General features: G+C 68.7%; 47 protein-coding genes, 1 tRNA gene and 7 pseudogenes (1 of these 55 only partly in view). 31 read left to right on the top strand and 24 right to left on the bottom strand.

Translation table 11 applies throughout. From position 1 onward, the window contains the following. Positions 1-355: the 5' portion of a restriction endonuclease gene (locus tag AB5J54_RS41010; protein WP_369149128.1), read on the bottom strand. It extends 323 nt beyond the left edge of the window; 355 of the gene's 678 nt are visible here — the first part of the coding sequence; it begins with the start codon at positions 353-355; the stop codon falls past the left edge of the window. A gap of 24 nt (positions 356-379) precedes the next feature. Here AB5J54_RS41010 and AB5J54_RS41015 point away from each other — a divergent pair, with 24 nt between their 5' ends. From AB5J54_RS41015 to AB5J54_RS41030, 4 genes are all read left to right on the top strand, one after another. After that, complete coding sequence (locus AB5J54_RS41015; RefSeq protein WP_369149129.1) at positions 380-643, top strand: hypothetical protein; 264 nt, start codon at positions 380-382, stop codon at positions 641-643. A gap of 497 nt (positions 644-1,140) precedes the next feature. Further along, on the top strand, positions 1,141-2,445 hold the full coding sequence (locus AB5J54_RS41020) for a DUF4241 domain-containing protein (RefSeq protein ID WP_369149130.1): 1,305 nt from the start codon (positions 1,141-1,143) through the stop codon (positions 2,443-2,445). 835 nt (positions 2,446-3,280) lie between these two features. Next, positions 3,281-3,580, top strand: coding sequence for a hypothetical protein (locus tag AB5J54_RS41025; protein WP_369149131.1), 300 nt, complete (start codon positions 3,281-3,283; stop codon positions 3,578-3,580). A gap of 18 nt (positions 3,581-3,598) precedes the next feature. After that, positions 3,599-3,982: an STAS domain-containing protein gene (locus tag AB5J54_RS41030; protein ID WP_369149132.1), complete on the top strand. Its 384-nt coding sequence runs from the start codon at positions 3,599-3,601 to the stop codon at positions 3,980-3,982. 282 nt (positions 3,983-4,264) lie between these two features. Here the strand turns inward: AB5J54_RS41030 and AB5J54_RS41035 are convergent, their stop codons facing one another. The 3 genes from AB5J54_RS41035 to AB5J54_RS41045 all read right to left on the bottom strand — a co-directional run bounded on the left by AB5J54_RS41035 (position 4,265) and on the right by AB5J54_RS41045 (position 5,771). Further along, positions 4,265-4,420 (bottom strand): hypothetical protein, encoded by a 156-nt coding sequence (locus AB5J54_RS41035; protein WP_369149133.1) that lies wholly within the window; start codon positions 4,418-4,420, stop codon positions 4,265-4,267. A gap of 163 nt (positions 4,421-4,583) precedes the next feature. Continuing rightward, positions 4,584-5,006, bottom strand: a complete 423-nt coding sequence (locus AB5J54_RS41040; RefSeq protein WP_369149134.1) for a hypothetical protein — start codon at positions 5,004-5,006, stop codon at positions 4,584-4,586. 519 nt (positions 5,007-5,525) lie between these two features. Beyond that, the gene (locus AB5J54_RS41045; RefSeq protein WP_369149135.1) at positions 5,526-5,771 is read right to left on the bottom strand and encodes a hypothetical protein; all 246 of its coding nucleotides are present in this window, start codon (positions 5,769-5,771) and stop codon (positions 5,526-5,528) included. Positions 5,772-5,847: 76 nt separating this feature from the next. On the opposite strand from AB5J54_RS41045, the gene AB5J54_RS41050 reads away from it, so the two are divergent. Beyond that, positions 5,848-5,997, top strand: coding sequence for a peptide ligase PGM1-related protein (locus tag AB5J54_RS41050; protein WP_369149136.1), 150 nt, complete (start codon positions 5,848-5,850; stop codon positions 5,995-5,997). Positions 5,998-6,113: 116 nt separating this feature from the next. Here AB5J54_RS41050 and AB5J54_RS41055 read toward each other — a convergent pair. Further along, positions 6,114-6,395, bottom strand: a pseudogene (locus AB5J54_RS41055) (PRC-barrel domain containing protein); the annotation flags it as partial. Positions 6,396-6,564: 169 nt separating this feature from the next. Here AB5J54_RS41055 and AB5J54_RS41060 point away from each other — a divergent pair. From AB5J54_RS41060 to AB5J54_RS41070, 3 genes and pseudogenes are all read left to right on the top strand, one after another. Further along, a pseudogene (locus tag AB5J54_RS41060) lies at positions 6,565-7,005 on the top strand (hypothetical protein). A gap of 239 nt (positions 7,006-7,244) precedes the next feature. Then, entirely contained in the window at positions 7,245-8,360 is a 1,116-nt protein-coding gene (locus tag AB5J54_RS41065; RefSeq protein WP_369149137.1) for a glutamate--cysteine ligase, read from the top strand. A 116-nt stretch (positions 8,361-8,476) separates the two neighbouring features. After that, positions 8,477-8,683 (top strand): hypothetical protein, encoded by a 207-nt coding sequence (locus tag AB5J54_RS41070; RefSeq protein WP_369149138.1) that lies wholly within the window; start codon positions 8,477-8,479, stop codon positions 8,681-8,683. A 294-nt stretch (positions 8,684-8,977) separates the two neighbouring features. On the opposite strand, the gene AB5J54_RS41075 is transcribed toward AB5J54_RS41070, so the two are convergent. Next, on the bottom strand, positions 8,978-9,349 hold the full coding sequence (locus AB5J54_RS41075; RefSeq protein ID WP_369149139.1) for a cytochrome P450: 372 nt from the start codon (positions 9,347-9,349) through the stop codon (positions 8,978-8,980). Next, positions 9,322-9,945, bottom strand: a complete 624-nt coding sequence (locus AB5J54_RS41080) for a hypothetical protein (protein ID WP_369149140.1) — start codon at positions 9,943-9,945, stop codon at positions 9,322-9,324. Before AB5J54_RS41080 ends, AB5J54_RS41075 begins: the two co-directional genes overlap by 28 nt. 26 nt (positions 9,946-9,971) lie before the next feature. Between AB5J54_RS41080 and AB5J54_RS41085 the strand changes: the two are divergent. Continuing rightward, positions 9,972-10,328, top strand: a pseudogene (locus AB5J54_RS41085) (NAD(P)/FAD-dependent oxidoreductase); the annotation flags it as partial. A 33-nt stretch (positions 10,329-10,361) separates the two neighbouring features. Here AB5J54_RS41085 and AB5J54_RS41090 read toward each other — a convergent pair. The 3 genes and pseudogenes from AB5J54_RS41090 to AB5J54_RS41100 all read right to left on the bottom strand — a co-directional run. Further along, positions 10,362-10,744: pseudogene (locus AB5J54_RS41090) on the bottom strand (NAD(P)-binding protein); the annotation flags it as partial. Further along, positions 10,737-11,003, bottom strand: a complete 267-nt coding sequence (locus AB5J54_RS41095; RefSeq protein WP_369149141.1) for a hypothetical protein — start codon at positions 11,001-11,003, stop codon at positions 10,737-10,739. The gene AB5J54_RS41095 and the pseudogene AB5J54_RS41090, both read right to left, overlap by 8 nt. Positions 11,004-11,299: 296 nt before the next feature. Beyond that, positions 11,300-11,629 (bottom strand): plasmid stabilization protein, encoded by a 330-nt coding sequence (locus AB5J54_RS41100; RefSeq protein ID WP_369149622.1) that lies wholly within the window; start codon positions 11,627-11,629, stop codon positions 11,300-11,302. 107 nt (positions 11,630-11,736) lie between these two features. On the opposite strand from AB5J54_RS41100, the gene AB5J54_RS41105 reads away from it, so the two are divergent. Further along, positions 11,737-11,895 carry a hypothetical protein gene (locus AB5J54_RS41105; protein WP_369149142.1) on the top strand — a complete coding sequence of 53 codons (159 nt, stop codon included), beginning with the start codon at positions 11,737-11,739 and terminating at the stop codon, positions 11,893-11,895. A 36-nt stretch (positions 11,896-11,931) separates the two neighbouring features. On the opposite strand, the gene AB5J54_RS41110 is transcribed toward AB5J54_RS41105, so the two are convergent. Continuing rightward, on the bottom strand, positions 11,932-12,231 hold the full coding sequence (locus AB5J54_RS41110; RefSeq protein WP_369149143.1) for a hypothetical protein: 300 nt from the start codon (positions 12,229-12,231) through the stop codon (positions 11,932-11,934). Positions 12,232-12,449: 218 nt separating this feature from the next. Here AB5J54_RS41110 and AB5J54_RS41115 point away from each other — a divergent pair, with 218 nt between their 5' ends. After that, positions 12,450-12,659 (top strand): hypothetical protein, encoded by a 210-nt coding sequence (locus tag AB5J54_RS41115; RefSeq protein WP_369149144.1) that lies wholly within the window; start codon positions 12,450-12,452, stop codon positions 12,657-12,659. A gap of 1,015 nt (positions 12,660-13,674) precedes the next feature. Here the strand turns inward: AB5J54_RS41115 and AB5J54_RS41120 are convergent. Together AB5J54_RS41120 and AB5J54_RS41125 are read right to left on the bottom strand one after the other, a co-directional pair. Further along, complete coding sequence (locus tag AB5J54_RS41120; RefSeq protein ID WP_369149146.1) at positions 13,675-14,235, bottom strand: nucleotidyltransferase domain-containing protein; 561 nt, start codon at positions 14,233-14,235, stop codon at positions 13,675-13,677. Between the two features lie 444 nt (positions 14,236-14,679). Continuing rightward, positions 14,680-15,174 carry a DUF4265 domain-containing protein gene (locus tag AB5J54_RS41125; RefSeq protein ID WP_369149147.1) on the bottom strand — a complete coding sequence of 165 codons (495 nt, stop codon included), beginning with the start codon at positions 15,172-15,174 and terminating at the stop codon, positions 14,680-14,682. 346 nt (positions 15,175-15,520) lie between these two features. Here AB5J54_RS41125 and AB5J54_RS41130 point away from each other — a divergent pair, with 346 nt between their 5' ends. Then, positions 15,521-16,075, top strand: a complete 555-nt coding sequence (locus AB5J54_RS41130) for a hypothetical protein (RefSeq protein ID WP_369149148.1) — start codon at positions 15,521-15,523, stop codon at positions 16,073-16,075. A gap of 30 nt (positions 16,076-16,105) precedes the next feature. Here AB5J54_RS41130 and AB5J54_RS41135 read toward each other — a convergent pair whose 3' ends face one another. Continuing rightward, the gene (locus tag AB5J54_RS41135) at positions 16,106-16,987 is read right to left on the bottom strand and encodes an IS5 family transposase (RefSeq protein WP_369149149.1); all 882 of its coding nucleotides are present in this window, start codon (positions 16,985-16,987) and stop codon (positions 16,106-16,108) included. A gap of 110 nt (positions 16,988-17,097) precedes the next feature. Between AB5J54_RS41135 and AB5J54_RS41140 the strand changes: the two are divergent. The 5 genes and pseudogenes from AB5J54_RS41140 (at position 17,098) to AB5J54_RS41160 (ending at position 21,710) form a co-directional block, all read left to right on the top strand. Beyond that, positions 17,098-18,305: pseudogene (locus AB5J54_RS41140) on the top strand (IS701 family transposase). Positions 18,306-18,527: 222 nt separating this feature from the next. After that, positions 18,528-19,940, top strand: coding sequence for an erythromycin esterase family protein (locus AB5J54_RS41145; RefSeq protein WP_369149150.1), 1,413 nt, complete (start codon positions 18,528-18,530; stop codon positions 19,938-19,940). A 475-nt stretch (positions 19,941-20,415) separates the two neighbouring features. Then, positions 20,416-20,489 (top strand) — tRNA-Met (locus tag AB5J54_RS41150). Positions 20,490-20,539: 50 nt separating this feature from the next. Then, positions 20,540-20,956, top strand: a complete 417-nt coding sequence (locus AB5J54_RS41155) for a hypothetical protein (RefSeq protein ID WP_369149151.1) — start codon at positions 20,540-20,542, stop codon at positions 20,954-20,956. A gap of 295 nt (positions 20,957-21,251) precedes the next feature. Then, on the top strand, positions 21,252-21,710 hold the full coding sequence (locus tag AB5J54_RS41160; RefSeq protein WP_369149152.1) for an SUKH-3 domain-containing protein: 459 nt from the start codon (positions 21,252-21,254) through the stop codon (positions 21,708-21,710). 28 nt (positions 21,711-21,738) lie between these two features. On the opposite strand, the gene AB5J54_RS41165 is transcribed toward AB5J54_RS41160, so the two are convergent. Both AB5J54_RS41165 and AB5J54_RS41170 read right to left on the bottom strand, forming a co-directional pair. Next, positions 21,739-22,542: a transposase gene (locus AB5J54_RS41165; protein ID WP_369149153.1), complete on the bottom strand. Its 804-nt coding sequence runs from the start codon at positions 22,540-22,542 to the stop codon at positions 21,739-21,741. Beyond that, a complete protein-coding gene (locus AB5J54_RS41170; RefSeq protein ID WP_369149623.1) occupies positions 22,448-23,074 on the bottom strand; it encodes a DUF6000 family protein in 627 nt (208 codons plus the stop codon). Before AB5J54_RS41170 ends, AB5J54_RS41165 begins: the two co-directional genes overlap by 95 nt. A gap of 982 nt (positions 23,075-24,056) precedes the next feature. Here AB5J54_RS41170 and AB5J54_RS41175 point away from each other — a divergent pair. The 8 genes and pseudogenes from AB5J54_RS41175 to AB5J54_RS41210 all read left to right on the top strand — a co-directional run bounded on the left by AB5J54_RS41175 (position 24,057) and on the right by AB5J54_RS41210 (position 30,254). Continuing rightward, entirely contained in the window at positions 24,057-24,884 is an 828-nt protein-coding gene (locus AB5J54_RS41175; RefSeq protein WP_369149154.1) for a hypothetical protein, read from the top strand. A 188-nt stretch (positions 24,885-25,072) separates the two neighbouring features. Continuing rightward, positions 25,073-25,432: pseudogene (locus tag AB5J54_RS41180) on the top strand (nuclear transport factor 2 family protein); the annotation flags it as partial. Between the two features lie 615 nt (positions 25,433-26,047). Further along, positions 26,048-26,488: a nuclear transport factor 2 family protein gene (locus AB5J54_RS41185; RefSeq protein WP_369149155.1), complete on the top strand. Its 441-nt coding sequence runs from the start codon at positions 26,048-26,050 to the stop codon at positions 26,486-26,488. Positions 26,489-26,895: 407 nt separating this feature from the next. Continuing rightward, positions 26,896-27,021 carry a hypothetical protein gene (locus AB5J54_RS41190; protein ID WP_369149156.1) on the top strand — a complete coding sequence of 42 codons (126 nt, stop codon included), beginning with the start codon at positions 26,896-26,898 and terminating at the stop codon, positions 27,019-27,021. A 236-nt stretch (positions 27,022-27,257) separates the two neighbouring features. Then, on the top strand, positions 27,258-28,259 hold the full coding sequence (locus AB5J54_RS41195; RefSeq protein WP_369149157.1) for an ArsR/SmtB family transcription factor: 1,002 nt from the start codon (positions 27,258-27,260) through the stop codon (positions 28,257-28,259). A 190-nt stretch (positions 28,260-28,449) separates the two neighbouring features. Beyond that, a complete protein-coding gene (locus AB5J54_RS41200) occupies positions 28,450-28,860 on the top strand; it encodes a hypothetical protein (RefSeq protein WP_369149158.1) in 411 nt (136 codons plus the stop codon). Positions 28,861-29,216: 356 nt separating this feature from the next. Continuing rightward, positions 29,217-29,714 carry a hypothetical protein gene (locus tag AB5J54_RS41205; RefSeq protein WP_369149159.1) on the top strand — a complete coding sequence of 166 codons (498 nt, stop codon included), beginning with the start codon at positions 29,217-29,219 and terminating at the stop codon, positions 29,712-29,714. A gap of 162 nt (positions 29,715-29,876) precedes the next feature. Then, positions 29,877-30,254, top strand: a complete 378-nt coding sequence (locus AB5J54_RS41210) for a hypothetical protein (protein WP_369149160.1) — start codon at positions 29,877-29,879, stop codon at positions 30,252-30,254. A 38-nt stretch (positions 30,255-30,292) separates the two neighbouring features. On the opposite strand, the gene AB5J54_RS41215 is transcribed toward AB5J54_RS41210, so the two are convergent. Further along, positions 30,293-31,117 (bottom strand): IS5 family transposase, encoded by an 825-nt coding sequence (locus AB5J54_RS41215; protein WP_369147653.1) that lies wholly within the window; start codon positions 31,115-31,117, stop codon positions 30,293-30,295. Positions 31,118-31,413: 296 nt separating this feature from the next. Continuing rightward, positions 31,414-32,238 carry an IS5 family transposase gene (locus tag AB5J54_RS41220; protein WP_369147653.1) on the bottom strand — a complete coding sequence of 275 codons (825 nt, stop codon included), beginning with the start codon at positions 32,236-32,238 and terminating at the stop codon, positions 31,414-31,416. Positions 32,239-32,574: 336 nt separating this feature from the next. On the opposite strand from AB5J54_RS41220, the gene AB5J54_RS41225 reads away from it, so the two are divergent. The 3 genes from AB5J54_RS41225 (at position 32,575) to AB5J54_RS41235 (ending at position 34,049) form a co-directional block, all read left to right on the top strand. Next, complete coding sequence (locus AB5J54_RS41225; RefSeq protein WP_369149161.1) at positions 32,575-33,126, top strand: hypothetical protein; 552 nt, start codon at positions 32,575-32,577, stop codon at positions 33,124-33,126. Positions 33,127-33,261: 135 nt separating this feature from the next. Beyond that, positions 33,262-33,453, top strand: coding sequence for a hypothetical protein (locus AB5J54_RS41230; RefSeq protein ID WP_369149635.1), 192 nt, complete (start codon positions 33,262-33,264; stop codon positions 33,451-33,453). Between the two features lie 86 nt (positions 33,454-33,539). Then, positions 33,540-34,049, top strand: a complete 510-nt coding sequence (locus AB5J54_RS41235) for a hypothetical protein (protein ID WP_369149162.1) — start codon at positions 33,540-33,542, stop codon at positions 34,047-34,049. 213 nt (positions 34,050-34,262) lie between these two features. Here the strand turns inward: AB5J54_RS41235 and AB5J54_RS41240 are convergent, their stop codons facing one another. After that, complete coding sequence (locus tag AB5J54_RS41240) at positions 34,263-34,817, bottom strand: hypothetical protein (protein ID WP_369149163.1); 555 nt, start codon at positions 34,815-34,817, stop codon at positions 34,263-34,265. 589 nt (positions 34,818-35,406) lie between these two features. After that, positions 35,407-35,643, bottom strand: a complete 237-nt coding sequence (locus AB5J54_RS41245; RefSeq protein ID WP_369149164.1) for a hypothetical protein — start codon at positions 35,641-35,643, stop codon at positions 35,407-35,409. Between the two features lie 77 nt (positions 35,644-35,720). On the opposite strand from AB5J54_RS41245, the pseudogene AB5J54_RS41250 reads away from it, so the two are divergent. Next, positions 35,721-36,364, top strand: a pseudogene (locus AB5J54_RS41250) (TIGR02391 family protein); the annotation flags it as partial. After that, positions 36,336-36,824 carry a phosphopantetheine-binding protein gene (locus AB5J54_RS41255; RefSeq protein WP_369149624.1) on the top strand — a complete coding sequence of 163 codons (489 nt, stop codon included), beginning with the start codon at positions 36,336-36,338 and terminating at the stop codon, positions 36,822-36,824. The pseudogene AB5J54_RS41250 and the gene AB5J54_RS41255, both read left to right, overlap by 29 nt. A gap of 27 nt (positions 36,825-36,851) precedes the next feature. On the opposite strand, the gene AB5J54_RS41260 is transcribed toward AB5J54_RS41255, so the two are convergent. Genes AB5J54_RS41260 through AB5J54_RS41275 form a run of 4 tightly spaced genes read right to left on the bottom strand, consistent with a single transcriptional unit; the run spans position 36,852 to position 39,172 of the window. Beyond that, positions 36,852-37,160: a DUF6233 domain-containing protein gene (locus AB5J54_RS41260; protein ID WP_369149165.1), complete on the bottom strand. Its 309-nt coding sequence runs from the start codon at positions 37,158-37,160 to the stop codon at positions 36,852-36,854. 43 nt (positions 37,161-37,203) lie between these two features. Continuing rightward, positions 37,204-37,635, bottom strand: coding sequence for a DUF4259 domain-containing protein (locus AB5J54_RS41265; protein ID WP_369149166.1), 432 nt, complete (start codon positions 37,633-37,635; stop codon positions 37,204-37,206). A 56-nt stretch (positions 37,636-37,691) separates the two neighbouring features. After that, entirely contained in the window at positions 37,692-38,069 is a 378-nt protein-coding gene (locus AB5J54_RS41270; RefSeq protein WP_369149167.1) for a transposase, read from the bottom strand. Next, positions 38,066-39,172 (bottom strand): ISL3 family transposase, encoded by a 1,107-nt coding sequence (locus AB5J54_RS41275; RefSeq protein WP_369149625.1) that lies wholly within the window; start codon positions 39,170-39,172, stop codon positions 38,066-38,068. Before AB5J54_RS41275 ends, AB5J54_RS41270 begins: the two co-directional genes overlap by 4 nt. Before the next feature lie 2,465 nt (positions 39,173-41,637). On the opposite strand from AB5J54_RS41275, the gene AB5J54_RS41280 reads away from it, so the two are divergent. Continuing rightward, positions 41,638-42,111, top strand: coding sequence for a nuclear transport factor 2 family protein (locus AB5J54_RS41280; RefSeq protein WP_369149168.1), 474 nt, complete (start codon positions 41,638-41,640; stop codon positions 42,109-42,111). Positions 42,112-46,395: the final 4,284 nt, after the last annotated feature.

A 46,395-nucleotide genomic window follows, 5' to 3' on the forward strand; every position in this document is an offset into this window, starting at 1 on the left:
TGTCTCCGGCGCCCCCGACCTGCACGGCGTTCGCGCACCCGTCGCGCCGCATCAGGTCCCGTACCGCGTGCTCGAACTGCCGGTGATGCAGCGCGTCCAGCTGCGTCAGCGCGTACCGCAGTCCCAGGGAACGCACCCTCTCCCACCGCGCGGCCCGCTGACGGCTGACCATCCAGGCCGCCGCTGCTGCGCCGCCGAGCAGCACCAGGACGAGAGGGACCCATGGATGGGCGCGCACGAAGTCCACCACCGCCGCGACCACAGCTCCCGCGATGACCAGGCCGCCGAGGACGAGGAGGAGCTGCTCGGTCCCGTCCGCCTTTCGCGGCCGCCGCCGGGCCGGACGCCGGCTCACCTCCCCGCTCCGTTCCGGTCCCACTTGATCGGGTACGACACCGTCGGCACCGGACGCGGCGCGGTCTCTTTCCACCCCGGCCGGCGAATCGGATACGACACCGCCGGCGTCGGTGCCTGGCGGGGCGTCGCCTTTTCCCAGCCTGGCCACTTGATGGGGTACGTCACCGCCGACGAGGACCGTGGCGCCGGTAACCGCCCCGTGCCCGCTCCGCTGCCCGTCGACGTGCCGGAGCCGCCGAAGATGAACACAGCCGCCACGATACCGATGGCCAGCGCGGTCTGCTGACTCGTTCCGGCCGGCGCCCTCCAGTGCGCCCGCACCACTGTCCCGTCCTGCTTGGTGTACCCCTTGACGAACGGCAAGGCCGAAGCCCCCTCCCCTGGTCGATCGCGCGCATCCCGCGCAGCCGACCAATGTAGGGCCCACCACTGACAGCGGGTCAGATGTCAGCCACCTTTCGTGATCTCCGGCGACCAGTCGGGTCGTTGGGATCGGAACCAGCGATGCCTCAGGGCAGGTGAGTGAGGCGGGAATCCAGACTCTCGTCGATCTGACGTAGATAGGTGCGGGTGGTCCAGCTCCGACCGCTCTGATCCCGCATGCCCAAGGAGGTGTGCCATGGTCGACCAGGTGGGGCCGCCCTGTCTCTGCCCGGCCCTCCGCCACGACCGTCTCGGCGCCGGAGTCGGCCCGCCGCCCGCCTGACAAGGGCATTGTCACAGGCAGCGGTTACCTTGCAGCTCGGCAGAGAGCCACGGCAGGGTGTAGGAAGAGGAGCGGCAATGGTCGTCGAGGTGGGGTACGCGCAGGCGTGGGACCTGGAGGCCTGTGCGCCCTGGAGGCCGATGTCCGCCGAGGAGGCCGGGGAGCGGGATGCCGCCGGGCTTCCGTACGTGGTGGTGTACCGGGAGCCGGGGCGAAAGGCCCCGCTGGAAGTCCGGCTGGTCTCCTGGCGGGACCACTACGTCGGGCTGTGGGTCTACGACGCGCAGGGCCGCCGCACCCACGATCTGGACATGAGGCTGCTGGACGACCCGTCGCGGCTGCTACGCCGGTACTCCGTCGGCTGGTACTACACAGGCCCGGAAATGGCGGAGTTCGACAAGGCGTGCCCACGCATCACCGTGGACCTCTTCCCGGACGGGAGGGGCCGGCGGACGGAGGAGTGGCAGGGGCAGGGCGGGGGCTCCCGCACCACCTCGCCCGAACTCCGGGACGACGAACGCTGGATGGACCGCCCCGCCTTCGGGCAGTGGCCGTTGCTCTCGGCCCAGGTGCACGGGCTCAATGAGCCGCCGGCCTTCGAAGCCGCCGAGGTGGCCGAGGCGGCCGAGCCAGGTGACGCAGGCACCCCTGCTACCTGCTGGCGTCCGCCGCGCCCCGCGCAGCCCGGGCCGATCAACGAGTTGTTCCGGCCCGGGGCGCGCGTGACTGACGGGTACCACCCCGAGATGACCGTCGTGGAGCCGCGCCGGGTCGGCACCCTGCGCGTGCCCGGCGGGCTGCTGGCCGTCTGCGACCCGGACAGCGACCGCGGCGACAGGCCGCGCATCACCGTCCCCGTCCCGCCCGGGGAGTACGTACTCGACGAGGCACGGGTCCGCTTCAGCTACCAGTGCGAGTGGAGGAAAGCCGAGGTCACGTCCACGCAAGCCACGGCCGTCCGCCTGCTCGTCAGCGAGACCCCCGCCGCGACCTGGGAGATGGCCCTCGGTCCGGCTGACGATCCCCGGCTGTTCATCGAGCAGCAGATAGCCGGGTTCGACACTGATGGTGCCACGGGCTGCTTCGCCGACGCCGGGTCCTGGAATCCGCTCACCGCGCTGTTTGAGCGGGGACTGATACAGGGGGAACCGGACCTGGACGGGTACGAGGACATCGACGACGATTCCATGTTCATGCAGCGCACCTGGGACGAGGCTTCCGGTGGCGAACTCATGTCCTTCGCGACGACCGGCGACGGTACCTACCCGGTGTGGGTCGGCCGTTCCGAGGCCGGTGAGGTAGCTGGCGTCGTGGTGCTGGTGGAGGGGATGCCGGAGCTGCTTCCGCGACAGGACGGAGCCCCCACCGATGCGGCTGTGTAGTCAGGGTTCTGCCTGCGGGCGCAGTCGCCAGCCCGATCGCAGCTGGTGACAATCTCGGCCGTTCGCTTCCTGATACCCGGCCCCTGGAGTACATGTACCCATCAGGACAGCAGCGGGTGCCCCTCGAACTCGTGAACATCGACCTGGCCGCCTTCGGGATGTCTCCCGCGCCCATCGACAAACGAATCCCGTTCTCGTTCTCGTTCTCGTGGAGAAAGCCAACCGGCTGACGTGGACGCGCAACGGCGAGCCGATGCGGTCTGGCGTCATGTGCGACCTGCCGAGCGCCGAGGACGGCAAGGCGCTCCTTGGAGCGGTACGGCCCCTCGTATCAGCAGGCCTTCGCCGAGCTTGCCGTATCGCACCGCGGCCGGCCGGTCGACGAGATCGTGCCGCTGCTCCGTACGGCAGCCGACCGGGCGCTCCTCGGGTTTACCGGTGCTGACCTGATCGAGCAGGCGCGGGCGATCAGCAACGGTGCACGGTACGAGCTCCGGGTCCGCGTCACTGGACAGGCGGCCTGGTACCGCCGACCGCACAGTCGTACTGCCGCATTTCTCCCCCGGGTGATCAGGGCTCCGTTGGGGCAGATGTAGTACGTAGGAATCCGCCAGAAGGCCGGTAGACGTGTACCCGGTGCACTTCCTTCCAACCCGGAGGGTTGGTTCTTCCGCCGGCCAAACGGCCGGGGGCCACTTCCCCGGCTCAGGTCGTTGATGTCCCTCGTGACGGCCCCCGTCACCACTTGAATCCGATGACCTGGTCTTGCCGCATCCGGCATCCCTGTATCGGCGCCAGGGGTGCCGTGTGCTGGTTCGGCGGAAGGACGCGAGCTATGCCCCTGCAGCACGCTTACGAGGGCCGGATCCTGGCCGTGATCGTCCCCTCCGATCTCGATGTGGCTTCCCGCGCGGCAGCGGCGCTGCACGTGCAGGGTCTGGTCCTCGCGTACCGGCCTCGGGGCGTGCGGCTGCACATGGCGTCCGGCCCGGCCAGCGACGCCTCGCTCAGTGTCGTGGCGCGGGTGCGCCGGCTGTGCGACGGTCTCGATATCGCCCTGACACTTGTTGACCGGCCCTGGACCCCGCGCACAGCGCCGGTCCAGACGGCCGCACCGGGCACTGTCGGTGCCTGAAGCGGAGGTGCATCGCTCATGAAGAGCGACGGCCGCACCCATTGCGAAGAGACGTACGCGCCCGCCATCAGCGGGCACATCGACAGAGGACCCGAGGGAGCGTCCGTCTACCGGCAGGCGACCCGGTATGACGGCACCGCGCGCCTCCAGGCCTCCGGAGAGTTCGACGTGGACAGCGTCGAGTGTCTGCGACGCGCTCTGGCCGACGCCCACCGCGACGGCGCCACCCGCATCCGGCTCGACCTGGCCTCCGTCACCTTCGGTGACTCCTCGTTCCTGCACGTCCTCGTCCGCGCCCACAGCGCTTTCGGCACGCTCGTGCTGGCGAGGCCCCTGCCGGCCCACCTTCGCCGCCTTTTCGACCTCACCGGCACCACGAAGATGTTCCACTTCGAGGCTTGAGACAGGGGCAGGCACTCATGATGGGGTCAGGAAGCTGTTTTCTCTTGGCCCGCGTTCCCTCCGCAGCGATCTGCTACTCGGTCCCGCACCAGCTCGTCGACGAGCGCGTCCGGGTCTGCTTCCACGGCGACGAGCTGATCGTCACCGCCGTGTCCCCGGCAGCGCGGTGGAGGCCGACCGCCACCCGCGCTCGAGGCCGGGGCGTCCGCGGATCGCCGACGAGTACTACCCCGACGCCCCGCGCGGCGAACGCACGCCGAAGCCGACGAACCCGGCCAAAGCTCAGTTCCTGGCGACCGGCGTCCGCGGGATCCGGGCGAGGATGGTCGACGCGGTGGCGCTCGCCACCACGGGACCGCTGATGTCGACCGTGCTCTCGGCACCGCGGCGACGATCGGCCGGTTCGCCGAGGTAGACCTGCTGTCGATGCTGGACCACCAGGGCGAGAACGACCGCGCGGAACCGATCCGAGGCAATGAAGCCCACAGCCTTCAGCCGGGCACCTCCGCCTGGTCCGGGTGCACGACACCGTGATCCTCCGTGGTCTCAGCCGGCACCACCGGTCGGCCTGTCCTGCCAGCCGGGCAACTCCAGCTCCTCGTCACGAAGTGCCCACACCGGCCCCTGCCCGGACAGCGGTCCCGCCAGGACCCGCAACTGCTGGGGGGCGGTATTCGTCGCGCGCGTCCTCGACGCTGAAGCCAGCCGAGGCCAGGACCTGGGCCATCGCCTGCACCATCGCGCCCTGGACCGCGCTGGAATGCCGCAGCACCGGCTCGTCCAGCTGCTTCAGCCGAAACGCGCGGCTCGCGCAGGCCCGCAGGCGCGGGCTCGCCTGCCAGCCCACGAACACACCGCCCGCCGCGTCGTCACCGTCGTCGATGTCCACCTCGGCGCCGCCGGCAAGAACCGGGTCGAGTTCCGGCGCGACCACGGGCAGGCCCGCGGCGGCCAGCTCGTCGCGGACCCTCCTGGCGAGCTTCTGCAGAGCCGCGGACTCTTCAACACCCACTCGTTCGAACATTCGCTCAATCTAGCCAACGCAGAGAAGGAACCCTTGATGACTGACACGGCAACCGAACCTGCCCGGCTCAGGATGGCTGCCCCGGCCTCAGCCGTCGCGGCCACGTCCGGCGCCGCGTTCGGCGAGGCGATCGCCATGACCAGAAGGTTGAAGCCGCCTCACATCCACCGGACCGATGACGGAGATCATCCCGACCGCGAAGGCCCAGCGCTGGGCCTCCGTCTGTGACAGCCGGCTGCGCGGGATCCCGCCGAGATCGTCCGGGCACTTCTGGCCGAGGAGGCCGCCGGCCGGGACGCGGCCCACCTCCGCACGCGCCGCACCCGGGCGGCCCTCCCGACGGCCCCGGCAACCCGACGGTCAGGCTGAGCAAGGCCGTTCAGCGGTGCCTCTAGGTCACTCATGGCAGTCACCGTCCTTCGGGCCCAGCAGCTGTGGGCATCGGCGGGGCGCCTGGACCTGGTGGATTCCGCAAGCCCCTCGGTGATCCTGCGAGGCGCATGGGTGCGGCTCTCCTCCTCATCCCTCGAAGAGCATTTCCTCCACTGCGGCCGGCGCCGCTGCCTCCTGCTGTGCGCGCTCGAACTCGAGCTGCCACGCTCGCGCCTCGGCGTAGGCGACGTGGACCATGCTGCCCGGACACAGCACCAGTGCCCGAGGCTCGACCTTGTGGTCCTTGACCGATCCGTACCCGATGCGTTTGGTGGGCAGCAAGGCGTGGGGAACGGAGCAAGAAGGGCAGGGAGCCTTCGGGAGGGTCGCCATGTCACCAGAATGGCCCAAGGGGCCCCGGCGCGACAGGGGGCGCTGACCGGTGACGAAGGGCGGGACACGCAGCCCCATGGACTTCGAAGGAGCCCATGCCCGGCTGCGAACTTCCCATCCGGCGTTCGATCCGAATCGCGGTGAGGGCGTCGTGCTGTACGCGGACGCGCCGTCCGACGGCCGTTCCTGGCGGTACGCGGATTGCCGGGAGTTCTGGGGACGTTGATGGGCAGGAATCCGCCTTGGCTGAGGTCCTCGAATTCGAGGGTGGCCGGCACCGTCACGAGGCCGGTCCCGGCACCCAGGGGGCGCCGGGACCGGCCTCGTCGTAGGGGAACGCAATCAGGCGGGGCGGCCGCCGAAGGGAGCGCCGGTGCCGTAGTAGGTGCCCAGCTCCTCCCTGTAGCGGGCATCGCGGAGGTGCTTGTCCTGGTGGAACTCGGGGGCGTTCTTGATCTGCTCCTTGGTGCGGTCGACGAAGATCTTCTCGGCCTCCGGGTCGACCTTGACGACCGTACTCGCCGGCAGCAGGACTTCCTTGCCGAAGATCCATACGCCCGTGTCGACCACCAGGTAGGAGTCATCGACCTCGTCGGAGTGCTTGTCGACCTTGCCGATGCTGCCGCAGCGACTCGTGCCGGGTTCGCGACGCCGTCCTGACGAACGACATGGCGATGGTCGGGCATCCCACCGGAAGGGCCATCCGTGCCGTGGTCAAAGCGTTCGGGGAGAATTTCTTACGCCGCTTGGCCCCCCTCCGACCCGTGAGGCGTCCAGCAGGCAGAACATTTCTATGGACAGCAACCACGAGATGGATCCGGCACACCACGTTCCGGACCGGTGTCGGCGAGAGGACGGTGCGCGCTCTGGGCGCGCTTTCGAAGGCGTTGGAAATCACGGAACGGGCCCGCGGTCATCGCTACGGGTTCCACCAGCTCACCGGGACTGCCGACTTTGAACTCGGCGACGCGGTCCGGCTCCTTCGGGAGGGGGGCACCATGAGCAGGCCGAGCGGGTGGAGCGTGAAATCGTGGGCCGCAACGTCATCCCGGGCCACCGGACGTTCCAGAGCGTCGAGGCATACGACTTCACCTCTTACCAGCCCTTCGCCGCAGTGGAACGGGACGTCGTTGACCACGTGGGTGGTGGGCGTGGCCACCTCCTGGAAGCCCGCCTCAAGACGATCCGCCGAACTCCCCGCCATCCTGACCACACCGCAATGTCTCCGTCGTAATGACCGAGCAGCTGCGGAGCCGCACCGGCGTTGGAGGCCGCGTGGACCAGCCCCACTCGTGCATGCTCGGGCGGCGGGTCCGCCCGGTTGCACGGGACATCGGGACCCGAGGCGCGGCTCTGCCCGCGGCCCTCGGGCGCCGGATGCGTCCAACGGGGAGAACCTGCAGGACGGCGGCATGGTCGAGTGGCGGCAGGGCAGGTGCGGGGCTAATGACGGTTCGATGCACAGGCGGCGACATGCGTAGCGTAGGCGTGGAAGAAGAGCTGCTGCTCGTAGACGCGGGCAGTGGTGCCCCGCTCGCTGTGTCGGGGGCCGTGCTGGCGGCCGCGGAGCGGTCAACCTGGCAGCGCCCCGGCACGCACGGTCGGCGGGACCACGAGTTCGAGAAGGAACTGCAGAAGGAGCAGTTGGAGTTCGCCACGAAACCCGTCACCGAGATGGGCGAGCTGCAAGAGGAGATCGTCCGGATTCGCCGCGAGGCGGCCCATCACGCGGCGAGTGCCGGTGCTGTAGTGGCGGCGGTCGCGACATCCCTGCTGCCCGTCAAGCCGTCGCTGAACGTCGGCCGGCGCTACCGGTGGATGGGCGAGCAGTTCGGACTGACCGCGCAGGAGCAGCTGACCTGCGGATGCCACGTCCACGTGTCGGTCGCCTCGGACGACGAGGGCGTCGCCGTCCTGGACCGCATCAGGCCCTGGCTGGCCGTCCTGACCGCGATGAGCGCGAACTCGCCCTTCTGGCAGGGTGAGGACAGCGGGTACGGAAGCTACCGCAGCCGGGTGTGGAACCGCTGGCCCTCCGCCGGCCCGGTGGACATTTTCGGCTCCGCCGACCGCTACCACGAGCAGATCCGCGCGATGCTCGACACCGGAGTGCTGCGCGACGAGGGGATGGTGTACTTCGACGCCCGCCTCTCGGCCACCTACCCCACCGTGGAGGTCCGGGTCGCCGATGTCTGCCTGGACGTCACTACCCCGGTGCTGCTCGCCGCCCTCATCCGCGGCCTCGTCGAGACGGAGGCCCGCGCCTGGCAGGACGGGCAGCCTCCGGCCAGGATCGGTACCGGCCTGCTGCGACTGGCCTCCTGGCGGGCCGGACGCTCCGGCCTGGACGGACCCCTGCTGCACCCCGAAACCATGAGGGAGACGTCTGCCGAAGACGCGGTCGAGGCCCTGTACCGGCACGTACGCCAGGCGTTGGAGGACCACGGCGATGACGAGCGGGTCCGGGAAGGCATCGCGCACCTCCTCGAACGGGGGAACGGCGCCCGCACCCAGCGCCGGCTGCACGCCGACGGACACGACCTCGCATCGGTCGTCACGCGGTGCGCGGAGATGACGGTCAAGCCGTGAGGCGCTCGGGAAGCTCGGGCATGTCTCGTGTCCGTTGCCGATGTGATGCGGAGGTCGAACCGGGCAGACGTGGGGCATACCGATGTGCATGTTCAGAGCGACGAACGGAGTGCGCGATGACCAAGTCCAGGGAGCACGACCAGGCCCCCACCCCTCCGTCGCAGGCTCCCGGCGAGAGCGGCGACCCGGAGGCCCGCGAGGAAGCGGAGGACGCGGTGCTTCCCGACACGCACGAAGGGGGAGCCGGCGACGCGTTGACTCCGAGCAACGATGCGCAGCGTCGCGCCGCCGAAGCGGCGAAGAGCGCCGGCCGGGACACCTGACCGAGGGCCGTCATCATTCCCGGTCGAAGCGGCTGAGCGAACGTCCCGGGCGTTACCAGGCGCTGCGGTTTCGGGTGGATCCTGCGGGCTGACACCGGGCAAGGCGAACGCGTTCGCGCCGCTGGATTTTGGCGAGCCGCGCCTGGGGCGCGTGCCGTCCTCGTCGCGGCCCGCCTGACTGTGGTCCACGCTGAGACTGCTTGCGGCCGGCGCTTGACGGCGCCAATGGGGCCGCCCGACCACCAGCCCGATCGCTCCGACGTCTGCCGGAGCGATCGGTGCAGGCCTGTCCGATTACTTCAGGAGGAGTTCGAAGCCGCTTCGGGGGAGCGTGGGCATGCGGGACAGAGGAATCCCGAGGTCTTGGTCGGGGACGTCGTAGTCGAGTCGCGCCAGTTCCGTCGCGATGGCCGCGAGTGCGGTGACGGTGATGTCCTCTCCGGGACAGCGGTGGCCGCGCGCCGGGTCGCCGCCGCCTTGGGGGACGAGGTTGGCCAGCGGGTCCTGAGGCCCTTCGGGACTGGCGAACCGGCGCGGGTCGAACCGGTACGGATCCTCCCACAGGGCCGGTTCGTGGTTCTGGCCGTACAGGTCGAGCAGTACCAGGGCGTCCTTCGGACCGTGTTCCCCATGCCAGGTCACGTCTTGTGCGGCGAGGCCCGCCACGAAGGGAGCGAAGGGATAGAAGCGCCGTACTTCGTGGGCGAACGCCTCGGCGTAGGTGCCTGCGGCGTCGGCGCGCAGCAGATCGCGGTGCTGGGGCCACCGGTGCAGTGCGTGGGCGGCGAACGTCGCGAACCAGGCGATGGCGACCGGGGCATGATGTTCATCAGCTCGACCGCGGCGATACGGGGACCCAGGAGCGTTTTGTCCAGGTCGCGGTGCCAAGCCACGGTCTTCAGTGCCGAACCCTTGGAGTCCGCCTCCGGGGCCCGGCGCACATCAGTGATCAGGTCGGGGAGGGCTTGCTCCTGGCGGCGCCGCGCCTGGCGTGCGCGCAGGTGGCGGGGGCCGGGGGTGGCGAACCCGTCGACCATGGACGTGCAGTCGCGGGCCAGGCCGGCGGCTGCCGCGTCGGAGAGCGGCAGGCCCGCCCAGTCGCGGACCGCAAGCGCGAGGACTTTGGCTGCTTCGTCGAAGAGCACCATGCGGTCCTGCTGCCGATCGGCCATCGCTTCGCGCCACCGCCGGGTGAGGTGCTCGCCCAGTGCCGCGACTCCGGTGCCGTCCTTGAGGAGGGCGATGAACATCGCCTTGCGCACCCGGTGCACGTCGCCGTCGAGGCAGCGCGCCGCGGGCCGTGCTCGCCGACACGTCGGCACCAACCCTGTACCGGGACCTCGTGGGCGAAGAGCACCTCCCGTCCCGCCTCCAGCGGGACCTGCAACGCTTCCAGTGGGACTTCGCGACGTTCAAGGTCGACTGGGCACTGACCAGCCCGGTGTCCTGGACGGCGCCGCAGGCCACCTCGGCGGGAACGGTACACCTGGCAGACGGCCTCGACAGCCTTCCCCGCCTCGCCGCCCAGATCGCCATGGGACACGTCCCCGACGAGCCGTTCGCCCTGATCGGCCAGATGACCACGGCGGACCCCACCCATTCGCCGGCGGGCACGGAATCGACGTGGGCATACGGGCCTCTACCTGGCCTCCGCGGCCGCACATCACGGCGGAGGCGTCCCCCCGTGCCCGGCGAACTCCTCCTCGCCCAGGCGACGCACCGGCAGGGTCAGCTTCCCGGCCAGCCGGAGCCCGGAGCGGACCGGGGGGAACGGCGTGAAGAGGGCAGGGGGTGGGCCAGCGCCCGGGGGGAGCGTGGGTCCAGCGGAGGCCCTCCGAGGCCAGGTCGAGACCGGTGAGGACCGGGGAGGTGGCGGCGAGCGGATAGAAGGCGCTGAAAGATGTCCGAGATGTAGTCCGGGTGCACATCGCGGTCACTGGGTACGGCTCCTCCGGGCTCGTGCTGCGCCTCCAGGATCTCCACGCTCCACCCGGCGTCGAGCAGCAGGTTCGCGGCCACCGGTCCGTTGGGGCCAGCGCCGATCACCATCGCGTCAGGCACGGAGCACCTCGCCGGGCTGTTGCTCCTCGACCCTGGCCAGGCGGGGCCAGCATGCCCCGGTGCCGTAGCTGCAGGGCCGCTTCAATGACAGGAATGTGTACGGATCCGCCCAGGCCACGCAGGGGTGCTCGTCGCAGACGACGAGGGTCTCCTCGCCCCACGGCCGGAGCTGGAGGAAGATCCTCGCGGTGCCGAGCGACGTGAACGACGCCTCCAGCTCCAGTTCCTTGTCGAGTTCCCGGTGGCGTACCGTCGTCACTCCTTCGGACGACCAGGGACCCCATCGCGCGGTGTAGCGGAGCCGGGATCCGACCTCCGGCCACAGCTCATCGAGCGGTGTGGAGTGGGACGGTCCAACCACCCGCTCCCCATACAGGGCCGGGTCGGCGAGTACGGCCCGCCCACGCACTCCGAAGGGGGGCGCCGGATGAGCTGATGACGCACGGCCACTGGACTCCTCCTGCTTCCGGAAAGCTAGGGGTACGGCACACCGCGCGGCAGGGCTTGGCCGTCGAGCAAAGCGGAACGGGGCCAGCCCGAGAGCGCGTTCCCCGGTCAGTGGCCGAGGGCGTTCTTGAGCTGCTGCTTGGTCATCTTGGATCGGCCATCGATGCCGCGCTTCTTCGCCTCTTGGTAAAGGTCGTCCTTGGTGCGTTCGGAGGAGCCGCTGCCGCTGCCGGACTTCTCGCCGCCGCGTTGCGAGGCGGACTTGCCCCGGGTGGAACTGCGGCTCGCCGTCTTGCTCTCGCCGGAACGGGCGCGTTCCTTGTACACCGTTCGGGAGGCCATCTCCTCCGCGCGGCCTTCCGACATGCCACGCTTCTCAGCCGACTCCTTGATGTGTTCGTACTGACGCTCGCGCTTGGGGCTGGAACCACGGGGCATGACGGAACCCTTCATCGACGTGTGATGTCACGGTCATCGTGCGCGTATCCCGATCACGCCGCATCTCGCGCAATCCGGAACAAAAGCCGTCGTTGCGAGGTCCTCGGGTGCCGGTCGTTGCAGGGCATGAGGAGATCGGGGTTCGACTCCCCACCGTCGCCGAGCGCTTCGGCGTCTGTCCGGCGATGATCTCCTGCATCGAACGCGGCGCACGCCGCGACGACAACCTCGCGGATGCCTACCGGGACTGGCTCAGAGCGGCCTGACTGTTCTGGGGCACGGCCGTCGGCCTCAGTGCCGGGTCAGCGGTGCTGACCGCTCTTCTTGAAGGGCCGGGGTTGGTGGCAACCATCGGGGTGCAGCCGGCTGCGGCGACTGGCGTGGACCACCAGGTACGTGACGACGGTGGCCGGGACAAGGAAACGGGCGATCCATGACGTGCGCAGGGTGATGTCAGCCAAGGACGTGGCCGTCTTCCAGCCGTGAGGGAGACCGAGGAGAAGGGTCGAGATGGGGAGCGAGAGCACGGTCGACGCCAGCACGGCGACAGCCGTCCAACGGACAGGACCTTTCCACCACACGTTTGCGGCATCCTGATCCACGCTGCCCCCCTCACCGATCGTGCGGGCTTGTCGCTCACGGCCTACGGCGGGCGACGGAGCAGCGTCAAGCAAGCAGCAGCACGGGAAGGCCGATCCGGTGCACACAGGCGCTTGACGATCAAGAGGAGCATCAGCCCGCCCAGGCTCGCTACTTTAAGTAACCACTTGGCGTCTGGATGTGCCGTGTACGCCCAGGCGAGGCTGGGAATCCGCTGAGTATGGGAGCACCGATTGTCGTTCACGCGCCCTCCCCGACGGGAGGCCGCCGGGTTACGGCGCGCGGCGAGATCCTTGGCCTCGCGTACGACGACCGTGACCTCATCGAGTTCCTGCGCCGTTCCGGTCTGCCGGATGCCGGCAGGGTTCTGGACGACCCGCAGTGGGTGGAGTGGCGGGGCGGCAGAGCGCACGCGTACGAGGCAGCGTGAGCGCGGTCCCATCCTCTCAGGCGCGGTCGGCATGAGTCCGCTTCGCCTTGCTGCAAGGCTGTCCGGTGGGCTGTGACTGACCTCGGAGGAGCGCGCAGCGCTGTACGAAACCGTGATCAAGCCGCTCCGATCCGACCATGATCACTCTTGCTCAGTCAGGCAAGAACGATCATGGACACTGGCGACGCTACGGGAGCGGCGCATGGCCGGCGAGAGGGCGCCGGGCGGGCCGGGACGCCTCCGGGGAGCACAGGGGGGCGCGGCCGGTCCATTCGCCGGCTGCGGCCCGTTCAGCGGCGGTCAGAGCGCGGGAAGCGGGCGGGCGGCTCGGGAACGTCGGGCCCTGGGCCGAGGACGCCAACGCAGGCTCGCGAACCGGTCCAGGGCCGTCACGCACCTCCTGAACGCGGCAGGCGCGACACGCCTCCGCACAAGCACCCCCATGACGAGGGTGGCGGTATGACCTTTCTGCTCCTGACGGGCATCCCCGCACTTGCCGCCGCGCTCCTCCTCCAGGGGAGTCCGCAAGCACCTCGCCGGCATCGCCGGCCTTCGGTCCGACCGCTTCCTCGCCCGGCACGCAAGAGGCTGATCCACCGCCCCCTTGCACTTCCGCTCCTGGCGGCTCCGACATAAGCGGAGGCAGGTTGCCGGGGCCAGGCCCGGCAACCTGCCTCTACCGTCGAAACCGGTCCCAAGGAGCACTAGGAGCCCAACGCGCCCGCGCCGCGTTCCCGCCTCGCCGCGGCTCCTCGCAACACCTCTCCCGCCGCACCAACGGAAGACACGGCCGCGCCTGGGCGGCGGTGTGATCCGGACCGTACTGGTCGATACATAGGCATCCAGGGAGACACCTATTCGAGGACGGTCGAGTGGACCCCAGCGCCCCGGCCGGCGGTCGCCGCATGCCGACGGTCATGCAATTCCCGACTTGGCGCCGCTTGGGCGTGACGCAATTCCCCACCCGGGCGATCGCGGACTTCACCATGGGGACGGCGGCCGGGAGGACTTGCGCTCAGTTCGTGGCGGCAGGCAGTTGTTCGGGCAGCAACTCCACGCCGAAACGTCGGTGTAGGGCTGCCATGTCCTGCCGGTCCTCGTCGTCGAGCGGGTACCCCGTGTGGCACAGCACCTGCCCCTGCGCGGTCAGGCAGCGTACGGGCTGTCCCTTGATGACTCCGCTGCCGCCGAACCATGCGGCGGCATAGACCCACACCTCGCTGTTTTCCATCGTGTAGTTGCCGTTGCCGTCCCGGTCGAAGACGACAGGGTGGACATCGACGGTGCGTCCGTTCTGGTCACGCAGGACGAAGCAGGAATTCAGGCGCCCCTCAGCCACGGCGAACCCGCGGGCCTGGAGGGCTGCTACGAGGTCGCGGGCTTGATCGACCCGGACGATCACGTCGACGTCCTTGTGGGGACGTGTCTGCTCTCCGAGGAGGGCGTCAACGCCCCAGCCTCCGTCTCCGAGCCACACGTCGATGCCCGCGACCTCAAGAGCCCTGATCACAGTCAAGGCATCCGCAGCACTCATCATCACGCCGCCAGTATCGAGCCCGAAGATCGCATGCTGCACTGGCATTACCTGCTCAACACCGGGTGTCGACGATCAAGCTTTCCCCATCTTGGGCGGTTTGGGATTCACGAGATCCATTATCCAGATTCACCTTGTTTGGCCATGGATAGCGCGGGGTCCGGGATCGAGGGACCTGGTCGTCGCGGAGCTGCTCATGTTCTCGTCCCGTGGCTCGGATGGCCGATGGGCAGCCCGGATGGCGAGGAGCACGTTCGTCGTGGTCGACATCACCGAGATCTACGTCCACCGGTACGCAGGCCGCTCCAAGAGCGAGTTGGCCGCGCGGTTGGGGGTGGACCGCAAGACAGTCAGGAAGCACCTGGCGAGTCCTGAGCCCCTCGTCTTCGAGGCGCTCACGAGACAAGCCGGGACCCTGCCGCCTCATGTTCGGCGGCGCCGTCGTCGAGCCCGGTCCTGGGATTTGGCTGGGGGCGAGGGGCATGGTCAGGGGCTGCGGAACGGTTGGGATTCGCTCCACTCCCAGAACAGCGTCCCGGCCTCCTCCTGTGCGTCCATGTATGCCACCAGGGAAGTCGGGTCCCCGTCGGCGGGCACGTCGATCGCCGCGTGGCGGCGGCCGCTCCACTCGATGGCGAAGCCCCTGCTTCCGGCCCGCGAGGTGATGCCGCCTGCGACCTCTTCGAAGACCTGGGGCTCCAGGGCTGCCTCAAGCAGCGCCCGCAGCGTGCGGTGGCCGCCCTTCTCCACGACCTCGACGAGCATGTCGTCCTGGTCCAGGCGCACCACGTCGAAGAGGTTCAGCCCGTAGATCCGGAAAGGCACGCACTGCATGATGAAGAGATCGTCGTCCTCGCGGCCCCCGAGCCATACCTGCTCGTGGAGGTTCGGGAAGCCGAACGGAGCCAGGTCGACCATCGCGATGCGCTGGGAGGCGGTACGGACCGCCGGTTCCTCGTGGACGATGTACTTCCGGTTCATGGGCACAGGCTAGTCCGCCGCCGAAACGGGCCTGCCCCATGGAGTGGGGGACAGTGCAGCCGGGGGCACGGCAGAAGGGCGAGATCACGATCACCCGCGGTATGGACAAGAGTGTCGCGTTCACCGACTGGATCAAGGAGACCCGGACCGACGCCGATGGCGAATCCGCACGTCAGAACAGCACGGTCGCGACGGGGGAGCACAGAAGCAGACCGTCCGCCGCCTCCACCTCACCAACGCCTAGGCCTGTCCTGCGCTCATGGCCGGGGCGCACCGGTGAACCGAGGAAACGAGAAGGCTCCTGGCCCTTTGTCCTGGTCTTCGAGGCCGGACGTAACCTGGCGGCATGTTGCTGATCCACGACGGGAAGACCACCGCTGGCGCGCCCGTCCCGCGCACCGGTGGCGTCCCGCTCGTTCCGGAGGGCTTCGTATGGCCCCTATGCCGCGAGTGCGATGGGGCCATGCAGTTCCTCGCGCACCTGCCGCTGCCGTTTGGCGTGGCGGCGGTGTTCTTCTGCCAGAACGACCCGGGTATGTGTGACGACTGGAGCGCCACTGCCGGAGGCAATGCCGCCTTCCTTTTCGACGGCGAGCGGCTCTCCCCGGCCATCGTTCCGGCCGAAGGTGAAACGGATCTCGGTGCGGTCACCGCCCTTCGTCTCCACCCCGAGCGCACACCGGCCCTCGAACCGGTTCTGGGGCGACTGGGCGGCGAGCCGGACTGGCTCCAGGGCGACGAGACCCCCGTCTGCCCATCCTGCAGCACACGAATGACATTCGCTGCGGAACTGGAAGAGGGACACGACTTCGCCACCTCGGCGAACTTCGGAGGCGGAGGCCGTGGCTACGTCTTCACCTGCCGCCCCTGCGCCAAGGCCGCGTTTCTCTGGCAGCGCTGATGACCCCGTCACCAGGCACCGTCCGGCTCGTCACGGCCGGAGCCGTAACCGGACCGTTGCTGCGGTGACGGTGCCGTGGATGACGTAGGCCCTCTTGTCGTAACGAGTCGCGACCGCACGAGAGTTCTTGAGCCGGTTGATGGTCCGCTCGACTTCGTTGCGCCGTCGGTAGCGCTCGCGGTCGAAAACGATGGGCCGGCCGCCCGAGCTGCCTCTGCGTCGGCGATTGGCCAGCTGGTCCTTGGGCTCGGGGATGGTGTGCCGGATCCGATGTCTTCGCAGGTAACAACGGTTGCGGCGTGAACTGTATGGCTTGTCGCCACTGATGTGGTCCGGCCGGGTCCGGGGCCGTCCGCCCAGCGGCCGAGGAACCCGGATCCGGTCCAGGACCTCGATCATCTGCGGGGCATCACCCCACTGGCCTGGTGTGACCAGGAAGGCCATGGGGCGGCAGCTGCCATCGCCGGTGAGGTGGATCTTGCAGGTCAGGCCGCCCTGGGACCGTCCGAGTCCCTCGTCGGGGCGGTGGTGCCAGGGCGTCGTCCCCTTTTTCGGAACCCGCGGCCGGGCCTTGCGGGCCCCGGCCGCGTGCTGATGGGCCCGGCAGGACGTCGAGTCGGCGCCGACCATCGACCAGTCGATCCGGCCCGCGAGGTCGGCGTCGGCCTGGACCGCGTGCAGGATCCGGTCCCAGATGCCGTCCGCCGACCAGCGACGATGCCGCTCATAGACGGTTTTCCACGAGCCGTGGCGTTCCGGCGAGTCACGCCACGGGACACCGGTGCGGATTCGGAACGGGATCCCGTTGACCATGATCCGGTAGTCGTTCCACCGGCCGCCCCGACCACCCAGTGGTGGCAGGTGCGGCTCCAGCAGCGACCACTCGCGATTCGTCAGATCCCCCCGGCCCACGACCGAACCAACGAGCCACCGGTCAGACGGTCACATGATCCGCCGGACAGTGCCTAGTAGTGCTTTGTGGTGGTCTTGTCGTGGTGGGTGGGTGGTAGTTCGCTGATTGTATGAGGGCTGGGGAGCTTGCCGCGGTGCGGGGCCGGTTGGAGGAGTTCGCGGCGGAGGTGTTGGCGCCGTTGGTGCGTCGGGGCCAGCGGGCGAAGGGTGCGTTATATCTGCGGGGGCTGCTGCTGGGCGGCCGCAGGAAGTCGATGCAGCCGGTGGCTGAACGGCTCGGTGTCGATCACCAGCAGTTGCAGCAGTTCATGACGACCTCGACGTGGCAGGTCGGGGACGTGCGGGCCCGGCTGGCGTGGCGGGCGGTGGCCCTCGTGCGGCCGCAGGTGTGGGTGGTGGACGACACCGGCTTCCCCAAGGACGGCCTTTGTTCGCCCGGGGTGGCCCGGCAGTACTCGGGCACCCTGGGCAAGGTCGGCAACTGCCAGATCGGTGTCAGTGTCCACGCCGCCTCCGAGGAGGCTTCGTGCCCGTTGTCCTGGCGCCTGTTCCTGCCCGCCGGCTGGGACGGTCCCGACGCCCGGGCCCGCAGGCGGGCCTGCCGGATCCCCGACGACGAGTGCCACCGTCCCAAGTGGCAGCTCGCCCTGGACATGCTCGACGAACTCGCCGGCTTGGGGCTGCGGCCCGCAGTGCTGGTCGTCGATACCGGCTACGGCGCGAACGCCGACTTCCGCCACGGCCTGGACGAACGCGGCCTGGCCTGGGTGCTGCAGGCCAGGGCGAGATGACCGCCCACGGTCAGGACGCGGTGCCGCACCAGCCCGGATATGGCGGGCTCGGCCCCAGGCCGCTGCCCCGCTACCGCACCCGGCCCATGTTCTTGCGCGAGCACGTACTGGCCGCGGGTCGCGGCCGCGGTCGGACCGTGACCTGGCGCAAGGGATCGAAGGCGGCGATGAGCTCGCACTTCGTGTTCCTGCGCGTCCGGCTCGCGGGCCGTCGCCCGAAACCGGCCGCCGACGGCACGATCCCCTTGTCCTGGCTGATCGCTCGGTGGCCCGAGGGTGAGCGCGAACCGGTGCAGTACTGGATCTCGAACCTGCCGTCCGATGTCCCCGCCAGGGATCTGGTCCGGCTTGCGAAAGCCCGGTGGCGGATCGAGCACGACTACCGCGAGCTGAAAACAGCCCTGGGCCTGGACCACTTCGAGGGCCGTTCGTTCGCCGGCTGGCACCGGCACGTCACCCTCGTCACCGCCGCCCACCTGTTCCTGACCGAACAGCGGAGACACCCAAAAGCCCCTGCCAGGGCCTGACCCCCTACCAGGCCCTGGACCTCCTCCAACAGCTCATCGCCACCTGGACCGGCACCTGTCCCACCTGCCGACAGACCGTCCCATGGCAGCCCTACGACACCACCTAACAAAGCACTACTAGGGCCCCGGTCTCCCGCCCACCGGTGGTGTAGCTGACTCCCGGGCCGACCGGGGGGTGCACTGGATGGTTCGAGGTACTCCCGCGCGGCCAGAGTGGGGTCCATGAACACGCACAAGGTCCTGCTCGCCGCCCTGCTCGTCCCGCTCGGTGCCACCCTGGCCGTCGCCCCGGCCGCCTCCGCCGCCACCCCACCTGCCCCGGCCGCCGTATCGGCCTTCGCCGCCTCCTCCGCATCTGCCGGCCTGGAGGAGGCCCCGGACGCCGCGTTCCGTTCCCCCGAGGCGGCTCTGGGCCGGGTGGCTCACCCGCTGCGCACCACCGAGCCCCGCGGTGGTCTGGCCGACCTGCGCCCGTTGGGCCGGATGGTCGGCGACGCTCGGGTGGTGGGCCTGGGCGAGGCCACCCACAGCTCGCACGAGTTCTTCACTGTCAAGCACCGCATCTTGCGGTACCTGGTGGAGGAGAAGGGCTTCCGGGCCTTCGCCCTCGAAGCCCCGTGGAGCACCGGACTTAGGCTCGATGCCTACCTCGTGCGCGGTGAGGGTGACTTGAAGCAGATCATGGACGAGGAGTTCCAGGGCACTTACCGGTGGTGGAACAACGCAGAGTACCGCGAGCTGCTCCAGTGGATACGCTCGTACAACGTCAAGCACCCCAATGACCCGGTCCGTTTCGTCGGTGACGACGGCGGGTTCGCCGGCGCGGAGCTGTACGACAAGGTGAGCGCCTACGCGGCCGCGTCCCGCCCCGAACTCACCCCGCAGCTCACCGAGCTGTACCGGGGCCTGCGGCCCGCCACCGACGCCGAGACATACGTCAACGACTACCTGTCGAAGCCGATGGCCGAACGCAAGGAGCTCGCCGAGCGGACCGGCCGGGCGGTGGACCTGCTCAAGCGGCGGCCCGGCACGGGCGCCGACGCCGACGCGCACGCCTGGGCCGTCCAGCACGCCACCGCGATCCACCAGATGACCACGCTGTTCGCCTTCGACTGGGACGACCCCCAGGCCATCCCCGACATCATGCTCTACCGCGACCGGATCATGGCGGAGAACATCGCCTGGTGGCAGCAGCAAACGGGCGACAAGATCGTGCTCGCCGCCCACAACGGCCACATCGCCCTCAAGACCTATATCCCCGGCGCCTACCCGAAGGTCCAGGGCGACTTCCTGCGCGAGCAGCTGGGCGGCGGCTACCTGAGTGTCGGTCTCACCTTCGACCACGGATCGTTCAACGCCTTCGGCCCGGACGGCGCCGTCCACCGCTTCACCGTCGGCCCGGCCGGGCCCGGCACCGCCGAGCACACCCTGGACCGGGTACGGTACCGCGACTTCGTGGTGGACCTGCGCAACACCCCGGCGGCGGCCCGCGCCTGGCTCGCCACGCCGCGCACCGTCAAAAACATCGGCGCCACCTACCCCGGGATCGCCGACGCCCCCCAGATCCGGCTCTCGGAGTCGTACGACGTCGTGATCCACCTCCAGCGGGTGGAGGCGGCCCGCATGCTCAAGTAGCACCGGGCCCGCGCGGCGTGGCGGCAGCGCAAAAGGCCGGCCGGTCCGACGCCCCGCGCCGCCGGGGCGTTCCCCGCTACTGCCCCGTCCTCGCCGTCTCGTCCTTCCAGCGAACCAGCTCGCGGCCTCGGAGGATGAAGGCACACCCGCACCGCGACGGCCGGCGTCCCGGCCGCAGCGGCGACACCGCGGTCACCGGTCACCCGCAGGCTCAGGACCTGGGCGCCGAACCTCGCGGCCTCAGCGGTCTGCCGCTCGTCCCAGGCGGCGCCGGCAGCGCAATGAGTGCGTCACACGAGGCCGGCGCTGTGGCAGTCTTCGGCGATGTCGAAGACACGGTCCGTCTCAGCTGGAGCCGTTCCTCGTGCGGGAGCAGCCGCCGGGGCGCAGGCCCGCAGTATCACGGCGACACGGACGGCTTCATCGGGCCTGGTCTTGGGCAACGCCGTGGTTGGCGTACAGTTGGGCCTTCCGACGCGTGGTGGAGCAGCTCGGTAGCTCGCTGGGCTCATAACCCAGAGGTCGCAGGTTCAAATCCTGTCCCCGCTACTGAAGTGGCATGCGGCCCGGATCCACAGGATCCGGGCAGGCTCACGCGCATGAGCATGCTGACGGTCATCGACGACCTGGTGGTGGAGGCCGAGCAGCAGATCCGTGAGCGGGCGTGGGTTCCAGGCCCGGCCGACCGTTCCGCCGCCGCGAAGGCCGCCGCCGACCTCCAGGCCGCGGTGGGTGATCCGCAGTACCGGGAGACACTGTCCGCGTTCGACCGGCTGGCAAGTCTTCGAGAAGCGCTTGCCGCGCTGGCCATCGCACTGGCCCAGGTCCATGGCCGCCTGGCCTGGTTCCTGGGTGCTGCTGTCACGGCGCTCTCGCCAGTCTTGCATTGGCGCGAGCTGCCGTCCGAAGGCGGCTCTACCTTCGGTGCCGTCTCGCCGACCCGCCAGCAGTACACGGAAGCCGAAGACGCTGTCCGCCGGCTCCAGAGCGCGTTGAAGGGCGTAGCGGCCGCCTGAGCCCGCCCGCCGTCCGGGCCAACGGGACCCTGCCGCTCAGGCGGCGACTAGGCCGTGTATCCAAAGTGGATCTTGCGCTGTGGACAATCTCATTCCACGGGGCGGGGAGATCTCACGGACGAGCAGTGGGCGGTGCTGGAACCGTTGTTGCCGAAGGGTGTCAGGGCTGGGCAAGCATCCGTCTGGCCTCGGCAACAGTTGCTGGACGTCCGGCCCCATCCGTCCCGCATAGATTCCCTATGTGCAAGAGCTGCGAGACATGGGTGCCCGGCATGGTCAGAAAGGTGCACACCGGATGAGTGATGAGCAGAGCAGGCTGAGGGAGGAATCCCTCGGCAGGGTGTTCACCGGTGCCTCGCGCGTCGAGTGCAGGCCCGTGGACATCGAGGCGGCCCGCCTGGCCTACCAGGAGGCGGGTTTCGACGTCACCGACGAGCTCATGGCGTTCCTCGGGAAGTACGGCGAGACGACGGCCTTCTGGCCGTCGCACGTCACCGGGGATGAGACCTCGCTGACGATCTCAGTCGAGGAGGCTGCGGAGGCGTTCGCGCCGAACGTGCGGTACTTCGAGAAGCGCCTCGGCATGTCCGCCCTGCCGGTGGGCATTGCCTTCGAGACCGAGGAGATGGTCCTCCTCGCCGAGAACGGCGACATCGTTCTTGGCGGCGACGCGGGAGTTCAGCGGGTCGCCAAAGGGTTCGAGGAAGCCGTGCGGGCTCTGATCTCGGGTGACTGGGACATGACGTTCTTCTAGTCGCCGGAGCTCTAACGGCAGGTGCTGGTCACAGCCATTCGTTGATAGCAGCGATGAGGACGGTGGCCTCGTAGCGGGCGGCGAGCTTGTCGTATCGTGTGGCGACCGCGCGGTTCCTCTTGAGGCGGTTGATCCCGCACTCGACCGCGTGACGCTCGCGGTAGTCGACCGGGTCGAAGCGTGGCGGCCGACCGCCGCGGGAGCCGAGCTTCTGGCGGGTGCGCGCCTGGTCGGCCTTGTCGGGGATGGTGCAGCGGCTCCCGCGGGGGCGCAGGTAGGCGCGGTTCTTGCGGGAGGCGTACGCCTTGTGGGCCCGCACCCGATGGGGGCGGACGCGCGGCCGGCCTGGCCCGAGGCGGGGCACGCGAACCTTCTCCAGCACGGGCTCGAACTGCGGCTTGTCTCCGCGCTGCCCTGCCGTGACCAGGATCGACATGGGCTGCTGTCCCTGCTCGACGGTCAGGTGCAGGTTGGTGGTGAACCCGCCGCGGGCTCGCGGGCGTGACCTGGACTGGTCGAAGCACGAGCACGCGTCCTGGCGGGCCCCCGCCGCTCCGGTGTTGGATCTGACGTGTCGCCCCAGCGCACGTAGAGCTTCGGTTCTTCCGCGTCCGTCATGGCGCCAAGATACGGAGGTTGCTGCAGGCCGTCTCAGGATTATCCGGACGGGAGCACAGACGACACCCATCGCCGTGTTCGAACGTTTGGCTGGGGAACCTGATGCTGCTGATGGGGGATTACGTGGAGTTCCACACCGGGCAATGTCTGGCGCTCTCATCAGCGAAAACACAGAGCTGGTCGATGAACTCGCGGTAGCTGTCGGGGGTGTCATGGCTCTTGGTGGGCGGTCCGTCGATCCATTGCTGCCAGAGCCCAGCCGGGGCGAGGAACCGGGCTGCCTGATCGGCACCGAGCTTGGTGTCGATCAACAGGAGCGCGCCGATGGCGGGTGCCTGGTCGTAGTAGAGGTCGGGGCGGCGAAGGTATCGGTCGAGGTAGGCGGCCAGGAGGTCGGCGTCGGAAGGGGTGCCGAATCTGGCGAGGGTGACGCAGTAGGCCTGCCCGGCATAAGGTCCTTCGCTGGCGAGCAGGAGTTCGCCGAGACGCTCGCGGAATCCGGTTCTTCCGGCGACAGCGATGAGCCAGGCTGCCGTCTTGCGCTCGCGCCATCCGCCTTCGAGTAGGACGCCCAGTTCACGGGGGGTGATCTCACTGGCTGCCTTGCCCAGCTTTCGCATGAACTTGGCGCGCTCGCGACCGGTCATGCCATGGAGGCTGCCGCCGAGTTTGAGGTAACGCCGGTCGGGCGTGACATAGCGGCGGATCAACTTGAGCAGCTCGGCATCTTCGTCCGTATGGAGCATGGCGGCATCCTGTCGTGGAAGCAGCTGTTCGAACAGCGATTTGCGCGGTCCTGCCATTCAGCCGGTCGGCTCGTCGTGTGGTTCGCCGAGGTCATCCGGGAGGCTGGTGATGCGGTCGGCGACGCGCTGGTGGCGCTCGATCTCGCGGTCCCAGCCGCGATCCCTGGCGTCATTGATCAGCTGCCCTTCGACGCAGAGGCGTTCACGCAGACGCGGCGCGTACTGAGGTGTGGTGACGAACTTCGCGCAGCTCAGGCAGAGGCCGCACTCGCAGCTCTCCCCGTACGCATAGGGATAGTCCCGCCACGTCCTGCAGGGGCGTCGCTGCGAGCATCCAGTTAGCCCGCCCGACCATGTACGTGTTCCGAGAGGAGTCCAGCGATGAAGAGACCGGACACTGTGTTCCGGATAGGCGTGTGACGCATCGGAATCGGGGGCCTCGGGGCCGCCGGAAATGGGGTCTGGCGCGGCCTCCGCAGGCCCCCGGCTGCCCTCCGACAGCGGCGCGCGATCCTGGGGCCGACCTCCTCCGAACGGGCGCCCACCCGCCCGTCCACGCCCTCGACGAATAAGGCCTGACCTGGCGTTTTCCCTAGATCCGCCTAGGCTGGAGGCTCCGCTGGAGACACCATTGGGGGACTTAATGAGTGACGCCGACAACCCGTACGACGCCAGCCACATCCAGGTACTGGAGGGGTTGGAAGCCGTTCGGAAGCGGCCCGGGATGTACGTTGGCTCGACCAGCCAGCGCGGCCTGCACCAGATGGTGTTCGTTGTCGTCGGCCGGGCGGTAAATGAAGTCCTGGCCGGCCGTGCCAGCGCCGTCGACGTCACCCTCACGCCCGACGGTGGCGTACGTGTCGCCGACGACGGGCCGGGTGTCCCCGTTGAGGCCGCAGGGGACACAGGCGGCCCCGGCCTCGAAGCCTTACTGACCCAAATGCACCCCGGGGCGGAGCCAGGCGGCCGCCACGCTGTGGCCATGAGCCTCTTCGGCGTCGGGCCCTGCGTCACCAACGCCCTGTCGAGCCGCCTGACAGCTGAGGTACGACGCAAGGGGGTCCACTGGGTCCAGGAGTACGCGCGCGGCGTCGCGCTCACCCCACCCATCAGCACAGGACCGACGACCAGAGGCGGGACCACCATCGCCTTCTGGCCCGATACCGACATCTTCGAGACGGCGGAGTGCTCGTTCGCGGTGCTGGCAGAGCGCTTCAGGGAACTGGCCTTCCTCAACCGGGGCCTGGACATCTCGCTGACCGACGAACGCCCCGCGGGCGGGTCCCGATCGGTGCGGTGCCGGTTCCCGGGCGGGGCTCGGGACTTCGTCGCCTTCCTCGACGCGCAGGGAGAAGCTTCCGTCCACCCGGACGTCATCGACTTCGAGCGGGAAGACCCGCGGATCGCCGGGACGGTCGAGGTGGCCCTACGGTGGCGTGGCTCCCACGAGGAGCGGCTCCATAGCTACGCCAACAGCGAGCCCACACCCTACGGCGGCACGCACATGGCAGGGTTCCGCGACGGGGTGGCGGCCGCGGTCAACGCGCACGTGCGGGAGCGGCGGCTCCTGGCGGAGGCAGCCCCCGATCTCAGCGTCGACCAGATCGGCCACGGTCTCACGGCGGTCGTGTCGGTGAAGCTGGACCGGCCCGAGTTCTCGGGCTCCACGCGCGGCATGCTGGGCGGCGCCGCAGTGCGCACCAGCGTCGCCAAGGCCGTACGGGAACACCTCGGCACATGGCTGGAGAGGCACCCAGAGCAGGCCGCGGCCATCGCCGGCCGGATCATCCAGGGCGCCCACCAGGACTAGGCAGCCGCAAACCGCCCCTGCCGGTTCCCGAGAAGGGAGCCGGCAGGGGCGGTCGGGGTGGAGTGCATCCGACGGCCAGCTATTCGCGTCGCCCGTCCGGTCGACGCGACAACTACCCTGCGGGCCACCTACAGCGCTCACCAAGGCCCAGCGCTCCTTATGCCAGGCGCGCGGTCGAGGTTCAGGAACAGGTACTCACGCAGGACGGCATTTGGGAATGGCCCGCCGGCGACCGCCGTATCGCGGGTCGCGACGCCCTGCGCGTCTACTTCGGCAACCGGCCGGCAGACCGACTGTCCCGCCGGATATGCACCAACATCCTGGTCAACGTGACCTCTGCGGACACCGCCTGCGCCACCACCTACTTCACCACGTACCGTGTCGACGGCTACAACGAGGGTCTCGTACCGCCGCGGCCCCCGGTTCAGGTGGGGCACTACGAGGACACGTTCTGCAAGGTGGACGACACCTGGCTGCTCACCACGCGGACTCTCTTCCTCTCCTTCGCCGGCCCCACGGAACGCCTCGACGGATCCGGCCAGTCATGAGAACCACCCCCGACCGGCCGACCGGCCGTCCAGGTCCTCCGGCACGGTGAGCGACACTCCGTAGAACCTGAGCCAGGCCGAAACTCGTGAACAGAGCCATCCTCCCTTGCGCGGGGATGGTCCCTCGTGACTCACCACCAGGAGCACGGCGACGTCCTGCTCCCTGTGTCTGTGGGGGATGGTGTGTATTCGGGTCGCTTCGGTCGCTGTGTTGCGTGGGGTGTGGTGAGTGCTGCCGGGGTGCTGACATGCCCTGCGGTCCGCTTACCACCGCACTTACCATGGCTGTTCCCCGTACGCGTGGGGATGGTCCCGGTTCGTACGCGAGCGAGTCGGCGGTGGCGGCTGTTCCCCGTACGGGCGGGGATGGTCCCGTCGTGTTCCGTGCGGCGGCCGACACGGCCGCCTGGTCCCTGCTTGTGCGGGGATGGCTCTGTTCGCGAGAACGGGCTCTGGCTCAGCTTTTGTGGTGGTGGTACCGGGTGTGAGCGTCGTCCGAGGGGTGTGTCCTGTCTCCGGTGGCCGCTCATTACCATCGAGGTAATCGACCGCTCCGCCTTCCACCGGCAGGATCAGGCACATCGGCAGGACCCCGCTGCAGCCACGAGGAGCGCCATGTCCGTCATTTCCAGTGCCACCACCACGCGTTCTACGGATGAGGCCACCCGGGCCGTCGTACAGGACTTCCTTGCCGCCCGACTGGCAGGAGATACAGAGCGGCTCGGCGCGCTCTTCGCCGAAGAGGTCGACTGGCTCCTCGCCGAGAACCCCACCGTCCCGTGGATCCGCCCGCGTTCCACCGCCGCGGAATGCGCTGCCCAGTTCACGGAGTTGATGGAGTACACCGTGCCCGAGGACGCGCGAGCGTCCGTCGACACGATCCTCGTCAGCGGCACCGACGCCGTCCTGATGGGGCACGTCTCGGGGACCGTACGCACAACGGGGAAGGCCTTCGAGGGCCCGTTCGCGTTGCGCCTCACCGTCGAGGACGGCCGGATCACCCGGCACCATCTCTACGAGAACAGCCTGTCGATAGCTGATGCCTGCGCACCGTGAGGGCGTAGGCGGCCCATCCCGGAGTCGGGAAGAACCTCAGCAGTCATCAGAGTGGTTGCCTCACAGAAGTTGTGCCAGAGCATTCTCGGGTTCTGGCACAGGCTCTGTAAACCGGCGCCGGCCTGGTTCGTACCTGCCCTGGAGATCCGCTTTCCGGTCCTGCTCACCGCCCTCTGTTCCCCTGTACGCGCGGGGAGGGCCCCGAGGCCGAGGCCGAGGAGTGTCTCACTCAGTGCTGCTCCCCGCACCCTGGGGGGGATGGCATCGAACGGCACCAGGCTCACCGGACGATCTGCCCGTGTTGCCAGGGTGTGGTGAGTGAGGGGCCTGTGAGGTTCTCAGGCTGTTTTCCCAGGTGGATGAGTGGTCTGTGAGCGGGGACGGCCTCACCACGGCGCTGAACGCTCATGCTGCCCAGGCGAGTCATCGCCGACGGCTTCAAGGACGTGTTCGTCCAGGGCGGAGGTGCCCGCGCCGTGGGCCTGTCCGAGGTCCAACTCAGGGACATTGCCTACCTCGACGTGGAGTACTGACTCTTCCTGCCCCGACGTGAGCGGGTCTCGCCACTGTGACTGAGTGAGCCCTTTTCAGCGTGGCCTCTGATCGGGTGATGCGGCGTTCCCGTCAGCCGGTACGGCCGCTGGCGTTCACCGGCTGGAACGCGTGGCCGGCGAGCGGGTCCTGCGCTTCGGCGCCGGGTTGGGCGGTACGAGGCGGGGCAGGCTGAGGGGCGTTCACGCACTCCCTTTCGGCGGCAGGAGACCGGCAGGTGTTACGTGTTCACTTCACGGCCCAGGACCTTGCCAGGACCCGGGTGGCCGCGACCATCGGCGTAGGGGCCGAGGTCTACTACAGCCTGGAGCTGCTGAGAGGTAACCGGGTGCCTACGCACCTGCACACCTGGCGCTCGGCGGTCGCGGGCAGGACGGGGGCCGACACACTCCCCTTGACATCCCTGGTCCCGACGCGTGGTCCCGGGCTTGATCTGCTGGCCCTGACGGGCGATGTGCCCTCTGTGGACCACGCCGTGGACAATCTGCTGCACGCCCCGGTGTCCCAGCTGCGCCGCGAGATCGAGTGTCTCGACTTCCGTCCCGGACAACTGCCGTGGGCCAGACGGGTGGCGGAGGGCGACCGTGACGCGCTGCGGGAGCTGGCGAAGGCCCTGCGCGCCTGCCACCGACTGACCGTCGAGCCCTACTGGGACAAAGGACGGTCCGAACTGGTCGCGCTGTCCACCCGTAGCGCGAACCTGATGCTGGAGGGAGGCGTCGATCTCCTGCTGCGCTCGATCTGTGCACCACTGGTCCGCTGGCGTCCGCCGGTGCTCGAAGCCCCCTACCCGCGCCGAGTCGATGTGCACCTCCAGGGGCGGGGACTCATCATCGCGCCCACGGTCTTCTCGAAGCACCCGGTGAGTTTCCTGTGGGACCCGCTCGACACCGCTCAGCCACCCCGCCTGACCGTGCCGGCCCTGCGCCGGCCACTGACCGGCACCGCAGCGGCGGAGTCGGACGGCGCGACCGTCCGGAACCTGGAGTCCCTGCTCGGCCGCACCCGAGCCGCCGCCCTGCGAGTGACGGCGGAAGGCTGCACGACGAGCGAGCTGGCCCGCCGCCTCAATGTCACGGCCGCCGCGGCCAGCCAGCACGCGACCGTGCTGCGCGACACGGGCCTGATCACCACCAGCCGCCGCGGCAGCTCCGTACTCCACCTCATCACCCCGCTCGGGCTGGCCCTGCTGTGGACGGGCGCCCTGACGCAACCGTGACGGCGCGAGGACGCCGCGAACGAACGTCGCCTCCCTGTCACACACCACCGAACAAGCGCACCGAGGTGTGTGAGGTACTGCCGCACCGCCCTGGCAGCCCCTTTAAGCGGTGGCTTAAAGGATGGGCAACGGATGGTCGACCTGCCCAGGATGTGAGGCGACAACCGACTCGTCCCGTCTGGAGGACCACGTGAAGCCCCAACTCGCCGCCGCTGTCGGCTCCGCCGTTCTGACCGCGGCCACCGTACTGGGAGCGCCGGCCGCGGGCGCGCAGACTGCGGCGTACCCGACCACGCCCATCACAGGCGTCTCGTATGGCGCCAGCTACATCAGCGGCACTCTGACCTGGTACGGCCGTTCGGTAGGGGTCGACGGAGCACTTCGGGCCGTCGGCTGCCGCAGGGCGTGGGTCGGCGCGTACGACGCCTCGGGTCTCCGCCTCGGCGCCAAGAGCACCAGTACCAAGTGCGACGTGACGTATTCGCTCGACGACTTCCCGGCAGTCCCCGCAGACGTGCCCGGCGGGGCTGCGTACGTCGTCGTCTGCCTTGACGACGCCACCGCGTCCCCACTCGATTGCGAGACGTTCTACCGGCCCTGACCACTGCGACCGCTCGATAAGTGACCTTGCGCCGACACACCTACCCGGCCCCGGGGCGGCATGACACGCGCCGCCCCGGAAGCTGATCCCGTCGCCCGACGAGGCAGAGCTACGAGCCATCAACCGTCGAGCCTTCGTAGATGACCGGGACGACGGCAGGCGTGGGATGTTCGGCTGTGTGGCCGTGGGAGCAATGGGCTTCGGTCCAGCTGGAAGTCGGCTGCCCCTCCGGCGGGCGAGGCCGCCGAGCAGCGCGGGAAGCTCAACAGCATTACCTGCCCCTGCCCCTGCCCCTGCCCCTGCCCCTGCCCCTGACCGTACCGGGTGCCCGGATGATGGTCGGGGGAGCGGGGGATGTGGGGTTCGAAGGCCTGATGGAGTCCTGGGAGGCCACGTGGCCGGAGGGCAGGGAGACGTTCGACCGCGTGCGCGCCGCTCACCGCGAGGCCGCGCTCGCCGGCGTCGACCTGATGGCACAGTCACCCCTGGCGACCGGGCTGCTCGGCCTGATGCGGGCCGTCGAGCAGGCCGACGACGGATCGCTGTGCGCGGCAGTCCGCGCGTGCACCAAAGCCTCCGGCGCTCTGGGGATGCTGATGAACAAGGCAGTAGAGAACCCGGAGATCGTCCGCCAGCCGATGAACCACGTGATGTGGGATCAGTGGGCCCGGGTCGGCGGCATCGCCCCCGACGGAGCTGCTGGTGAGGCCGCCATCGCCCTCAGCACCGTGCAGTACCTCCTGATCCCCGGCTGGTCCGACGACCTGCACCACAACCAAGCCTTCATGGACAACCTGCTCCACAACCCGCCAAAGGCACGCCCCTCCAGGTACGAAGGCGCCGAAGAAGCTTGAAGAAACAGCTGACACATGCGGCCGTGCAATCTGGGAGAGGTTGAGCTCAGGGGGTGGTGTCTGGTGCCGGGGGCCGGTGGTCGCGGGGGCCCGCGACGGCCAATGCAGTTGCCTTAGCGTCCCGGCCGCGTAGCGCCCCGTGGAGCCCGAGAGAATGACAGCATGACCGTCTTCCGCTGTGCCCACTGTCAGCAGCCCGTGACCAGCGAGGTGGTGCCGGGGGAACCGGTAAGGGGGCCTGAGCAGATCCCGGGTTATGAGGTCGTTCCGCCTCGGATGGCTCTGGGGGCCTTCAAGCCCAACTTCGACGGCAGCCTTCTGATCTTTCATCCGGACGACGTGCCTGGGACAGTGCTGCACCCCGATCCGCAGCGCGTCAGTGGTTGCTGCGGGCTCGCCGGCCAAGCTGGGCCCAATCTCGTCTGCGGCGGATGCGGCGTTGAGGTAGCGACAAAAGAGTCCGATTGCTGGACCGACAACCTCGTGGCATTGATTGCTGCGGCAGTGACTGAGGGGCGCGAGACAGGCGCTGACAACTAAGTGAGCGTTTGATTCTCGGTTGTCTGTTTCGTTTGTGGTCAGGTGTCGCGCCAGTTGGGTGTGTTCTGTTGGGTGAGGCGTCGCGTCATGAGGCTGATGGCGGCGATTTGGATCATGGCTGCTGATCTGTGTGGGTGGGTTTCGTAGTCGCGGGCCAGGCGGCGGTGGTGCATGAGCCAGCCGAGGGTTCTTTCGATGACCCAGCGGCGGGGTTGGACGGTGAAACCGCGGGTGTGGGGGTCGCGTTGGACGATCTCGAGGTCGATGCCGCGGGTGGCTGCGTGTTCGATGGCTTTGTTCTTGTAGCCGTTGTCGGCCCAGGCTTTGGTGATGGTGGGGTGGCGGGCGGCGATGTCGTCGATGAGACGGGTGCCGGCGGCGGAGTCGTGGACGCTGGCGGCGGTGACGAGAACGGCGAGGAGGAGGCCGAGGGTGTCGGTGGCGATGTGCCGCTTGCGGCCGAGGATCTTTTTCGCGGGGTCGATGCCCTGGTCGGCGAGGTGGACGTTGGCGGAGGTCTTGATGCTCTGGGAGTCGAGCAGGCAGGCGGTGGGTTCTGGTTCGCGGCCTTCGGCCTGGCGGAGCAGGCCGCGTAGGAGGCCGTTGAGTTGGTCGAAGATGCCGTCGTTCTGCCAGTGGGCGAAGTAGCCGTAGACGCTCTGCCAGGGTGGGAAGTCGTGGGGCAGATAGCGCCAGGGGATGCCGGTGCGGTCGACGTAGAGGATCGCGTTCATCAGGGCCCGCAGGTCGTGGTGGGGCCGGCGGATCCCGGCGCGGGCCTGGCGCCAGGTTTCGAGGGTGGGGCGGATCAGTTCCCATCGCGCGTCGGACAGGTCGCTGGGGTAGGGCCGGGGTGGTCGCATGATGTGGGATTACTGGCGCTGGTGGCTGCCGGGGAGGGCGTGTGCGGGGGTATGGGGAGCGTTGGTATGCGCCCGGGTATGCCGCGAACTGGTGCTTGCGTAATCGAGACAGGATGTTCTGGGGCAGACCGAGCTGTTTCCCTGGCCCGTAGCCTTCAAGAAGAGACACATTCCGGTGGATAAGGTGCGGTCACCCTACGAGGCCGACGATTCAGAATCGCATCAAACTGGCATGAGCATAAGTAAAACGCTCACTAAGTGAGCGTTTGATTCTCGGTTGTCTGTTTCGTTTGTGGTCAGGTGTCGCGCCAGTTGGGTGTGTTCTGTTGGGTGAGGCGTCGCGTCATGAGGCTGATGGCGGCGATTTGGATCATGGCTGCTGATCTGTGTGGGTGGGTTTCGTAGTCGCGGGCCAGGCGGCGGTGGTGCATGAGCCAGCCGAGGGTTCTTTCGATGACCCAGCGGCGGGGTTGGACGGTGAAACCGCGGGTGTGGGGGTCGCGTTGGACGATCTCGAGGTCGATGCCGCGGGTGGCTGCGTGTTCGATGGCTTTGTTCTTGTAGCCGTTGTCGGCCCAGGCTTTGGTGATGGTGGGGTGGCGGGCGGCGATGTCGTCGATGAGACGGGTGCCGGCGGCGGAGTCGTGGACGCTGGCGGCGGTGACGAGAACGGCGAGGAGGAGGCCGAGGGTGTCGGTGGCGATGTGCCGCTTGCGGCCGAGGATCTTTTTCGCGGGGTCGATGCCCTGGTCGGCGAGGTGGACGTTGGCGGAGGTCTTGATGCTCTGGGAGTCGAGCAGGCAGGCGGTGGGTTCTGGTTCGCGGCCTTCGGCCTGGCGGAGCAGGCCGCGTAGGAGGCCGTTGAGTTGGTCGAAGATGCCGTCGTTCTGCCAGTGGGCGAAGTAGCCGTAGACGCTCTGCCAGGGTGGGAAGTCGTGGGGCAGATAGCGCCAGGGGATGCCGGTGCGGTCGACGTAGAGGATCGCGTTCATCAGGGCCCGCAGGTCGTGGTGGGGCCGGCGGATCCCGGCGCGGGCCTGGCGCCAGGTTTCGAGGGTGGGGCGGATCAGTTCCCATCGCGCGTCGGACAGGTCGCTGGGGTAGGGCCGGGGTGGTCGCATGATGTGGGATTACTGGCGCTGGTGGCTGCCGGGGAGGGCGTGTGCGGGGGTATGGGGAGCGTTGGTATGCGCCCGGGTATGCCGCGAACTGGTGCTTGCGTAATCGAGACAGGATGTTCTGGGGCAGACCGAGCTGTTTCCCTGGCCCGTAGCCTTCAAGAAGAGACACATTCCGGTGGATAAGGTGCGGTCACCCTACGAGGCCGACGATTCAGAATCGCATCAAACTGGCATGAGCATAAGTAAAACGCTCACTTAGGTCAACCTGCGATCCCGAGCTACTGTCGACGCCCACTCGTGGTCCGCCCCGATTGGACTACGCCAAGATTCTGTTTCATGGATCCTGCTGTCACCGCTGCACTCATTGCCGCACCGTTTGCCGTCGTCGCTGCCGGTGCCGCCTTTGCTGCTGGACGTATGCAAGCGCGGGGAGCCCATCATGGGCCAGTCGACGCAGTACGTCGGCAGCATCAGCGCGAGGCTTACGCGGCACTTCTCGTTGCTCTTCAGGCCTTTGAGGCTTCAACCTCGCTGGAACCCTGTGAGGAGCAGGCCCGCAGAGAGTTCGAAGCAGCGGGCTTGCTTCCCGGTGTGGAGCAGTTGCGCATGCGCATGCTCGAACTGGTTGCGGAGGGTGCGATCGACCCGGTCCGCTCAGCTGCCGCAGTGGTAGAGCTGGAAGGGCCTGCAGAAGTGGCTGCGGCTGCCAGCAACGCGACTGAGCAGGCGAGCACGGTCCGGAGCCTCGCGGGGGCAGCAAGGCGCTTCAGCATCGCGGAATCTGAGGCTATTGCCCACAACGTCTTTGACGCCCAGCGAGAGTTGCGTGACGACATCCGGAGGTTCATCTCGACAGCTCGCACGGAACTCGGCCAGCGACCGAAGTAGCTGAGCTGAGGGTCCGTGTACCCCGGCAGGGCTTTCGAACGGGCTGCTCCAACGATCATCCAGCCGTGCGGGTCCAATTCGAGATCCCGAGGCACGGCGGCAGAGCACGCCAGGCGCAGCTGGCACCAGCACGAGGTGATCGCGGCGAACAGCGTCTCGTCAGGCGTGTCCCGGGTCCCCTGCCCTGCCGCCGTCATCGCCGGCCTGACCCCGCCCTGGAGTTCAGGCGTCGTGGAAGGGCACGTCAACCGGATCAAGATGGTCAAGCGCCAGATGTTCGGCCGCGCAGGCTTCGCGCTCCTGCGAAAGCGCGTTCTCATGTCCTGATCACCGGCTACGTGAGGAACTCGATGGCAGCGGCGGCGGCGGATGTGCAAGCCTTCCCACCCCAGATGCCGACGGAGAAGACCTTGATGACCAGCGACGACGCCCTCGATCAGTTAAGACACATGGCGCGTGAGCGGGCATTTGGCAGGCATGTCGGGTCGGACCGGCTCATCCAGGCAGGTCTGGACGCGCTGATTGCCGGGATCGAGAGCCCGTCCTTGGCCATGCTGGCTGGACTCCTCCGGAGCGAAGAGCCCGAAGCGCCGGAGCTCTTCGACCAAGTACTGGAGGAGCTGGGACTGCTCTTCCGCCCGCCCGCGGACCCCCGGGCCGCAAAGTGGGCGATGGCCTACTGGATTGCCGGTCAGATCGCCGACGGATCTCTGGATCCCGCCGCTGGCACTCATCTCATCTGGGCAGACATCGCCTATGACCTCGGCTATCCCGAAGAGCTGAAACCCTTTGTGCACTGCGCGTACAACCTAGACGGCTGGGAGGAGAGCTGGGGAGTCTCGGTCGAGGAACTCAACGGAGAAGCGGTTGAGACAGCGAAGCAGTTCCTCAGCAAGAGGTCTACAGTCGAGGAGGGAGACTAACCCGGGGTTCGTTCTCGCCATCGGGAAAGGTCAACCGCGAGGTGATCCGCTCACTCAACATGGCCGCACCACAGAACCTACCTGAGCCAGAGCCGGTGGAAGTGAACAGAGCCACGGCGCCGGACCGCCGTATCCCCCGGCCCCTGGGCAACGAGCTACCGGACCGGTGGAGGCGGGGATGCGTCGTCCACCGTTACCGGAGCGCACGTTGGGTCAGGCCTCCTTCCACCCGTTGCGAAATGCCTCGCGCTGTTCCCAGGTGAAGGACCCGCGGGCGGCATACAGGATGCGCCAGGACGTTAGCTGTACGTCTCGCAGCCACAGCTCGCCCCGCTCCCTGGGCATGAAGGGCACGGCTACCCTCTCGACCAGGACCTCTCCGATGACCGTCGCCGCCGCGACCCACTGTTCGGCGCTCATCTCGTTGAAGGCCGACAGGAAGCGGTCTGCAAGCCCCGTCCCGTCATAGTCCAGAGCGGCGAGAACGGAAGCCTTCATGTTGCCCGGCATGAAGTACGCCGAACCTGACGCCTGCCAGAACCTGAACCAGAAGTCCTCATATGGTTCATCGGTCGGAACCGGGAGCCCGGCGATCAACGACACCAGATGCTGGGTGGCCATGTAGCGGTCGCAGTGCGTCGTGGCCAGCAGCGCGATCTTGCTGACGTGGTCGACCCTGAGCTGGCCCTCGAAGTCCGAGGGAAGATTCATGTACCGACTCAGGTACTCATCCAGGGACTCGGGCGGCCGCGGGGAGGAGACCATCATCACTCCTTCTGGTACGTGTAGGACATCGTTCAGCGACAAGATCTCCCGAAGCACTTCGCCTGCGCATGTGATCTGCAGAAGTTGGCCGGTCTGCACCTGCCGAGCGGGCGCTGCTGGGGCCCCCAGCGCTGAGTGACCCGCCGAACGCTTCTGTCCGGAGAGGCGATGATCGGCAGCCCCGCGACCTGCACGCCAGATGTGCGCAACCGCTGTGCGAAGTCTCGCCCCACCAGTGCGTACGGCAGATCCGCAGGTGGCTGGTGTGTGCTGGACGACGGCACGGGACGCCGGTCATGTTCTTGATCACGCAGGCAGGGATACCGTGCCGACCGTGTGGTGTCTGGCGGTGCGTCGGTGTCTCGTGCACCCGGGTGATCACTTTCGCCAGGGAAAACGGTGCGTCAGTTCGTCCTCAGCGGATGCCCGAGGCCAGGTTCGGTCTCGGGCCCTGCTGGTGAACGGTCAGAGTTCGCCGGAGTGCGGAAAGCGGTCTGGGGATTCGCCGGCCGAGGGTCCGACGGTCAGGTTGCCGGTCCTGCCCTCAGGCTAGTGCGCCGCTGGGGCGGGCCTCTGAAGGGGGAAACCAGGCTCATCGCCGGTGCAGGGTGACGAGAACGGCCGTGAGTGCGGCGAAGGCGGCCACGGCGGCGATGGCAATCCCGATGGGGCCGGCGGTGGAGGGGTGCCTCCAGGTGACGTACATGAGGACGACGACGACCAGGCCGACGAGGACGATGGCGGCGATGGTGACGATGACGGGCCAGAACCAGGGGGGCGTGTTGTTCGGCTGGCTGCCGGCAGGGTCGCTGGGCGGCTGGGTGGGCACGGTTCTCCTACGGGTGCGCCTGTTCGCGCGTGTGGTCAAGGGTGTGTGAGCGTGCGGCAGTGCGCCGGAGCTAGCGCATGAAGATCACCCACATACCGCCGGTCCCCGCAGAACAGATCCGAACCCTTCCGGCGCGCGACAGTGCTCTCTTGCTCCTCCGGCACCTCGCCGAGGCGACGGGATTCGTGACGGACACGGCACCGTCGGCGCCGCCCGGTCTGGCGTTCCACGATGAATCCGACAAGGCGGTGCTCCTCGACCGCCTCTCCGACGCGTGGGCCTGGCTGGAGGCGCACGCTCTGCTGTCCAAGGTCCCGAGCCAGACCGAGACGTTCCGACGGGTCACCCAGGCGGGCCGCGATCTGCTGGCGGACCCGCAGGGCACCCTCCGGTTCGACGCCCGCCACAGACTGGCCGGCCTCTTGCACCCCGCGCTCGAGGGCACCATCCGGACGTACTACGACCTCGGCGACTACGAGACGGCCTGCTTCGCCGCGATGAAGGCCGTCGAGGTCGCCGTCCGCAACGCCGCCGGCTACGACAACTCCCATCTCGGGGTCTCGCTCATGCGCAAAGCGTTCGCTCCGCACCAGAACGGAAGGACCGGAGGGCCGCTCGCCGATGCCGGCGCCGAAGGAGGCGAGCAGGACGCGGCTTCGTCTCTGTTCGCGGGGCGATCGGGGCCTACAAGAATCCCGCGAGTCACCGGACGGTCGACTTCGAGGACCCGATCGAGGCGGCCGAGATCATTCAGCTCGCGGACCTGCTGCTGCGGCAGGTCGATCGCGCTGCACGCCGTCGGGCCGCCGAGGAGTCGGCCTGAGGCGTCCAGCAGCGGCGGGCGGGGAGTGCGGCTGACACGTCCGGGTGATGATCAAGCCCGGCGGGCCCGTTCCTGCGGCGCCGTCCCTACGCTGCGGATCATGGCAAAGCTCACGAACGAACAGGCGCTCAGCGCCGTCATCAAGGCCATCACGGCCGTAGCCCAGATCCCCCAAGAGGCCATCGAGCCGGACAGCCAACTGACCGACCTCGGTGTCGACTCCATCCAGATCATGCAGATCGCCGCACAGCTGGAGAGCGAACTGAGTGTCGGCCTGCTGGCCTCTGACAGCCGCACGCCTCAGACCCCACGGGAATACGCGGAACACCTGATCGCCGCGCAGCCGGCCGACGCCTGACAGCTCACGCCGGCTTCCGCGCGCTTCCTAAGCCCCGCGCCCCCCGCTCGCCCGGACCGGGGGCTTGTCGATGCCGAGGCTGCCCCAGGGGGCGCACGTCTCGTGCATCTCCAGCTCGGGGAACTTCTCGAAGGCCAGCCGTACCTCCTCCTTGCTCAGAAGAGAGGTCATGCGCTTGGCGTCCGGACAGTTCCCCCGGTGCAGAGTCGGATGACCCTCCGCCGCGCGAGACGGCAGGATCTTCCACGACGGCTCCTGGCGCGCGACCTCCTGGCGCCGCTGCTCCTCGGCCTGCTGTTCCTGATCCGCCGGACACTGCCTAGTGGCTTTGCTCACGAGTTTGGGTTCTGGCCCAACTTCCGTGCTGAGTGACGCTCCGTTACGGCTGGACGTCGAAGAGAGCAATGGACGGGGGTGGCGGGGCAAGCACTGCGCGAAGGCGCGTCAGTATGGCTCGCCACTGCTTCCAGTCCTCCGGGTCGACCCAGTTTGAGGCCGGCCCATCCTCGTCGCCGACGATGCGGGCGAGGGCTTCGTCGGCGAGTACCCGAAGGTCGGAAGGGAACACGGGCATGGGCTTTTCCGGGCCGTAGGACATGTCGACGGGTTCGCCTCCCGGGCATTGCGCCGCGATCAAAGCGGCGGCGGCCACCGCCTCTTCCGCTTCCGTGAGAGAGCCGGTTGCGGTGATCGTTCGGATGAGGACGCCTCGGATCAGGGCTTCACGCGCCTCGGGCTCGGCGTCGTCGAGTGTGTTGGCGAAGTCCGCGGCTGTGTCGTTGTCGAAGGGACCGGTGTCCCAGGTGCCCATGCTGATCTCCTTGCGTGTGGTCGCTCGAATCCTCGCATCAGGCACTGACACCACGCCTACGGGGCGAGCAGGACCCGTTTGCGAAGCAGGTCGAAGCCTGCGCGGCCGAACATCTGGCGCTTGAGCATCTTGATCCGGTTGACGTGGCCTTCGACGACCTCGGAGTTCCAGGGCAGCGTCAGACCGGCGATGACGGCGTTGCGGTCTCGGTCGATGCCGGCCGCGAGAGTGTGGAGGCTGGGCAGGTCGTCCTGGCGGACGGCGTCGAGCCACTGCGGGAGTCGTTCACCCTGGCGTTCGGTGAGCATGTGGGCGAAGGACCGGACGTGACCGGTCAGGGCATCGAGTTCGGGGCAGTTGGCAAGGACGGCCTTGAGCCGGAGCTGTTCGATCTCGGTGAGCGTCTCGGGTCGGCTGAGGATCCATCGCGTCACCACGCGGGGTGCCGGCGGCTGCGCGGTGACCGGCCGTGGCGAGGTGCGCTTCTCTCGCAGGTAGGCGCTGACCCGGCCGTAGCTGCCGCATAGCCCAGGGGAACGATCTCCTCCCAGAGCTTCCAGGCGTTGGTGCAGCCCTCGTCCCAGCGTTGGTCCAGGTAGGGCTTGTACTCGTCGAGGACGGAGGTCCTGTTGTGCTGCCACTGGCCGCGGAAGAGGTCTTCCGGCTTCGCAGCGTCGGCGAGGCTCTTGACGGTGCGGTGTGTCATCTGGAGCCGGCGCCCGATGGAGCGGCGGCTATGGCCGGCTTCCAGCAGCGCGTGGACGGTGGCGTGCCGGGCTCGGACGCGGTCGGCGAACCGCTCGCTCCGCCATGGCGAGTCCGCCTTCTCCTCGGGCGGCGCGGGTTCTTCGGCCTTCGCCACGGGATCGGGGACCAGGACGCGAAGGCACTGGCGGTGGCGGGCGACCGCCCGCTCGGCGGCTTCCCCGAGGTTGTGCCATAAGTGCCAGCGGTCGGCGACCTGCGTCGCCTGGGGTGCCCCGGCTGTGGCGCCTTCCGCGAAGAACGGCGTGCGGTCCCGGCAGACGATCTCGATCCCTGGCCGCTGGGCGAGCCAGGCGGCCAGGCTTGATGCTTCTCGATCAGGCAGGAGATCGATCGGACGACGGGTCTCGACGTCCACCAGGACAGTGCCGTAGCGGTGGCCCTTGCGGGTGGCGTACTCGTCGACGCCGACCACCCGAGGCATCGGCACCTCCGGCTCGGGCAGCGCCTCGACCAGGCGCAAGACCGTGCTCCGGCTGATGGACATGCCAAGCACGGCAGCCAGGCGGGCGCCGGCTCGACCGGCCAGGGCGAGGCCGACTGCGGTCAGGATGGAACGCAGTCGTTCGGTGCGCTGGCCGTGCCTGCGGGTGAGGCCGGATATCTCCTCCACGAACGTCTGACGTGGGCACTTGGTGTTCCCGCACCGGAATCGCCGGACCCGCAGCTGGAGTACGACGCTTCGTCCGGCGCTCGGGACATCAGCGAGAAACCGCAGGTAGGAGCAGCTTCCCGAGGCCCCGCTCGCCGGACGAGCGTCACTCTCTGTGATGGTTCACGGAAAGTGAGCCAGAACCCGTTCTCGTGAACAAAGCCAGTCCCAAGGGCCTCTCTAGCGAGAACGGTGGCATCCGCTGCTCCTCGCTTGTGTTGGGATGGTGCCGGCCATCAGGCCGCGATGGGCATGGTGTGCCACTGCTCCCCGCGCCGGTGGGATTGGTTCGCTGTGGGGGAGGGGTGTCTGGTCTGCCGGTTCCGGTGAAAGTGACTCAGATGGTGTTGTTCATGGGATAGAACTGCAGGTCACGGAGTCTGCTCCCCGCGCTCGCGGGGATGGTCCGGACGCGGGGCTGGTGAAGGCCCGTATGGAGCTCTGCTCCCCGCGCTCGCCGGGGATGGTCCCCCCCGATGCAGGGGTGGTGAGTGTTGCTCACCATGGTGGGTTCGGCTCGGGTGTTGTGAGTCTCTCAGCCTGTTTTCCCTGGTGGGCGTACATACTGAGAGGGGCGTGGTGAGTGGGCGGTGCATCCATTCGATGCCGGTGTCCAGCTCGACTGCTCCCTGCGGTTGAGGTGATGGTCCTGTGGCGTTCATCAGGAACGACGCGCGACCGGGCCTGCTCCCCGTTCTTGCGGTGATGGTCCCGCGGAGGCGAGCTTGACGAGGAGGGCGAAGAGCTGTTCCCCGCCTGCGCGGGGATGGTCCCGACAATGCTGCCGCGCTCGCCGCGCAGACGCCCTGTTCCCCGCTTGCGCGGGGATGGCCCCTTGCGCCTCTCGCTGTGGTCGTGCCGGCACCACTGCTCCCCGCCTGCGGGGATGGCCGCGCCGAGATGTGGACTGCAGTGTCCGGTGGTGTCTGTTCCCCCGAATCTGCGGGGGATGGTCCCTGCGGCCGGATTCCGGTCGACGTGAACAGCTGCTGCTCCCCGTGCCCGTGGGGATGGTCGGTGTTTCGGTCGCTGGGGTCGCTGTGGTGAGTGTGGGCTGTGTACTGACCAGGTATGTCGTGTATTTACCACCGGCCTTAGCGTGGCTGTTCCCCGCTCGCGGGGATGATGATCGAGACGCTCTGCTCCCCGTATGCACGGGGATGGTCCGGTCTTGTCGGTCACGGTGCCGGTGGTCAGCGGCTGCTTCCCGCGCTCGCGGGGATGGCCCCGGGCGCCCTCGCGCGATCGTCGACTACGGCGCCTGCTCCCCGCCTGCGTGGGGATGGCCTCGTCGTCGCCGACCCCGAACTCAGGTTCACCCCCTGCTCCCTGCGCCCGCGGGGACGGCCACGCCGCGGCAGCCGGCATCGGCGCCGCTTTCGCCTGTTCCCCCTACGCGTGGGGATGGTCCCGCCCAACTCAACCGGTACCGGGTCCGGCTGCTTTGCTCCCTGCTTCTGTGGGGGTTGGTCCCTTCATTGGTGACTATGTCCCTGACGAAGTGATCCTGCTCCCTGCCCGTGTGGGGATGGTCCCCTGTGGGCCGTCATCCACGAGCCGACCCTGTACTGCTCCCCGCTTGCGCGGGGATGGTCCCGCGGTCCCGGAGTAGTTGCCGGCGAAGGCGACCTTGCTCCCAGCGTGCGCGGGGATGGTCCCACCAAGCTGGCTCAGCGCCTGGCACGTGAGGACTGCTCCCTGCTTGCGTGGGGATGGACCCCGTCCGACCGGACTGGCATCGCTGGGGCCAGCCTGCTCCCCACACCACGCGGGGATGGTCCCGCGTCGAGGTCGACGAGCGTCGCACCGTCGCCCTGCTCCCCGCTTGCGCGGGGATGGCCCCACGTGGCAGAAGCTGGACGCGTACCGGCGTCAAGCCGTGCGTCGTCAGTCACACGAGGATTCTTCCGCTAGCGAGGAGTGTGTGACCTCAATTCCTCAACTTCGGTGATCAGGGTTTCTCACTGGTCGGTTGGTCAGGTGCGATGGGTGGCTGTTGTAGCGACATAGGGGGGTGGGCCCGTGCTCGTGCGTGAGGCCATTGAGTCGGAGAACGGCTCCCCGGGATGGTCCTGAGAAATGCGGTGCAGGGTCGGTGGTAGTCGCCTATTCCCCGCCACTGCGGGGACCGTCCTTTGGAGGAGGCCCGGCGCGTCCAGGCTGAGGCCTGCTCCCGATACGCGCGGGGATGGTCCCCGCCCCCGATCCGGGCGGAGTCGGGGGCGGAGCTGCTCCCCGTGCCTGCGGGGATGGCCCCGGCGATCCGTGCCGGTCGCGCATCAGATGCACGCGGATGGTCCCGGCCTCGGCCAAACTGCGCGGACCAGGACAGCCTGCTCCCTGCTTGCGGGGGGGGATGGTCTTGATCGGGCCCCTCTTCAAACCGGCGTGGAGGGGCTGCTCCCCGTGGCTCCGTTCACGGGTAGGGGCTCTGGATCAGGTTCTGTGGACTGGCTGCACTCAGTCATGGATGGGCATGTGGGGGCAGCCACGGACGGGCACGGCTGCGGAGGTGATGAGCCCGGAACCGGGGCCTGTCTCGGATGGCGCTGCGTCGGCCAGGGAAGAGCTGATATGAGTTGATCATGAATTCGGAGACTCTTGACCCGATGGAGCGTCTGCTCGCAGAGCGGGCTTGTGAGCGGCTGATCGTCGAGTTCGTGCACCGGCTCGACCTCGGGGACCCGAGCTCGGTGGCGGACCTCTTCACGCAGGACGGCACCTGGGAATGGCCCGCCGGCGACCGCCGTATCGCGGGTCACGACGCCCTGCGCGTCTACTTCGGCAACCGGCCGGCAGACCGACTGTCACGCCGGATATGCACCAACATCCTGGTTGATGTGACCAGTGCGGACACCGCCTGCGCCACCACCTACTTCACCACGTACCGTGTCGACGGCTACAACGAGGGTCTCGTACCGCCGCGGCCCCCGGTTCAGGTGGGGCACTACGAGGACACGTTCCGCAAGGTGGACGACACCTGGCTGCTCACCACGCGGACTCTCTTCCTCTCCTTCGCCGGCCCCACGGAACGCCTCGACGGATCCGGCCAGTCATGAGGACCACTCCCGGCCGACCGGCCGTCCAGGTCCTCCGGCGCGGTGAGCGACACTCCACAGAACCTGAGCCAGGCCGAAACTCGTGAACAGAGCCATCCCCCCTTGCGCGGGGATGGTCCCTCGTGACTCACCCCCAGGAGCACGGCGACGTCCTGCTCCCTGTGTCTGGGGGGGATGGTGTGTATTCGGGTCGCTTCGGTCGCTGTGCGGTGTGGGTGCGGTGAGTATCGACTGGTGTGATGACCGTGTGGTGGCGTGTTCACCACCGCACTCACCACGGCCGCTCCCCGCCCCCCCCTGCGGGGATGGTCTGACGCCCTGTACAGGCCTGTAGGGTGGCACACGCTGTTCCCCGCTCGTGCGGGGACGGCCCAGGTCGAAGGCTGGCAGTGAGAAGCTGAACGTCTGCTCCCTGCATTCGCGGGGATGGTCCCTCTGCGACGACTTCGAGCACCTGACGAAGTCCCTGTTCTCCGCCTGCGCGGGGATGGACCCAAGGCCTCTCATCGTGCCTTCCGGCTCCTGAACTGCTCCCTGCTTGCGCGGGGATGGTCCCAACGACGTGCCGTACGACCGGCCGAGGAACCGCTGCTCCCCACGCCTTCTGGGATGGCCCCAGGGCCTCGGTGCCGTACCAGTCCGGGATGGCCTGCTCCCCGCGCTCGCGGGGGTGCCCCCGGCCTCGGCCACGGAGCCGTCGGCATGCTTGACTGCTCCCCACGCGCGCGGGGATGCCCCCCACGCCGCGTCGCCGCCCAGGATGACGGGGGCCTGGGTCAGGTCTGCTCTGCGCACCGCCGGGGATGGTCCGGGCGACCCCCGTGCCATGGCACTGGCCGGCTACTGCTCCCCGCACCCGCGGGGATGCTCCCGCGGCGGCGGCCTGCGTGCGGTCCTGGGCCTGCTCCCCGCACGCGTGAGGATGGTCCCTCCCGCAGCGCGCGCCAGACGGTGAGCCCGAACTGCTTCCCGCGTCCGCAGGGATGACTCCAACGGGCGCCGAGTGATGTGGGTCCGGCTCGACTGCTCCCCACGCCTGCGGGTTGGTTCGGCACTGGGGGAGGGGTGCTGGTTTGTGGGTTTGGGTGAAAGTGGTTCAGGTGGTGGTGGGTGTGCGGTAATGCTGCGGGTCATCGAGTCTGCTCCCCGCATGCGCGGGGATGGTCCCTCTGCCGGGATGGCCGCCGCGCCGCACATCCTCTGCTCCCCGCATGCGCGGGGATGGTCCCAAGAAGTACCGTGCCGGCTCGGTGGTTGTCGTCTGCTCCCCGCGCCTGCGGGGATGGTCCCCAGAACACGCGGGCGACAGGCCAGTGGGGGAACTGCTCCCCGCACGTCTTGGGGATGGCCCCTTCCCGGCCGCGATGCTCAAGGCGCGGGCAATCTGTTCCCCGCGCCTGTGGGGATGGTCCCACTCAGGCCCTCGGCACGGACTCCGTCCCGGACTGCTCCCCGCCTGCGTGGGGATGGTCCCTGCCCGTAGCGGTCGGTGTCCAGGACGATGCGCTGCTCCCCGTACGCGCGGGGATGGTCCCCATGGCCGAGACCGGCGGGATCTCCGGGGTCGCTGCTCCCCGTACGCGTGGGGATGGTCCCAGTGGCGCTCACGGACTGTTCGTTGGCGTCGGCTGCTCCCCGTACGCCCGGGGATGGTCCCTCCCGCAAGGCGGCGCTGAGTCTGGACGTGCTCTGCTCCCCGTACGCGCGGGGATGGTCCCACCCGTGCCTGGCTCTGTGGAAGCGCATGGCGCTGCTCCCCGTACGCGTGGGGATGGTCCCGCTTCGCGAGTGCTGACAGTCAGGGCCTGGATCTGCTCCCCGTACGCGTCGCGGGGATGGTCCCGAACCGCTCAAGCAGGAGGAACAGACGGAGGACTGCTCCCTGCTCGCGCGGGGATGATCCCGCGGCGAGGTTTGCTCAGAGGTCAGTGGGGGACTGCTGCCCGCGTCCGCGGGGATGGCCCCAACGCCAGCGCGCACACGCTGGGTACGGCGATCTGCTCCCCGCTCGCGTGGGGATGGTCCCCCGTCGAGCCCGTACCGGACCGCGTACAGATCCTGCTCCCTGCTTGCGTGGGGATGGTCCCCCGCCCTGTAGCCGGTCGGCAAGCTCCGCCAACTGCTCCCCGTACGCGCGGGGATGGTCCGCCGACCGGGCGACACGCTCGTCGGCCCGCGTCTGCTCCCTGCCGGTGTGGAGATGGCCCGGAGACCCGCTTTCCGGTTGCGTGGGGATGGTCCCCCTCCGTGTGCACGACGTCGAGATTGGTGTGCTGCTCCTCGTACGCGCGGGGATGGTCCCTTGGGGTCGAGGTAGAGCTCAGGTGCGCGGACCTGCTCCCCGCTGACGCGGGGATGGTCCCGGGGTGGTGGCGTCGAAGACGCAGACTCGCCACTGCTCCCCGCCTGCGTGGGGATGGTCCCAGGCACATGGGGGGTCCGCGGGCGGGTCGCTGTTGCTCCCCGCACTTGCGGGGATGATCCCGGGATCATCGGCTCGATCACGCCGACCGTGCGTTGCTTCCCGCTTGCGCGGGGTTGGTCCCACCGTGACGACCGAGGTCGTGAAGGCCGATGACTGCTCCCCGCGCTCGCGGGGATGTTCCCTCGGCGACGACTGGCAGGATCGACGCCAGGCCCTGCTCCCTGCGCCCGTGGGGAAGTCCCGAACCGGCCCTCCATGTCCCGGAGCCGGCCATCTGCTCCCCGCTCCTGCGGGGTGCGCGGCGACCTGCTCCCCGCCTGCGGGGCGATGGTCCCACCGACGCTCACATCGATGACGGGGGGTCCCCCTGCTCCCCGCCGGCGCTGAGTGCATGTATGAGGAGAACGTCCTGCTCCCTGCGCCCGTGAGGATGGCCCCGCCGGGGCCGCCACCGGCAAGAAGGGCTGCCCCTGCTCCCCGCTGGCGCGGGGATACCCGGGCCAGCGGGGCCTGCTCAGGACTGCTCCCCGCCTGTGCGGGGATGGTCTCGCCGTCACCCCGAACGCGGCCGAGGTGCTGCTCTGCTCCCCGCGCTCGCGGGGATGGTCCCAGGACCGGCACCACGCCGTGCGCGCTGGCGGCCTGCTCCCCGCGCTCGCGGGGATGGTCCCCGACCTCGGGACCCCCGAGACCCCAGCTCGCGTGGGGGATGGTCCCGGCGTCAAGGGCGGCCCGGTTCTCGCCGCGCTCTGCTCTCTGCTTGCGCGGGGATGGTCCCTTCGCGTCGGCCAGCGCCGACTGGTAGTCGTCCTGCTCCTCGCTTGCGCGGGGATGGCCGCCAAGGCCGGCGTGGTGTACGGCTGCTGCCCCCCGTCGGGACCATTCCCGCGCGCGGGGAGGGGATGGCCCCCGATGGACCAGGCGCACGCCCCCCCGCTCACGCTCCTGCTCCCTGCTTGCGGTGGGGATGGTCCCGCGGTGACCGGGCGGCCGAACGCATCGGTGCTCTGCTCCTCGCCTGTGCGGGGATGGTCCCCGCCGGCACGAGCACGTCGCGAACTTCCGCATCTGCTCCCCGCCTGCGCGGGGATGGCCCCACACCGGCCCAGCTCGAGGCGTTCGAAGTCCTCTGCTCCCTGCGCCTGTGGGGATGGTCCCGTGTGGTGAGAGGGGTATCGGCATGAGCTGGTCTGTTCCCTGCCCTTGTGAGGATGGTCCCACCGACTTCCTGCGGCTCGGGGCGCCGCCGGCTGCTCCCCGCGCGCTGACGGGGTTGGTCCCCTCTACCCGACAAGCGCCCGGGCCCGAACTCCGTGCTCCCCGCTTGCGCGGGGGATGGTCCCCAGAACACGCGGGCGACAGGCCAGTGGGGGAACTGCTCCCCTTACGCGCGGGGAGGGTTCCCAAGATCATTCTTGCCCAATTGGGCAAGAGCCCCGCTCCTCGTACGCGCGGGGATGGCCTCATCCTGTTCCGTGCCGCGGCCAACATGGCCGCCTGCTCCCCGCTTGCGGTGGGGATGGCCCCCGGACGAAGAAGGGCGGGCTTCAGAGCGTCGCCTGCTTCCCGTACGCGTGGGGATGCCCCCAGACCTACCGCGTCCAGCTGACGCGGGGCTCCCTGCTCCCCGTACACGTGGGGATGGTTCGTGTTCCGGTCGCTTCGGTCGCTGTGCTGTGGCGGTTGTGGTGAGTGTCGGCCATGGCTGTGGTGTGCTTACCATCGCGCTCACCATGGCTGCTCCCCGTTTGTGCGGGGATGGTCCGGGTCGGAGTCTGTAGGGGCCGTGGTCGGTGGTCTGCTCCCCGCGCCCGGGGGATGGTCCCCGTGCGACCGGTCCCGGGGTTACGGACGCCACC

It is taken from the genome of Streptomyces sp. R44, from assembly GCF_041053105.1.
Lineage (GTDB): Bacteria > Actinomycetota > Actinomycetes > Streptomycetales > Streptomycetaceae > Streptomyces.

Bases quoted from the DNA above. Each gene is read 5' to 3' on its own strand.
- AB5J54_RS41020 (WP_369149130.1), top strand. From the start codon at position 1,141: ATGGTCGTCGAGGTGGGGTACGCGCAGGCGTGGGACCTGGAGGCCTGT.
- AB5J54_RS41025 (WP_369149131.1), top strand. From the start codon at position 3,281: ATGCCCCTGCAGCACGCTTACGAGGGCCGGATCCTGGCCGTGATCGTC.
- AB5J54_RS41030 (WP_369149132.1), top strand. From the start codon at position 3,599: ATGAAGAGCGACGGCCGCACCCATTGCGAAGAGACGTACGCGCCCGCC.
- AB5J54_RS41040 (WP_369149134.1), bottom strand. From the start codon at position 5,006: ATGTTCGAACGAGTGGGTGTTGAAGAGTCCGCGGCTCTGCAGAAGCTC.
- AB5J54_RS41045 (WP_369149135.1), bottom strand. From the start codon at position 5,771: ATGGCGACCCTCCCGAAGGCTCCCTGCCCTTCTTGCTCCGTTCCCCAC.
- AB5J54_RS41050 (WP_369149136.1), top strand. From the start codon at position 5,848: ATGGACTTCGAAGGAGCCCATGCCCGGCTGCGAACTTCCCATCCGGCG.
- AB5J54_RS41065 (WP_369149137.1), top strand. From the start codon at position 7,245: ATGCGTAGCGTAGGCGTGGAAGAAGAGCTGCTGCTCGTAGACGCGGGC.
- AB5J54_RS41070 (WP_369149138.1), top strand. From the start codon at position 8,477: ATGACCAAGTCCAGGGAGCACGACCAGGCCCCCACCCCTCCGTCGCAG.
- AB5J54_RS41100 (WP_369149622.1), bottom strand. From the start codon at position 11,629: ATGCCCCGTGGTTCCAGCCCCAAGCGCGAGCGTCAGTACGAACACATC.
- AB5J54_RS41115 (WP_369149144.1), top strand. From the start codon at position 12,450: ATGGGAGCACCGATTGTCGTTCACGCGCCCTCCCCGACGGGAGGCCGC.
- AB5J54_RS41125 (WP_369149147.1), bottom strand. From the start codon at position 15,174: ATGAACCGGAAGTACATCGTCCACGAGGAACCGGCGGTCCGTACCGCC.
- AB5J54_RS41130 (WP_369149148.1), top strand. From the start codon at position 15,521: ATGTTGCTGATCCACGACGGGAAGACCACCGCTGGCGCGCCCGTCCCG.
- AB5J54_RS41145 (WP_369149150.1), top strand. From the start codon at position 18,528: ATGAACACGCACAAGGTCCTGCTCGCCGCCCTGCTCGTCCCGCTCGGT.
- AB5J54_RS41155 (WP_369149151.1), top strand. From the start codon at position 20,540: ATGAGCATGCTGACGGTCATCGACGACCTGGTGGTGGAGGCCGAGCAG.
- AB5J54_RS41160 (WP_369149152.1), top strand. From the start codon at position 21,252: ATGAGTGATGAGCAGAGCAGGCTGAGGGAGGAATCCCTCGGCAGGGTG.
- AB5J54_RS41165 (WP_369149153.1), bottom strand. From the start codon at position 22,542: ATGACACCCCCGACAGCTACCGCGAGTTCATCGACCAGCTCTGTGTTT.
- AB5J54_RS41170 (WP_369149623.1), bottom strand. From the start codon at position 23,074: ATGCTCCATACGGACGAAGATGCCGAGCTGCTCAAGTTGATCCGCCGC.
- AB5J54_RS41175 (WP_369149154.1), top strand. From the start codon at position 24,057: ATGAGCCTCTTCGGCGTCGGGCCCTGCGTCACCAACGCCCTGTCGAGC.
- AB5J54_RS41185 (WP_369149155.1), top strand. From the start codon at position 26,048: ATGTCCGTCATTTCCAGTGCCACCACCACGCGTTCTACGGATGAGGCC.
- AB5J54_RS41190 (WP_369149156.1), top strand. From the start codon at position 26,896: ATGCTGCCCAGGCGAGTCATCGCCGACGGCTTCAAGGACGTGTTCGTC.
- AB5J54_RS41210 (WP_369149160.1), top strand. From the start codon at position 29,877: ATGACCGTCTTCCGCTGTGCCCACTGTCAGCAGCCCGTGACCAGCGAG.
- AB5J54_RS41215 (WP_369147653.1), bottom strand. From the start codon at position 31,117: ATGCGACCACCCCGGCCCTACCCCAGCGACCTGTCCGACGCGCGATGG.
- AB5J54_RS41220 (WP_369147653.1), bottom strand. From the start codon at position 32,238: ATGCGACCACCCCGGCCCTACCCCAGCGACCTGTCCGACGCGCGATGG.
- AB5J54_RS41225 (WP_369149161.1), top strand. From the start codon at position 32,575: ATGGATCCTGCTGTCACCGCTGCACTCATTGCCGCACCGTTTGCCGTC.
- AB5J54_RS41235 (WP_369149162.1), top strand. From the start codon at position 33,540: ATGACCAGCGACGACGCCCTCGATCAGTTAAGACACATGGCGCGTGAG.
- AB5J54_RS41240 (WP_369149163.1), bottom strand. From the start codon at position 34,817: ATGATGGTCTCCTCCCCGCGGCCGCCCGAGTCCCTGGATGAGTACCTG.
- AB5J54_RS41265 (WP_369149166.1), bottom strand. From the start codon at position 37,635: ATGGGCACCTGGGACACCGGTCCCTTCGACAACGACACAGCCGCGGAC.
- AB5J54_RS41280 (WP_369149168.1), top strand. From the start codon at position 41,638: ATGAATTCGGAGACTCTTGACCCGATGGAGCGTCTGCTCGCAGAGCGG.